Genomic DNA, 46,634 nt, shown 5'->3' with positions numbered 1-46,634 from the left:
TGCCCTGTTCCCTGATCAGCGAATCCAGGGACTCAACCCACTCGGCGGTCTCTTCCGGATCACGATCAGGCAGCTGGTTAGTCAACCCGCTGAGGATATGGGAGGTATCTTCTCCTGCAGCCACGTCCAACCTCTCTTTGCGCGCATTCATCGGCGCCCCCAGGCCGGGCAGGGTGTGTCCGGCGTGAATGCGACGTGTGCGACGTATCGGTTACAACAGCCCGGTCATGTGCGCCGGGCAGGGTCCTATCACGCCTATGTCTGCATAGAGTTCCAGGGCGGTCGCCCCGCAGGCATAGTTGTCACCGATCACTCTAGCTGTGACTCCAGCGCGATGCGTAGCCGCGCCTTCGGCGCCGCTGTTGTATTTCGCCGTCATACTGGTTGTGTGACGAAAAGCCGCTGCGATGCGGGTTGGCGGTGCCGGATGTGACGCAGAATATGGCGGATCGCGGTGCGGGCAGCTTGAAGCGCAGGCACAAAGGGTGTTGGCTTGGAGTAATGGAAATCACTATGCGCACTGCATGTATTAGGCATTGGAGGAACACGTGAGCGAGGCCGACGCCGCCACTTCGGTAAATGTGGCGGAAAAATTGGGTTTCAAAAACGGGGATCTGATTCAGGAGTTCGGTTACGACGACGATGTCGATTTCGACTTACGTGACGATATTGAGGACCTGACCGGGTCCGAACTCCTGGACGAGGACGACCACGACGTCGTTGACGCTGTCATCTTCTGGTGGCGCGACGGCGACGGTGACCTGGTCGACACCCTCATGGATTCCCTGACCACCCTGAGCGAGACCGGTGTTGTCTGGGTCCTGACTCCCAAGTCCGGGCGGAAGGGCTACGTCTCTCCCGCCGAAATCCAGGAAGCGGCACCCACGGCCGGGCTTCACCTGACCACCTCCGCCGGCGTTTCCAAGGACTGGAGCGCAACCCGGCTGGTCAGTAAGAAGAATAAGTGACGTCCGGACTCGCCGCTGGCGGCTTGACCCTGCAGGGGAGCGTGGACCTGCCCGTCCCCGCCGTCGGCGAGTCCGCACCGGACTTTGAGCTGGCCAATCAGTATGGTGAGCCCGTTCGGCTGTCATCCTTCCGCGGCCAGAACGTTGTCCTGGTCTTCTATCCGTTCGCTTTTTCCGGCATTTGTACGGGCGAGCTGTGCGAGATCCGCGACAACCTCGGGGACTTCGAGGATGCCAATGCCACTGTCCTGGCCGTCTCCGTGGACAGCAAATTCAGCCTGCGGGCCTATGCGGAGCAGGAAGGTTACACCTTCGACCTGCTCGCGGACTTCTGGCCCCACGGCTCTGTAGCCAGCGAGTATGGCGTCTTTGACGCCGGGAGCGGCATGGCGCGGCGCGGAACTTTCATCATCGACGCCTCGGGCGTTATCCGTTATGTGGTGGTAAACCCCCGCGGCCAGGCCCGCGACCTGTCCGCGTACCGTGAAGCCTTGGCGGGCCTGGGCCGGGTCTGACAACAGATGGAGCCGCGCAGGCACGGAGTAGGGCTGACGGGGTTTGCAAGCCTGCCCGTTGCCGGCCCTGCCGCCCTGTCAGCCGCTGATCTCGAAGTCCTCGACCGGATCCGTAACCTTCTCGCCGGCAAGCGCATCGCGCTGTTGACCGGTGCCGGGCTGAGCACTGATTCGGGGATTCCCGACTACCGGGGTCCTGATTCGGCGCCGCGGTCACCCATGACGTACCAGGAGTTCATTGGGGACCCTGCCAACCGCCAACGGTACTGGGCCCGGAACCACATCGGCTGGTCGCATCTCCGGCGTGCCGATCCCAATGCGGGGCACCGTGCGGCGGCAGAACTGGAGCGCCGCGGCCTGCTCAACGGCCTCATTACCCAGAACGTGGACCGCCTGCACGAACTAGCCGGCAGCGTCAACGTCGTTGACCTTCACGGCCGCTTCGACCAGGTTGTCTGTCTGGAGTGCCGCCGCACGTATTCGCGGCAACTGCTCGCAGGAATGTTGGAGGAGCTCAACCCTGGCTTCCTGGAACACGCCAGCGCGTCCGGTCTGGTGGAGATGGCCCCGGACGCTGACTCGACCGTTGAGGACCAGACCCTGATTGTCAGCTTTGTCGTGGCAGTCTGCCCGGCGTGCGGAGGCACGCTCAAGCCTGACTTCGTCTATTTCGGCGAAAACGTTCCGAAGGACCGGGTGGCGCGGTCCTACGCGATGGTGGACGACTCCGACGCACTACTGGTTGCGGGATCCTCACTCACGGTGATGAGCGGGTTGAGGTTCGTCCGGCACGCCGCCAACGAGGGAAAACCGGTTGTCATCATCAACAGGGGAGCCACCCGCGGGGACGACCGCGCCACCATCAAGCTCCATGCCGGCGTCAGTGAATCGCTGGAGTGGCTGGCCAAGGAACTGCCGCCGTTGTGAACGGCCGGTGCGGAGCCGTTTTTGCCGGCGATTCGCTTTTGACCAGCACCCTCAGGTAGAGTCTATGTTCGTTGGTTGACGCGCAGTGACGCGGAAATCAGCACTATGGGTCTTTAGCTCAGCTGGTAGAGCGCCACGTTTACACCGTGGATGTCATCGGTTCGATCCCGGTAGGACCCACCAGGCAAAACCCCGCCGTTCCTGTCCACACGGCAGGAACGGCGGGGTTTTTTGGTGTCTGCTTTATTGTCAGTGCCCGGCCGTACGGTGCAGGCATGGAACATGTGGTGCTGAAGACATCAGCAAGTGGAGCGCCCACAACGGTGGTCACCAGCGGAAGACAGTGGGCCGTCAGCGCCGAACCCGTCAGGTGGTTTGAACGCGTCAGCTGGTGGGAAGCCCAGCGGCGCATGCCCCGGGGATTGAGCCGCGTGGACGTAGAGGTCCTGCAGGTCCAGGTAAGGCTGGGAAGCAATCCCAAGTCGGCATTGACCACCATGACACTGGTGCGGGACGGGCTCGGCGGCAGCTGGAGGCTCAGGGAGTCCGTGGCGGACGCGGCCTGACTGAAACCACCCGGGCATTGGAAAACCCTCCACCGCGACTATTGGGGGATGCCGCGGTGGAGGGTCTGAGATGAATATACCGTGAACTCCCGGAAACAAAAAATGTCACGCGACCAATGCGCCATGTTTTTCGCCGACGTGTCATAAAGGCCAACCCGCCGCGCCTTCCAGCCATTATGATGGGTTGTGTTCAGTGGAATGAACACTGTGACTCATCACCGCACTGGCGCGCCGATTGAAGGAGAATCATGGCCGATTCCCGTACCCCCCGATCCTCCGACGGCCTGGGAAGCGCGTCGCCCGCACCGGCGGTCACCCGCGCCGCCGCAGTCCTGGAAGCGCTGGCCGCCTCAGCCACCGGCCGGCTGACGCTCAGCGACCTGTCCCGTGAACTCGGTATTCCCAAATCCTCCACGTCCAACCTGATGCTGGCCCTCGAGGAAGCGCGGCTGATCAACCGCCAGGGCGCCGACTTCACCCTGGGGCGCAAACTGGTCGAGCTCGGTGCTGCGTACTTGAGTCGGCTCGACGAAGTGCAGGAGTTTTACCGCTTCTGTGAACAGGCGCCCACCCTTTCCGGTGAGACGGTCCGTATCGCCATGCTGGACGGCACCAACGTCATATACCTGGCCCGCTATGAGGGCCATCCGGCGGTCCGGCTGACCTCCAACATCGGCGACAAGATGCCCGTTTCACTCTGCGCCGTCGGAAAGGTGCTGATTGCCCGGCTCCACGATCATGACATAGACGCCATGTTCCCTGATGACCTCGAGCTTCCGGTGATGACACCGAAGTCGCTGCGCACGGGAGCGGAGCTCAAGGCCCAGCTCGAGACGATCCGCCAACAGGGCCATGCCTTCGAGGACGAGGAATCCACCACAGGTGTGGTCTGCCTGGCTGTCTCCGTGCCGACCCGGGGTGCACACGGCCCGAGCCTTGGCCTGTCCGTAACCGCCCTCAAGGCGACATATTCGGCGGAGCAGGGCTCCCAGATGGTCAAGGAACTCAAGGAACTGGCCCGGTCCCTGGGCAACCCCATGGGCTGACCCGCACACTCGTCCGGGAACCGCTGCGCTGCAAAACGAAGAAACTTCCGCCGACCACTTGCTCACTGTTCAACTTGCTGTACTCTGTTCAATATAGTGATCTGCACAACACGTGCCGTCGCTAACCCACCAGGCCAACGGGGGTCTGGAGTGTTTTTGAGGGAGTTCCAGTGACAACTCGTACTAAATCACCGCAGGCTGACGTGGACGGCGCCGTCGTCGATCCCGAGCAGCTGCGCCGGGCAACGCTTGCCAGCTCAGTGGGCTCCGCCCTGGAGTACTACGACTTTTACATCTACGGCCTGGCCTCGGCCCTGATCTTTGGGCCACTCTTCTTCTCTCCGCTGGGCGAGAGCGGGGCGGTCATCGCCTCGTTCGCCACCTACGGTGTGGGCTTCGCTGCCCGGCCGTTCGGCGGAGTTGTTTTCGGTTACATCGGCGACCGTTTCGGCCGCAAGATGGTCCTGATCCTCACCATCGGGCTGATGGGCATGGCCAGCTTCGCCATCGGCCTGCTGCCCACCTTTGAACAGGCCGGGATGGTGGGAGCGGTGCTTCTGGTGGCCCTCCGCATCCTGCAGGGCCTGGGCGCCGGAGCCGAGCAGGCCGGCGCCACAACGCTGATCTCCGAAGTGGCCCCGCGCCGCCGTCGTGGTTTCTTCGCCTCCCTGCCGTTCGTTGGCATCCAGCTCGGGACGCTCCTCGGTGCCGGTACCTTCGCTCTGATGGCCCTGGCTGACAAGGAGGTCCTGCAGGGCTGGCTGTGGCGCGTGCCCTTCCTGGCCAGCGTCATTCTGATTGTCATCGCCGTGTTCATCCGGCTGCGCCTGAAGGAGACCCCGGTTTTCCAGGAACTCGAAAAGCATAAGGCCGTGGTCAAGAACCCGGTAGGCCAGATCTGGAAGCACTCAAAAAAGAACGTCCTCATCGGGATCGGCCTGCGAATGGGCGAGAACGGAAACTCCTCCATCTACTCCGCACTCCTGGTGTCGTTTATCAGCCTGCCCGCCGGCGTCTTTGCCGGCGACAAGTTCATCGGCCCGACAGGCCTCCTCATTGCCGCCGGATTCGCCGCGGTCATGGTGGTCACCTTCGGTGCCCTCTCCGACCGGTTCGGCCGCGTGCCCGTCTACCGCTACGGAGCCCTCTTCCAGGCCATCATCGCCCTGCCGGCCTTCTACCTGGTCACCCTGGGCAACGTCACGCTGGTCTGGGCGGTCATGGTGGTGGGCATCGCCCTGGGCGTCCAGTCCATGCTCGGCCCCCAGTGCGCACTGCTGCCGGAGCTCTTCGGTTCCCAGCACCGCTTCACCGGCGTGGCCCTGAGCCGCGAACTCTCCGCGGTCCTCGCCGGCGGCTTCGCTCCCATGATCGGCGTGGCACTCCTGGCTGCCACCGGCCACTCCTGGCTGGTCCCTGCGATCTACTCGCTGGTCCTGGCGCTGATCTCCTTCGGGACAACGTTCTTCACCCCGGAGACCAACGGCCGCGACCTGGTCCTCGTGGAGGACGCCAGCTAGCCATCCCGCAGTTACACAGGAAGGTGGCCTCCCCGGCAGCGGGGAGGGCACCTTCCGGCGTTAACAGCGCGAACGAACGCTTGGGGCCCAAGGCCATCCGCTTGAGTTCCCTTAAGCGGCACCCGCCGGCAGTACCGCCAGACGCTGCCGAACACGAAAGAGCCCCTGCCGGGGACTCCTGTTTCAGGAGTCCCCGGCAGGGGCTCTGCCGTGCGAAGCGGGCGGATCAGTAGAAGTGGACAGTGTCCACGAGGTGCGGCAGTTCGCCGCCGTCGAGGAACGTACGCAGGTTGCTGCTGAAGCGCTCCGCGATCAGGCGGTTCTCCGCGGCGCTCAAGGCGGACGTATGCGGCGAAACCATGACTTTGGGGTGGTTCCAGAGCGGGCTGTCCACGGGGAGCGGTTCGACGGCGAAGACGTCCAGGCAGGCGTAGGACACCTGGCCGTTCTCCAGTGCCTCCAGCAGGGCATCCTCGTCCACCACGGTGCCGCGGCCGACGTTAACGAAAACCGTTCCGGGCTTCATGGCGGAAAAGACATCCCGGTTGAAGAGGCGTTCCGTGAACGGCGTGCCCGGCAGGGTGTTCACGACGGCGTCGGCGGAGGCCAGCAGCCCGGCCAGCCCGTCGTTGTCGGAGACCTGCTCGATTCCTTCGATCGGCTCGACGGTGCGCTTGGTGCCGCTGACCTTCATGCCCAGGGCCCGGGCGATCCTTGCCGTTTCCAGGCCGATTTCTCCCAGTCCGGTGACCACGAGGGTGGATCCGCTCACCAGCCGGGTGGGGGTGCGCAGTTCCGGCCATACCTTGGCGGCCTGGTCCTGTGCGAGTTCGGCGCTGCGCTTGAAGCCGTTGAGGATTCCGAGGGCAGCGAACTCTGCCAGGGGCAGGGCGTGGACACCGGCGGAGGTGGTGACTTTGAACTTCTGCAGGGTTTCCTGGTCCAGCCCCGATGCTTTTACCGCGCCGCCTGCGCCGGCTGCCATGCAGTGCACCCACTGGAGGTGCGGGTTCTCGCGCGCAATCCGGGCCAGGCCGGCGGCGTTTTCGTTGGGCATGCCATACAGGACCTGGGCCCGGTTGAGCATGGACCAGTAACGCTCTTCCTGATCGGGCGTACGGCGGAAGTCTGGGTCGCCCGAATGGTCCGCCGGGAAACGTTCCGGGGGCAGCAGGTCGGGTTCGTAGAGGACAGTAACGGAAGGATCTACGGCGCGGATGCGGTCAACGAGCTCAGCTTCGAGCGGGACGGCGATGGCGACGGTGGTTTCAGACGTCATAGTGTTCATCATACTGAATGGAGGCTAGGATATTGAACAGATTTCTCTTCATTAACCACGATGATGTGAGGCGGAGCCATATACATGGACAACAAAACTGCAGGCTTTGTAGGCCTGGGGCACATGGGCAGGCCAATGGCTGCCAATCTCCTTCGCAGCGGCTGGGACGTTACGCTGTGGAACCGGTCGGACGGTGCCCTTGATGACCTCGAGAACCTCGGTGGCCGGCGGACTCCGGACGTCGCCGGCATGCGCGATCTGCCGGTCATTGTCTTTATGCTGCCGGACCTGCCGTTCATCGAGGAGGCGGCCGCCGGACTCCTGGAGAGCTGGCGCGCCGCACCACCCCGGTCCGGCACCGCCGTCGTGGTCATGAGCAGTGTTTCGCCCTCGGGCGTGCAGGATTTCGGCCGTGAGGTGCAGCGGGCCAGCCATGGCAACGCTGCGGTGGTGGATGCTCCGGTAAGCGGCGGAACGGCCGGAGCCGTGGACGGGACGCTCGCGATCATGGCCGGCGGCGCCGCCAAGGATTTCTGGACGTTGGAACCGCTGTTCGGCGCGATGGGAACCACCGTGCGCCACATGGGCCCGTTGGGAGCCGGATCCCTTGCCAAGGCCTGCAACCAGCTCATCGTGGGAACCACGACGGCGGCACTCGCCGAGGCCGCGGAACTCGCCGAACGCTCGGGCATGGATCCTGCGGCCCTGTTCGAGGTCCTGGCCGGCGGCCTGGCGGGCAGCCGCGTCCTGGAGGTGGTGGGGCCCCGGCTGGTCAGCAAGGACTACAGGCCCACCGGCCCGGCCAAGTTCATGCATAAGGACCTTTCCTTTGTCCTTGACTCGGCCCGCGCGGCGGGCGCGGCTGTGCCCATGGCGGTCGCCGGCGTCGAACTTTACGCCGAACTCAAGCGCCAGGGCCTCGGCGACCAGGACCTGGCAGTGGTCCGGCAGGCAATTTCACAACTCAGCGATGCCCACGCGGGCCACGCTACGGAAGGAACGGATTCAGCATGAGCTCGCTTTTTGATTTGACGGGGCGGGTTGCCCTGGTGACCGGTTCGAGCCGGGGGATTGGTAACGCTTTGGCGCGGGCGTTGGCCGATGCCGGGGCGACGGTGGTGTTGAACGGTATTAATGCCGGGCGACTCAAGGACGCGGCGGCGGCGATGGCGGCGGAGTACGCGCCGGGCCGGGTGCACAGCATCGCCTTTGATGTCACCTCCGATGCTGAGGCGGCGCGGGGTGTTGGGTGGGTGGAGGAGCATGTGGGGCCGTTGGAGATCCTGGTGAACAATGCCGGGATCCAGTACCGGGTGCCGATGCTTGACCTGGACGTGAAGGATTGGGAGCGGGTGATTTCCACGGACCTGACCAGCGCGTTCCTGGTGGGCCGGGAGGCTGCCCGGCACATGATCCCCCGGGGCAGGGGGAAGATCATCAACATCTGCTCGGTCCAGACCGATCTGGCCCGTCCGACGATCGCGCCTTATATTGCGGCGAAGGGCGGGCTGCGGAACCTGACCCGTGCCATGACCGCCGAGTGGGCGGCCTCCGGGTTGCAGATCAACGGGATCGCGCCGGGCTACATCCACACCGAGATGACCCAAAACCTGGTGGACGATGAACAGTTCAATGCGTGGATCCTGGGGCGGACGCCGGCGCACCGGTGGGGTACGGTGCAGGACCTCGCCGGGCCCGCGGTGTGGCTGGCCTCCAGCGGGTCGGATTTTGTGAACGGGCAGACGATCTTTATCGACGGCGGAATGACGGTGGTGGTCTGATGCCCGCGAACACAACACTCCCGGTGTCGGGTTTGGCGGTGGTGGCGCACGCGAAGGGGGACCTGCGCATCGATGAGGTGCCGCTCGCGGCGCCTGCTCCGGACCAGGCCGTTGTCGAGGTCCGGTATGGCGGGATCTGTGGTTCGGACCTGCATTACTGGCTGCATGGGGCGGCGGGGGAGTCGATCCTGAAGGCGCCGCTGGTGCTGGGGCATGAGATTTCCGGTGTTGTGGTCCGCGCCGCGGCGGACGGGACCGGCCCGGCCGCGGGAACCCCGGTCGCGGTGCACCCGGCGACCCCCGGCCCCGGTGCCGGGGACATCCGCTATCCGGCGGACCGGCCCAACCTTTCACCTGGCTGCACGTACCTGGGCAGTGCGGCCCGGTTCCCGCACACGGACGGGGCGTTCAGCCGGTACGTGAACCTGCCGGCACGGATGCTTCGGGCACTCCCGGCGGCCCTGGACCTGCGGACCGCGGCTTTGATCGAACCCGCGTCCGTGGCCTGGCATGCCGTGGCACGGGCGGGGGATGTGGCCGGGAAGACCGCGCTGGTGATCGGGTCCGGACCCATCGGCGCGCTGGCCGTCGCGGTGTTGAAGCGGGCCGGCGCGGCCCGGATCACCGCCGTCGACATGCATCCCAAACCGCTGGAGATCGCACAGGCCGTCGGAGCGGACGAGGTCCTGATGGCCACTGATGTGGAGGCGATCGCGGCCGTGCAGGCCGACGTCGTGATTGAATCCTCCGGCAGCCACCACGGCCTGGCCTCGGCCATCCAGGGCGCCGCCCGCGGCGGCACCGTGGTGATGGTGGGCCTCCTGCCGTCCGGACCACAGCCGGTCCTGATCTCCCTGGCCATCACCCGGGAACTGGACCTCAAGGGCTCGTTCCGCTTCAATGACGAGATCGACGACGTCATCGCCGCCCTCGCCGACGGCACCCTGCACATCGACCCCGTCATCACCCACGACTACCCGGTGGAAGACGCCCTCGAAGCCTTCGGCGTTGCCCGCAACTCCGCCGAGTCCGGCAAAGTACTCCTCAACTTCACCCCGCCAAGCTGAGACCCGGCGCCCGCGTCCATCGGCGCGAACGTACACATGAGACCCCACAGCCTCCTTGCACGCGCGAACTGGCAGCTAACACCCTCAAAACCGGGGTTTGAGCGCATTATCTGCCAGCTCGCGCGTGGTTTGAGGGCGTGAAGTGTCGTTCGCGCTCAGTCCCGGCGGACGGGGATAAAAACCCGCGGCTGGTCCGTCCAGGTGCCGGACATCCGCGACATGGTGCGGCGCATGATCCGGTCCGAGGCCGCCCGGGCCGCAGGGGCATCCCCGGCAGCTACGGCTTCGGCCAGGTCCACGTGCCACTGCAGCGCACCCTCATGCGGGTGGTCCGGCATCAGGCCGTGCACTGTCCGGCCGGTGAGTGTCTCAGCCACCTGCCCCATCAGGTTCGCGAACATTTCGTTGCCGGACCCGGAGAGCAGCACTGAGTGGAACGCAATATCCAGCTCCAGGAACCGCGGCACGTCGCCCGAGTGGCCGGCGTCGCGCAGGTCATGGGCGATGTCCACCAGTTCGCGGCGCAGGCGCGCCGGCGCGTTGAGGGCAGCCAGCTCGGCAGCCGCCGGTTCGACGGCGGACCGCAGCTCGGCGAGGGAGCGCAGCTGGGCGCCCCTGCCGTCGCCGGAGAGCCGCCAGCGGATCACCTGCGCGTCGAAGGGATTCCAGCGGCTGGAGGGCAGGACCTTGATTCCCACCCGTTTGGTGGTCTCGACCAGGCCAAGGGATTGCAGCACCCGGACGGCTTCGCGGATGACTGAGCGTGAGACCTTCAGTTCGTCCTCCAGCTGCTCCGCCAGCATGATGTGGCCGGTGGGAAGCTCGCCGGCGACGATCCGGGTGCCCAGGTTCTCGATGGCACGGTGGTGCAGGCTGGTTGACATATGGACAAGCTTAATAGGGTTCCTGCCCGCAGAATTGCCAGGCAGGGCCGCCGGGGAGATGCCGTCCTAGACTGGCTGTGACGGCCGGCGTTCCACAAAGTGGGCGTTACTTTCCCGAAACCGTTTGAATATATATGCTTTATTCGGATCCCTTGGTTCGCAACTGCACGCTCCGCGATCAAAGCGGGGCCACCTGCACATCCATTGCACAGAAATGAATTGGAGTTTTTGATGTCAGCACACATCGGTGTCACCGGCCTTGCGGTGATGGGAGCCAACCTGGCGCGTAACCTGGCCCGGAACGGCTTCACCGTTGCCCTGCACAACAGGTCGGTAGAAAAGACTGACGCACTGCTGGAAAAGCACGGCACGGACGGCGACTTCGTCCGCACCGAAACCCTGCAGGAACTGGTGGACTCGCTGGAGAAGCCGCGCCGCGTCCTCATCATGGTCAAGGCCGGCAAGCCGGTCGACTCGGTCATCGAACAGCTTGAACCGCTGCTCGAAGCCGGAGACATCATCATCGACGCCGGCAACTCGCACTACGAGGACACCCGCCGCCGCGAAGCCGCACTTGCCAAGAAGGACCTGCACTTTGTGGGCGTTGGCGTTTCCGGTGGCGAAGAAGGCGCACTGAACGGCCCCTCCATCATGCCCGGCGGCTCCAAGGAGTCCTACGACGCGCTTGGCCCGCTGCTGGAAAAGATCGCCGCCAAGGTGGACGGCGAGCCCTGCTGCGCCTGGATCGGCACCGACGGCGCCGGCCACTTCGTCAAGATGGTCCACAACGGCATCGAATACGCCGACATGCAGGTCATCGGCGAAGCATTCGACCTCCTTCGTTCGGGTGCAGGCATCGAGCCCGCCGAACAGGCCAAGATCTTCACCGAATGGAACAAGGGCGACCTGTCCTCGTTCCTGATCGAAATCTCCGCCGAGGTCCTGGCCCACGTGGACGCCAAGACCGGCAAGCCGTTCGTGGACGTTGTGGTTGACGCCGCAGGCCAGAAGGGTACCGGACGCTGGACGGTCATCTCCGCCCTTGAACTCGGTTCCCCGGTCTCCGGCATCGCCGAGTCCGTGTTCGCCCGTGGGCTTTCTTCCCAGACCGAGCAGCGCAAGCTCGGCCAGGAGCTGCTGGCCGGCGGGGAAGCTGCCGTGGAAATCCCCGAGACTTTCGTCGAGGACGTCCGCCAGGCCCTGTACGCCTCCAAACTGGTTTCCTACGCCCAGGGCCTGGACATGCTGACGTCCTCCGCCAAGGAATACGGCTGGGACCTCAAGCTGGACGAAATTGCCTCCCTGTGGCGTGCAGGCTGCATCATCCGTGCTGAGCTGCTCAAGGACATCACCAAGGCCTACGCCTCCGAGGAAAAGCCCGCCAACCTGCTGTTCGCGCCCGCCTTCACCAAGGCGATCGCGGAGGCTCTTCCGGCCTGGCGCCGCGTAGTCGCCACCGCCGTCCAGCTGGGCATCCCCGTGCCGGTCTTCTCGTCCTCGCTCGCGTACTACGACGGCCTGCGCCGCAAGCGCGTCGCCGCCGCCCTGATCCAGGGCCAGCGCGACCTCTTCGGAGCCCACACGTACGGCCGTGTTGACGCCGAGGGCACGTTCCACACCCTGTGGGGCGAAGACAAGTCCGAAATCGAAGCTGTAGACACGCACTAGTTTTCGGCTAACGCCGCAGCACATTGCTGCGGCACCTGCGGCCGGCAGTTCCCCGATACTCTGGGAGCTGCCGGCCGTTGCTGTTCCGCGGCAACTGCGGTATCCGTCCAGCGAGGGAGTCCAGCATGGCCCAGCCAGTAGCGTTTGTCACCGGAGCGTCCACCGGGATCGGCTTCGAAGCCGCCAGGAAACTCAGCAGTAACGGTTTCACGGTCTACGCCGGGGCGCGCCGCGTGGACCGGATGGAACCGCTCAAGGCCCTCGGAGTCCATGTCCTGTCGCTGGACGTGACAGACGATGAATCGATGCGCGCCGCCGTCGTCCGCGTTGTGGAGGAACGCGGGCGGATAGACGTCCTGGTCAACAATGCCGGGTACGGCTCATTCGGCGCGCTGGAGGAAGTGGACCTGGCCGAAGGGCGGCGCCAGTTCGACGTCAATGTGTTCGGGCTGGCGAGGATGACCCAACTGGTTTTGCCCGCCATGCGGAAAGCCGGCCGGGGACGGATCATCAACATCTCGTCCATCGGCGGAAAATTCTATGAACCGCTCGGCGCCTGGTACCACTCCACGAAGTTCGCCGTGGAGGGCATGAGCGACGCCTTGCGGCTCGAACTGAAGCCGCACGGCATCAGCGTGTCCATCATTGAACCGGCCAGCACCGTTTCAGAATGGGGAGGGATCGCGGCCCAGGGGCTGCTGGCAACCAGCGGAACAGGGCCCTACGCATCGCAGGCCCGGGAGATGGCCGGCGCGCTGGACTCCACCAACCGGCCCGAAACGTCCACGCTGCCCGAAGTCATCGCAGAAGCCGTGCTGCATGCGGCCAGCGCCGCACGGCCCCGGACCCGCTACCCCGTGGGGCGCGGTGCCCGGGCCATCCTGACGCTGAGGCGGCTCCTGCCGGACCGGCTTTTCGACCCAGTGGTCATGCTTGTGCTCAAGCGGGTTGCGGCCCGGTAAGCGTCAGATGAGGTATTCGATGTCGTACTCAGCCGGATCCACCGCAGGTGTGGTCTCACGCTGGGCGTCCCGGTGGCGCCACTTGGCCGGCACGCCGGTAACGATCGATTCGGGCGGCGCGTCCCTCACCACAACGGCGTTGGCGCCGACGGCGCTGTCCCTGCCGATGGTGATGGGTCCCAGGATCTTGGCACCGGCGCCGATGGTCACCCTGTCCTCGATGGTGGGGTGGCGCTTGACCTTGGCCAGCGAGCGGCCGCCCAGCGTCACACCGTGGTAGATCATGACGTCCTCGCCGATTTCGGCGGTCTCGCCGATGACCACGCCCATGCCGTGGTCTATAAAGAAGCGCCGTCCGATCGTGGCGCCGGGGTGGATCTCGATCCCGGTCAGGAAGCGGCCCAGCTGGGAAACGAGCCGTGCAGGGAAGCGCAGGGCGGGGTTCTGCCACAGGCGGTGAGTCAGCCGGTGGATCCAGATGGCATGCAGCCCTGAATAGGCGAAAAAGTTCTCAAAAGAACCTCGAGCCGCCGGGTCGTGGGACCGGGCGGCGTCGAGGTCTTCCTTCAGTCTTGCGAAAAAGCCCACAAAGTTCTTTCTACAGGAAACGGGGCGACAACGGGCTGATCAGCCGCGAATGTCGTCATAGAGCACGGTGGAGATGTAACGCTCGCCGAAGTCGCAGACAACGGCGACGATCAGCTTGCCGGCGTTCTCGGGGCGCTTGGCCAGTTCCAGGGCGCCCCAGACGATCGCGCCGGAGGAAATGCCGCCGAGGATGCCTTCCTTGACGCCCAGTTCACGGGCAACGCGCACGGAGTCCTCAAGGGTGGCGTCGAGGACCTCGTCGTAGACGTTGGTGTCCAGGATTTCCGGGACAAAGTTGGCACCGATGCCCTGGATCTTGTGCGGGCCGGGGGCGCCGCCGTTCAGGATGGCGGAGTCCTTCGGTTCGATGGCGACGATCTGGACCTCGGGCTTGCGCTCCTTCAGGACCTGGCCGACGCCGGTGATGGTGCCGCCGGTGCCGATGCCGGCGACGAAGATGTCCACCTTGCCGTCGGTGTCGGTCCAGATCTCTTCAGCGGTGGTGGTGCGGTGGATCTCGGGGTTGGCCTCGTTGGCGAACTGCTGGGCCCAGATGGAGTTCTCCGTGTTGGCCACGATTTCCTGGGCCTTCTCCACGGCGCCGCGCATGCCCTCGGAACCCGGGGTCAGCACAATCTCGGCGCCGAACGCGCGCAGCATGACACGGCGTTCTGTGGACATGGTTTCGGGCATGGTCAGGATGACTTTGTAGCCGCGGGCGGCGCCAACCATGGCCAGGGCGATGCCGGTGTTACCGGACGTGCCTTCAACGATGGTCCCGCCGGGCTTGAGGGCGCCGGACTTCTCGGCGGCGTCCACGATGGCAACACCGATGCGGTCCTTGACACTGTTGGCCGGGTTATAGAACTCAAGCTTGACGGCCACAGTGGCACCCAGGCCTTCGCTCAGCCGGTTCAGGCGGACCAGCGGAGTGCCGCCGACCAGCTGCGTTACGTCGTCATAGATCCGTGCCATGTGGATATGCCTATCTCTCAAGAGTGAATACTGAGGTCAGCCTAACGATGGCGGCGCAACCGTTGCTAAGCATTAAGCCATGCAGAGTAATATTTCCTGGCCTTGGCCAGTTTGGGGTTGATGATCACCTGGCAGTAGCCCTGTTCCGGGTGCTTGGCGTAGTAGTCCTGGTGGAAGTCCTCCGCCACGTGGAACCGGGGGAGGCGGCTGACCTCGGTGACGATCGGGTGCGACCACAGCGCCTGGTTCCGTTCGATCGCCTCCTCGAACAGGATCTTCTCCTCCGTGGTCTCGTAGAACATCGACGAGCGGTACTGCGTGCCGACGTCGTATCCCTGGCGGTTGAGCGTGGTGGGGTCGTGCAGCACAAAGAACATGTCCAGGATGACCTCGGCAGGGATCACGGCCTCGTCAAAGGTCACCGCCACCACCTCGGCATGCCCGGTGGTCCCGTTGCAGACCGAGTAGTAGTCGGGATACGGATCGTGGCCGCCGGTGTAGCCGGAAATCACCGAACTGACGCCCTTGGTTTTTTGATAGACAGCGTCGAGGCACCAGAAGCAGCCCCCGCCAAGAACAAAAGTTTTCATGACCTCTTCAATGGTTGAGCGCCCCGGATGATTCCCTGACCACCCTACGAGACTGTGGCACATGCGGGCCAGGGCCACTGATGGGGTAAAACTGAGACTATGGAACCTGTAGACACCGGCGTTACAGATGCCGAACCGCACGACGACGGCACCCCCCGGGAGGATGCCCCCGTCGCGGATGAGGCGGCCCCGCCCACGCTGGGGCAGGTGCTGCTGGCGGTGGAGGAACTGTGGCCCGAATCGCTGGCCGAGAGCTGGGACGAAGTGGGCCTGGTGGCCGGACGGCCCACGGCCCCCGTCACGCGGGTGATGTTCGCCGTCGATCCCACCCTGGAAGTCATCGAGGAAGCCGTGGAGTGGGGCGCCGAACTGCTCATCACCCACCACCCGTTGCTCCTGCGGGGCGTCACGTCGGTTGCGGCGACAACCGCAAAAGGCAAGGCAATCCACCGGCTGATCGAGTCGGGAACCGCCCTGCTGACCGTTCATACCAATGGTGATTCCGCTGTCGGCGGTGTCTCTGATGTCCTGGCCGACGCACTGGGACTGGAGGGCGTGGCACCCCTGACCCTCGCCAGCAACGGCCTGCCGGAGGAGGGTATCGGCCGTGTGGGAGACCTGGCGGATGTGATGAGCCTCGGCGACTTCGCTGCCCGCGTTTTCGGCATCCTGCCGTCCGTGGCCGGGGGAGTGCGCGTGTCAGGGGACAAGGACGGGCTGGTGCGGAGGATCGCGGTCTGCGGCGGCGCCGGTGATTCGCTGTTCAACGAGGTCCGCGCGAGCAATGCGGACGTTTTTGTGACCGCTGACCTCCGGCACCATCCTGCGTCCGAGGCCCGGGAAGCGGCGGTCAACGGCAGGCCCTACCTTATTGACGTCTCCCACTTCGCAAGCGAATGGCTCTGGCTGCCGGCGGCGGCGTCCGCGCTGGGCAACGTGCTCACCGACCAGGGTCACGACGTGGAGATCCAGGTGAGCTCCACCAACAGCGATCCGTGGGACTTCATACTCACTCCGGGCTAGAGTCTATAGAGCGCCGGTACGGTGCCCGGCTCCGGCCGGTGGGATCAAGCGGAGGTAATAGTGGCTAAGGCAGCACCGGCGGAACAGTTGAAGTTGCTCGAACTGCAGGGGCTCGACGCCAAGCTGAAGTCGCTCACCAACCGGCGCCGTACTCTGGACACAGATCCGCGGATCACCGACCTCCAGTCGGCACTTTCGGTCGCCAACGGTGAACTTGGCGCCGCCAAGGTGGCCGTCCACGACGCCGAGACCGAGCTGAAAAGGGCAGAGGCCGACGTCGAACAGGTCGCCTCCCGGATCGAGCGCGACGAAGCCCGGCTGAACAGCGGAACAGGGCTGTCCAAGGACCTCGTGGCCCTGCAGAAGGACATCGCGTCGCTGAACAGGCGCCGGTCGGACCTTGAAGACGTGGAGCTGGAAGTGATGGAGCGGCTGGACTCGCTCCGCGCCAGGCAGGCGGCCCAGCAGCTGATCGTGGACAGCATCCAGGGCTCATTCGGCGGAATCCGAGCCGAGCTCGACGAAGCCCTGGCCGAGGTGGACGCCGAAGCGACGGTGGTCCGCGGCAAACGCACTGACTTCGCTGCCACGCTCGACGCGGGGATGCTGGCGATCTACGAAAAAACGCTGGCCAAGCGCGGAGTGGGCGCCGCACGGCTGTTCCACGGGACGTCCGAGGCCTCCGGAATGAAGCTCAGCCCGGGCGACCTGGCGGAGATCAAGGCAGCAGCCGAGGACGACATCGTCTTCTGCCCGGATTCGGGCGCCATCCTGGTCCGCTCCGCCGAGTGGAACACGGCCGCCCCGGCCAGTTAGTTGGGCAGGATGATGTTCAGCGCGTGCGGCTTCCGCGCTGAACCGTCCACCAGTTCCGCGTCCCACTTTTCGCGGGCCGCCTTCAGCAGCTGCGACGGCGTCTGCGGGGCGTTGCCGCGGCGGACCAGCAGGTGCCTCGCCAGCTCGCCGCGTGTGTGCTTCGCGAAGTGGCTCACCACCTTGCGCACCCCGTTCACCTCCGTGAAGACGTTGACGGCCACCGTCTGCGCCGGCGGCGGAGCCCACGCCGCGGAGTAGGTGCTGGAGCGGCAGTCCACCAGCAGGTGCGCGGCGGACGCCTCGGCGAGGGCTTCGGAGAGTTGCGGTTTCCAGAACGAGGCGAGGCGGCCGACGTCGGGCAGTGCCGTTCCCATCGACAGCCGGTAGGCGGGCACGCGGTCGGCGAAGCGGATGGCGCCCCACAGCGCGGACACCACCAGCACCGATTCATCGGCCTTCCGTCGCTGCGCCGGCGTCAGCGTTTTGTAGCCGAGGGCGTCGTACAAAACGCCGGAATAGATCTGGTGCGCAGGAGCCGCCGGTTCCGCGTGCAGCCGGGTGTTGCGTTCGACGTCGTCCTTCAGCGATGCCCCGACGCCCAGCAGTGCGAGGGCATCCTCGTGGGCGCTCACCGTTCCCAGCGCCTCAAGGACCTTGGCACGGTACGTGTTCAGTGCCGGGAAGCTCAGGGAAGGCCAGTCGACGGCGGATCCACGGACTGCAGGGGTCTTGCCTTCGGAGGGGGGAAGCAGAATCAGCACCGTACGATCCTACCGGCGACTTCCGGCCCCGTTCCGACGGTAGAATGGACGCCGGATGGGTTGACCAGGCGGCCGCGCGTCACGCAAGTGGCTCGAGGAACGTCCGGGCTCCGCAGGGCAGGGTGGTGGGTAACGCCCACTCGGGGTAACCCGCAGGCCAGTGCCACAGAGAACAGACCGCCTGCGTCTTCCGGCAACGGAAGGCAGCAGGTAAGGGTGAAACGGTGGTGTAAGAGACCACCAGCTTCCCGGGTGACCGGGAAGGCTAGGTAAACCCCACCCGGAGCAAGGCCAGACAGGACACGTTTGAGGGCTGCCCGCCCGAGTGTCCGGGTAGGCCGCTGGAGGGCGTCGGCAACGGCGTCCGTAGATGGATGGCCGCTACTCCCGCGCTGGTAACGGCACGGGAGCACAGAACCCGGCGTATCGGTCAACCCATCCAACCAACCCCCCAGCCGGGCAGCCGGGCGCCGCATGTGAGTGACTTCACGCCCGCGGGGGCCGTTCAGGGCCCCCCTCCAGCCTAGAATGGAGAGCGAACGTAGAAGTTCTGCCGCCGGGTCTGCGTTCGCAGCCGGTGGCTTTTCTTTGCGCTTCTCCAAGGTGTCCGGGGTGGACCGAATCCCCGCCGACGCTCGCGCCCCGGAACACCTCCGGCGGCCGCCCTCCGCGTACGAGGACGTATGTGGTTGACCCAAGGAAGGTAGTTCTGTGAGCCAGACGTCAGATTCTTGTCTTGATACGTGGATGGGCCGGGAGGCACTCGCCGAGGCCATGATTCCGGTGATCGGCCGGCTGTACCGCGAAAACAATGTGGTGACCAGCATTCACGGCCGCAGCCTGATCAACAAGTCCACCATGAACATCCTGAAGGCGCACCGGTTCGCCCGCCGCATGAGCAAGGATGAGCTGCTCCTGGAGGAGACAGCCCCGCTGCTGAACACGCTCGCCGGCCTGGAACTGGGCGCGGCAGCGATCGACATCGCCCGCCTCAACCAGAAGTTCAAGGCTGAGGGCGATGGCGCCACCCTGGAAGAGTTCCTCCGCGCCGAACTGGCCGAGGTAGTGGGCAAGCGCGGCGCAGACAACCGCACCAGCACCGATGTTGTGCTGTACGGCTTCGGCCGGATCGGCCGTCTCCTGGCCCGCCTCCTCATCGAAAAGGCAGGCGGCGGCCACGGCCTGCGCCTGCGCGCCATCGTTGTGCGCCGCGGCTCGGACAAGGACCTCTCCAAGCGCGCCAGCCTGCTGCGCCGCGACTCGGTCCACGGGTCCTTCGAAGGCACCATCCGCGTGGATGAGGAGGCCAACACCATCACCGCCAACGGCGTCCAGGTCCAGGTCATCTACTCGGACAACCCGGCCACCATCGACTACACCGCCTACGGCATCCACAATGCGCTTGTGGTGGACAACACCGGCCGCTGGCGCGACGCCGAAGGCCTGTCCCAGCACCTGCAGAGCAAGGGCGTTGCCCGCGTGCTGCTGACCGCTCCGGGCAAGGGCGCGCTGAAGAACATCGTGCACGGCATCAACCACGGCAGCATCGAGGACACCGACCAGATCGTGTCCGCAGCGTCCTGCACCACGAACGCGATCACCCCGGTCCTGAAGGCCATCAACGACAAGTTCGGCGTGATCCACGGCCACGTTGAAACCGTCCACTCCTTCACCAACGACCAGAACCTGATCGACAACTTCCACAAGGGCGACCGCCGCGGCCGCTCCGCCGCGCTGAACATGGTCATCACCGAAACCGGAGCGGCCACTGCTGTGGCGAAGGCGCTGCCCGAACTTCAGGGCAAGCTTTCCGGCAGCTCCATCCGCGTCCCCACGCCGGACGTCTCGCTGGCCATCCTGAACCTCAGCCTGGAAAACGGCACCACCAAGGATGAGGTGAACGATTACCTGCGCCAGATGTCCCTGCATTCGGACCTCCGCAAGCAGATTGACTACATCGACTCGCCCGAGGTTGTTTCCACGGACTTCGTCGGATCACGCCGTGCCGGCATTGTTGACGGCCTGGCCACCATCTCCAACGACAAAAACGTCATCCTCTACGTCTGGTACGACAACGAATTCGGCTACAGCTGCCAGGTGGTCCGGGTCATGGAAGAGATGGCAGGGGTCAACCCGCCGTCGTTCCCGGCGAAGGAGCCCGCGGCAGCTCTCGCAGCCATCGCCGTCTGATTCCAGCTGAGGTTCCCTGCAGTTTCCCGGCTGGTTCTCTGGAATCAGCCGGGAAACGGGACCACACTGGTGGCATGGACAACGAAACTCTCCACGACACCACCCTGGAACACGCCCTTGATGTGGCAAAGGCGAACCATAAGGAGGCAGTCCGGCTCCTCGAGGATGCCCGGGCCGCCCATCAGGCGGGGGACATCCGCGAGGACCGCGTGCGCCAGCTCGAAGGGCTTCTTCAGGTTGCCGCGGAAGACCTCCGGAGAGTGACCCGGGAGCAATAGCGGCCATTCCCGGCCGGCCACCTTTCCCCAACACTGTGGATATCGACCACGGTGCCAGTGGGGTGGCCTAGGCTCTTCTGGTGCAGTACGTATCCGGAAGGGCGGGACGCCCGTGACCGTCAGCTGGTCTGCCTATCGAAGGGCGCGCCGGCGCTCCAGGCAGGCATGGGCCCTGGTGGTCCTGCTGGCCTGCGCCGCAGTGGCCTTGGTGGCCTGGTTCTTCACGGCCGGCCAGTTCGCCGTGGCGGAACCGGCCATGGCCGGACCCACCGCGGCTCCCGTTTTCGACGCCGCCTTTATGAAACCCGTCGTCCCGGTACACGCCGTGCCGCAGGGGAGTGCCCGCGAAGCACTCGAAGGGCTGCCGGTCAAAGGACGTGCGCCGAACGACAACTATGAGCGCGAAGCCTTCGGCCAGGCCTGGCTGGACGTCGACCGGAACGGCTGTGACACCCGCAATGACATCCTTCGCCGCGACCTGACCGGCGTGATATTCACCGAAGGCTCAAAATGCCGGATCGCCGCCGGGACCTTCGATGAGCCTTACACCGGACAAGTGGTGGATTTCCGCCGGGGCCAGGAAAGCAGCAAGGCAGTCCAGATCGACCATGTGGTGGCTTTGGGTGACGCCTGGCAGAAGGGTGCGCAGCAACTGACTCCGCAGCAGCGCCAAAGCCTGGCCAATGATCCCGTGAACCTTATCGCCGCCGACGGTCCCGCCAACCAGCAAAAAAGCGCCGGCGACGCCGCTACCTGGCTGCCGAAAAACAAGGCTTTCCGCTGCCACTACGTTGCCCGGCAGATCTCGGTGAAGGCAGCCTACGGGCTCTGGGTGACGCAGCCGGAGAAGGATGCCATGAAGCGGGTCCTGGACACCTGCCCGGACCAGTCCACGGTGACTGCGGGCTGAGGTCCGCTGCTGGGCTAGTGGCCGAAGGGATCCGGATCGACGCCGGGCATCCAGGTCAGGCCCGGAACGCCCCAGCCGCTCTTCTTGGCCTGCTTCATCGCCTTGCGGGCATAACGGTCCATGAGCCGGTTGACGTAGAGCTTTCCGTCGAGGTGGTCGTATTCGTGCTGGATCACCCGTGCGAACCATCCCGTGGCCTCAAATTCGACCGGCTGCCCATGGCCGTCGAAGCCCTGGACCCGGGCCCATTCGGCGCGCTTCAGCGGGTACTGGCCGCCGGGGAAAGAGAGGCAGCCCTCCTCTTCCTCATCAGGATCAGGAAGGGCGCCGGAAATCTTGGACAATGTCAGGACGGGGTTGACCAGGACGCCCGCGGGGGCAGCGCCGTCATCGTTGGCGAACTTGTAGACAAAGATCCGCTTGCCCACGCCGACCTGCGGCGCCGCGAGTCCCACGCCGTTGGCGGCGTCGTTGGTTTCGAACATGTCGGCAATCAGGGTCCGGAGTTCGTCGTCGAACACGTCCACTTCGGAGGCCCGGCGGTGCAGGACCGGTTCCCCCCAGATGGTGATTGGCATAACTGTCATCTTCGGCATCCCTTCGGCGTGCGGCCCGGTCTCGGTTACCGGGCGTGGGACAAAAACAAAGGAGGCCGCACCGGATATCCGGTGCGGCCTTCTTTTTGGATGGGGTTTTCGTACCATCCTGTGAGGGTGAGCTACGGGGGTTGAACCCGCGACCTCCTGGACCACAACCAGGCGCTCTGCCAACTGAGCTAAGCCCACCATGTGCCTTGCTTGTTTACCGGCTGACCGGCTCCCTTGAAAGGCAACTCAAATAGCTTACCTGCTGTTCGGGGGTGCTTTTGCCACTTTTCCGGTTTTTGGCGAAAATTCCCTCAAACGTGGCGCAGATTACTTCCCGGGGACCGTTGCGTCGGCCTCCGAAGCGGCGGTGCCGGCGGCAATGCGCTTGGAGATGCCCTGAGCCGTTGCGCTGTCCGGCCCCGGCGCAGGAACGAACACCGCTTCGCGGTAGTAGCGGAGTTCGTCGATGGAGTCCTTGATGTCTCCGAGGGCGCGGTGGCCGCCTTTTTTGGCGGGGGACTGGAAATAGGCCCGGGCGAACCACCGGCGTGACAGTTCCTTGATGGTGCTCACATCGATCACGCGGTAATGCAGGTGTTCCACGACTGCCGGCATGTCCCGGGACAGGAAGACCCGGTCCGTGCCCACGGAGTTGCCGCCCAGCGGCGCCTTGCGGGGGTCCGGCACCCACTTTTCGATGTATTCCATGACGGCCGCCTCGGCCTCCTCCATGGTCTTGCCGTGCGGCAGTTCCTTCAGGAGCCCCGAGCGCGTGTGCATGTCGCGGACGAAGTCATTCATCTGCGCCAGTGCGGCGTCGTCCGGCTTGATCACCACGTCCACGCCATCGCCCAGGATGTTCAGTTCCGAATCCGTCACCAGGGCCGCCACCTCGATCAGGGCGTCGTTCTTGATGTCCAGGCCGGTCATTTCGCAGTCGATCCAGACGATGCGTTCATTAGATATAGGCACTTGACAAGCCTACCGTTTAGCTCCGTCCGGGCCGTCCGATGCTAGGATTTCGGAAACGCGGCGGTGAGTTTTCCGTCGTTGTACATGCCCCGTCCGGCCCGGTGAGGCCCGTCGGGTGGAAGCGCGCAATGCAAGAGATTGGACAATCCTGAGATGACGGCGCCTGTGCCTGCAGCGGGGGAGAAGGCCGCCACGATCCCTGTGCGGCCGGAGGCTGAGGTCGACAACGCACTGTCTCCTTTGATCGCCGGTTTCGTCGGTTCGGTCTTTATGATGATCGGCTCCCTGGGAGTGGGCTGGCTTGCTCCCGTCTCGGAACTGCGGCGGATGCCGCTCTTCATCTGGATGCGGACCGAGGCCATCGGGGTAGCGCTGTCCATCATCCTCCTGGCTGTCGGCGGCATGCTGCTGGTCCGGGCCTGGCTGCGGCTGGGTCAGCGCGTCCGGGTCTGGGGCCTTCAGGCGCGCAAGGCCACACTGCAGGCGGTGGTGGTGTGGGGCCTGCCCATGATGTTCACCGTGCCGCTGTTCAGCCGCGACGTGTATGCCTACATCGGCCAGGGCAGGCTGATGGTGGAAGGCTTCAATCCTTACGAAAACGGCATCTCGGCGCTGTCCAACTACTTCCAGCTCGGTGCCGACAAGATGTGGACCGAGGCCCCGGTCCCGTACGGCCAGCTGTTCCTCTGGATTGAGCAGTTTGTGGTCTGGTCCACCAACGTGCACCCCGAGGCCAGCGTGATGCTCTTCCGGCTGGCCGCACTCGTGGGCATCGTGCTGTGCATCATCTACGTCCCCAAGCTGGCGGAGCTCCACGGCGTGAACCCGCACCGGGCCCTCTGGCTCACTGCTGCCAATCCGCTGTTCCTCACCAACTTCATTGCCAGCGTGCACAACGACGCCCTGATGATCGGCCTGGCCCTGGCTGGCCTGTATTACTGCGCCACACGCCGGGTGGTGCTCGGCATCGTCCTGGTCACGCTCTCCATCTCGGTCAAGCCGATCACCATCGTCTTCCTGCCCTTCATCGGCCTGCTCTGGGCCGGGAAGGGCGCCAGCTGGCCACGGAAATTCCTGTACTGGGGACTCACCGCCGGCCTGAGCTTCGGACTCCTCTTTGCCATGAGCCGCGTCAACGGCTTCGGCTTCGGCTGGATCAATGGCCTGTCGGCCCCCGGCAGCATCTGGATCTGGTACGCACCGATCGGCCTGATGGGCCTCGTGGTGGCCTCCATCGCCAATGCGTTCAACCTCGACGGCTGGGGGCTCGCCAAATGGGTGTACGACGCCGGGAAGCTGCTTGCCGTGGGCATTGTCGCCTGGCAGATCTTCAAGGGAGACCACGACCGCCTCATGCGGCGCCTGACACTGGCGTTTGCTGCCATCGTCCTGCTGGCCCCCATGATCCAGTCCTGGTACGTGGTGTGGCTCATCCCGCTGTTCGCAGTCACCGGTATCCGTGATGACTGGCAGGTCAAAGCCCTCTACTTCATTGTTTCCTTCTTTATGGTCTACGCCATTTCGGACCAGCTGGAGGTCTTCCCCTACCTGCAGACCGAAGACCTGGGCCTGGCGCTTGCGCTGGCACGGAACGGTGCGGCCATCATCGCGCTGCTGTTCGCCCTGTACCTGATCTTCCTGGACCCGCGCACCAAACAGCTTTTCAGCAAGCCGGACCAGCCGGTCACCTCACGCCCCGTCATCTGACGGCAGATCCGCCTCGTCATCTGACGGCAGATTCCGCACGGCTTCGCGGCGGGAGAGCGGGCTGAGCCGTTCGCCGTACTCTGCGGCGAAGGTCCGAACCCATTCGGGGTCGGTTTTGCCAAACTCGCGCAATGCCCAGCCAATGGCCTTCCGGATGAAGAATTCAGGATCCGACAGGTTGGCTTCGATGACTTCCCGGAGCAGCCTGCGGTCGGTGTGGGCTTTGGCCTTGAGCTGGGCGGTGATCGAGGCCCTCCTGATCCAGAAGTCCGGGTCCGTGCTCCACCTTCCAAGGACCTCTGTCATGGCCGGCCGGTGCGCCAGAAGGAGGCCGCAGATCCGGTGTGCCACGCCGTCGACGAAGTCCCACCAGGCGCCGGTGCGGATGATTTCCTCGTACACCGGAAGCATCGCCAGGTCCTTGGCCGCCATTTTCAGGCCGGTGAGGTCTATCGCCGCGTAGCGTTCCTCCCGTACCGTGGCGTCACGCCAGAGCTCGAGCACCGTTGCCCGCAACTGTTCCGGGGAATCGAAGGGGTGGGCGGCGGCCGCAGCCATGGTCAGGCGCCGGACCTCGGGCACCCGGACGCCCAGCGACGGGACAGTCGATTTCATATAGGCCTGCGCGCCCGCGCCGCGTTCGGCGTCGGCCTGTTCTTCCAGCGCCGCACGGATCGCGGCCAGCAGCTCCCGGTTCACCATGCTGCAACTGTAGCCAGCCAACCATCCGGCCGCTTGCCGTGCAGCACCGCCGCGTCCGACCTAAAGTAGGAACACAGGGCAGGGATGGAGCAGGCCCCGCACCACGAACGCCGCCGCGAGCTACTGGAGGAATTTTCGGATGTCCATGATCAAGAGCCCGGAACAGATCGCCCTGATGCGTGAGGCAGGGCGCGTGGTGGCCAACACGCTGGCCGTTGTGCGTGAGGCGGCCGGCGTCGGCGTTTCCCTTCGCGAGCTGGACGCGCTCGCGGCCGAACACATTGCCAAGGCCGGAGCCACGCCTGCTTTCCTGGACTACCGCCCGCGGTGGGCCGCCGTCCCCTTTCCAGGCGTCATCTGCGCCAGCGTGAACGATGCCGTGGTGCACGGGATCCCGGACGGCTACCGGCTTCAGGACGGCGACCTCCTAAGCGTGGACTGCGGCGCATTCCTGCAGGGCTGGTGCGGAGACGCCGCCGTCAGCTTTGTTGTTGGGACGGCCGACCCGGTGGACCAGGCCCTCATCGACGCCACTGACGCCGCATTGGCCCGGGGCATCGATGCGGCCAGGATCGGCAATAAAATGGGCGATCTCGCGTACGCCATCGGCGGCGCAGCCCGCAGGGCGGGCTACGGGCTGCTCGCCGACCACGGAGGCCACGGCATCGGCCGCACCATGCACGCCGAGCCGCCCGTGCCCAACGACGGCCGGCCGGGACGGGGCATCAAACTGACGGAGGGGCTGGTCATCGCGATTGAACCCATGCTCATTCTGGGCGGCAAGGACGACTACTACCACGACGACGACGAATGGACCCTGCGGTCGGCCAATGGCCGCCGGGCTGCACACAGCGAGCACACGGTGGCCATCACGGCCGACGGCCCCGTGATCCTCACGCTCCCGTAACAAGTACCCCTGACGATCGGATGCGGTACGCTAGTTAGCGCTAACAACCAGCTGGAACGCAGAGGATCCACCATGTCGGGCACGGAACACAGCATCGCATTCGGGCCGTACTCGGCCATCATCACGGCGCGTGGAGGAGCTCTCCGCGAACTGCAATTCCAAGGTCGCCACCTGGTGGTCACCTTTGGGCCGGACGGCGAAATCCCCGACTACCGCGGGGTCATCTGCGCCCCGTGGCCCAACCGCCTGGCGGACGGCACCTACAGTTACGCCGGCCGGTCCTTCGGGGCGGCCCTGAACGAGCCCGAGCGCGGCACGGCCCTCCACGGCCTGCTGACCGGTGTCGAGTGGGAACTGCGCGGACACACTGCCGACTCCGTCACCCTCGCCGGAACCGTCGAAGCCGGCCAGGCCTATCCGGCCGGCCTTGACGTCGCCGTCACCTACAGCCTGTCTGCGGACGGGCTCAGTGCCACCGTGCTGACACGGAACACCGGCACCGAAACCGCACCCTACGGCGTCTGCCCCCACCCCTATCTTGTGGCCGGCTCCTCGCCGCTGGACGAGTGGACCCTGGAGCTTCCCGCCCGGGAGTTCCTGGCGGTGTCCGCCGAGCGGCTGCTGCCCGAAGGCATCCAGCCGGTGGATGGCCACGAGTTCGATTTCCGGACGCCCCGCCGTCTGGGCGCGGTCAAAATCGACCACGCCTTCACCGGCATCGTCCGCGGAGAAGGCGGCCTCGCGGCCGTCCGTGTCCTTGATCCAGCGGGAACCGGCGTTGAACTGGAATGGGACGCGAACTGGCCCTGGGTGCAGGTCCATACTGCTGACAAGCCAGCCGGCAAGGACCGGCTGGGACTGGCTGTGGAACCGATGACCTGCCCGCCGGACGCGTTCAACTCGGGAACGGACCTGGCGCACCTGGCGCCCGGGGAGTCGCACGAGGCCGGCTGGACCATCAGGGCACTCAGCTAACAGCGGCTCCGCGAAGGTCCAGGCGCACCACGGCCCGCCCGGGGACGGCGGAGCTGACCGCGTGGAATCCTGCGCGCAGGAACAGGTTCAGTGTGCCGTGGTACAGGTCGGCCGCTCCGGCCCGGGGCCTCAGGCCGCGGTCAACCGGGTAGCCTTCCGCAATGTCCGCGCCATGGAGCCTGGCATGGTCGACGGCGGCGCGCAGCAGGGCATCTGCCACGCCGCTGCGGCGGTGGCCGGGTGCAACCACAAAGCAGGTCACGGACCACACCTCGGCGGGTCGCCCGGATGCTGCGGCCCCGGCGCCGGTTGGAGCGGAGGGTTCCGCGAGCCGCAGGACCCGCGAACGGAGCACCCGCGGATAGCACGCCCGCGGTTCCACCGCGCACCAGCCCACCGGCTCACCGTCCAGGAAGGCGAGGACACCCGGGGAGGGGGAACCGCCGTCGAACTTTTCCTTCAGCTGTGCCTTGCGCGCGGACGGTTCCAGTGCGGAGTATTCAGGGCCGGTGAGGGCGAAGTACCGGCACCAGCAGCGCGACGGTTCCCCGGGCAGCCCAAACAGGCCCTCGACGTCGGGCCATTCCGCAGGTGCCGTCGTCAGGCCAGGGACAGGCTGGTGCTTCATGCGTACAGGTTAGTCCGCCTGGATGGACCCGCCGCGAAATGATTTACGGGGCAAGCGCATTCCCGCTACGCTGGACTGCGATCCCTCCCGGCCCGCAGGCTTTTGGGCCCCAGCAACGGAAAGAATGTCAATGACCTTTGGACAGCAGACGGAACTGGCGGACTGGAACCGGTCAGCGCTCACCCCCGGCCTATGCTCCGTGACGCTGCGGCACAGCAGTATTACGGACGTTGCCGCGATTGCTGCGGAGGCCGGCCTGGCCGGAATCGAGTGGGGGACAGATGTCCACATCCGTGACTCCGGCTCGGCGGACGAGGCGCGGGAGGCCACCCTGGATGCGGGAATGGCGGTCCTGTCCCTGGGCTCCTACTACCGGGCCGGAACCTTCGCCGATTTCGACGCCGTGGTGCAGCTGGCCGTCCGCCTGGAGGCGCCCCGGATCCGGGTCTGGGCAGGCGAACAAGGCTCGGCAGACACTGACCGCGACGGGCGCTTGGCCGTTGTCCAGGACGCACTGAGGATCGCGGAAATTGCCGGCGGACACGGAGTGGACCTTGCGTTCGAGTACCACGGCGGCACCCTCACGGATACGCCGGATTCCACGCTCGGGTTACTTCAGGAAGTCGGCCGGGACAACGTGGGGACGTACTGGCAGCCCGCCGTCGGCCTCACCGACCAGGCCGCCCTGGCGAGCCTGCGCCAGGTGCTTGACCATGTGACCGGCGTGCATTGCTTTTCCTGGTGGCCAGAGCACGAGCGGCTGGCACTCAGCGGCCGCAAGCAGCTCTGGCAGTCAGCGGCCGACATCCTGCGTGAGGCCGGCCGGCCCTTCGACATGATGCTTGAGTTCGTCGCAGACGACCTTCCGGAGAACGTCAGCCACGATGCCGACTTCCTCCATCACATAACGCTGGGCGAGGACTGAGTCCAGCCCCGCCGCGTCAGCCATGCCGCGCACAGTGATGTCCACTGATCCGGCCCCGGATCCCCCGTAGCCAGTCCCAGGCCGTGGCGGCCATGCGGGAAAACATGAAGTTCGGCCGGCACCCCGGCGCGGATGAGCGAGCCGGTGTAGGCAAGGCTGTGATGGACCGGCACGGCCGCATCATCAGCGGTGTGCCATACAAAGGCCGGGGGAGTGGCGGCGGTGACGTGGAGGTCTGCGGACACCTCACGCAGCAGGTCGTCCGACGGCGACGCGCCCAGCAGGTTGTCAACGCTCCCCTGGTGGACGTCCTCGGTGCAGGACACCACGGGATAGCAAAGCACCGTGAGGTCCGGGACGGCGGCCTGGACATCAAGCGCTGCATTTCCGGTTGCCACTGCCGTTGAGAGCGTGGCGGCGAGGTGGCCGCCGGCGGAAAATCCGAGGACTCCCACGCGGGTGGGGTCCACCGCCGGCCCGCTGCTTTCGCTGCGGATCTGCAGCATCGCCATTTTGGCGTCCTCAAGCGGTGCCGGATGGCGGTGCGGCGCAACCCGGTACCGGAGCACATAGGCGTGGATCCCCAGGGAGGCGAGCCATTCGGCAACCGGCTCAGCCTCGTGGTCAGCCTGGTGGCCGTAGCCTCCGCCCGGAAGCACCAGCACGGCAGGCCGTGGCCCGTCGGCGCGGGCGGGGACAGCTGTGAGGGAGACCGCCGCCACCGTCAGGAGGCCGTCTCGGTGCTGCGCCGCAGCGTCACCTGTCCGGTCACTGGAGGCGGTGTCCCGGCACCGTCTGCGGCGGCGGTGCCCGCGGCGCTGCGCGTGGCGATCCTGCCGATTTCCTCGAGGGGAAGGTGCACGGTGGAAAGTGCCGGGCGGAAATCCCGCAGCGTCTCGATGTCGTCGAAGCCGGCGATGGTGGCGTCGCGGGGTATGCGCAGCCCTTCGCTCCGGAGGGCCGCGGCAGCGCCGATGGCCATAACGTCGTTGACCGCGAAAATGCACAGTCCCTTGGAGCCGCCCCCGTTTCCGGTGGCCCCGACGCCGCCTGCTTCCGGGCGGGAGGCCTTGATGCGTGCGGCAAGGGTGAGTCCGGCCCCGAACCCGCCGGCGCGGTTGAAGGAACTGCGCAGGATTTCCGCCGGGGGGCGTCCCGCTTCGGCGAGACCCTGCTGGAATCCGCGGATCCGGTCATCGGAGGTGAAGAGTCCTTCCGGTCCGCCAATGATCACGAAATCGTCGTCCGCCCGGGAGGCGGAAAGTTCCGAGGCGAGGCTGGCGGCAAGTTCCTCATTGGGTACTTCCACCACGTGGTACCCGTCGGACACGGCGGCCCCCACCACAGGGTGGCCCACTACAGCCACCTGGCCGCCGTTGCGGCAATACCTGTCGAGTTCAGCGGCGAGGTCGGCGTTGCCGTCGGTGTCCTCGGTGCGGGACGAGCGGGAACCGGCGATCACGATCGAATCGGCCCGGCGGGCAGCGAAGGCGGCAACGGCTTCCTTTTCATCCCCGGGAGCGCCGGCCGTGGTGGCCAGCAGGACCATCCTGCCCTGTTCCCGGGCTGCTTCCTGGACGCCGCGGGCGATGGCGGCGAAGTAGGGGTCGGCGATGTCGTGGACGATCAGTCCGATCAGGCCGGAACTCGATTTGGCCAGCCCCTGGGCCTGGGCGTTGGGGATGTAACCCAGGGAGTCAGCAGCCTGCCGCACACGGTCCGCAATGTCCGGCCCGGGTTTCCGGGCGGAACCGTTCAGCACGCGCGAAGCCGTGGCGGGCGACACGCCGGCCAGCCGGGCCACCTCGGTGAGGGTACTTGCAGCCACGGGATCTCCTTTTTCAGCGGAACTTAGCGGAACTCAGTCGCCAACGGCGTTGACCACATTATGGCAGTTTTAGGGACTTGCCGGAAAGCGCTTGCCAATTTCCGCCCGATGGGTGCAGAATGGATGCAGTGGGAATGCGCTTTCCCAGACCAGCTTGAGTAACACTGCTCACTCACCGTGGAGGACACATGGGCTTCGAAACAAAGACGATCCGCATCGCCATGAACGGCATCACCGGCCGGATGGGTTACCGCCAGCACCTGCTGCGTTCCATCCTCCCCATCCGTGATGCCGGAGGCTTCACGCTGGAGGACGGCACCAAGGTCCAGATCGAACCGATCCTGGTGGGCCGCAACGAGGCCAAGATCCGCGAACTGGCGGAACTGCACAAGGTGGCGGAGTGGACCACCGACCTCGATTCGGTGATCAACGACCCCTCCGTGGACATCATCTTCGATGCCTCCATGACCAGCCTCCGTGCCGCCACCCTGAAGAAGGCCATGCTGGCCGGCAAGCACATCTTCACCGAAAAGCCCACGGCTGAAACGCTCGAAGAGGCCATCGAACTGGCCCGCATCGGCAAGGAAGCCGGCGTCACGGCCGGCGTTGTGCACGACAAGCTGTACCTGCCAGGCCTGGTCAAGTTGCGCCGCCTGGTTGACGAAGGCTTCTTCGGCCGCATCCTGTCCATCCGCGGCGAATTTGGCTACTGGGTCTTCGAAGGCGACGTCCAGGCCGCGCAGCGCCCGTCCTGGAACTACCGCAAGGAAGACGGCGGCGGAATGACCACGGACATGTTCTGCCACTGGAACTACGTCCTCGAAGGCATCATTGGCAAGGTCAAGAGCGTCAACGCCAAGACCGCCACCCATATCCCGGCACGCTGGGACGAGGCAGGCAAGGAGTACAAGGCCACCGCCGACGACGCCTCCTACGGCATCTTCGAGCTCGAAACCCCGGCCGGCGAGCCGGTCATCGGCCAAATCAACTCCTCCTGGGCAGTCCGCGTCTACCGCGACGAACTGGTCGAATTCCAGATCGACGGCACGCACGGCTCCGCCGTCGCTGGCCTGAACAAGTGCGTCGCCCAGCAGCGCGCCCACACCCCCAAGCCCGTCTGGAACCCCGACCTGCCCGTCACGGAATCCTTCCGCGACCAGTGGCAGGAAGTCCCCGCCAACGCCGAGCTGGATAACGGCTTCAAGCTGCAGTGGGAAGAATTCCTCCGCGACGTCGTCGCCGGCCGCGAACACCGCTTCGGCCTGCTCTCCGCCGCCCGCGGTGTCCAGCTCGCCGAACTTGGTCTGCAGTCCAACGACGAACGCCGCACCATCGACATCCCGGAGATCACGCTCTGATGACTTCCCTGATCCTTCCCTCCAACGACGGCGGCACCCGGGAGTACCGCCTCCAGGGCGGTGCGTCCTGGGCCCGCCCCACGGCACCGCTCACAGCCCGCCGTGCCTACGCTGCAGCGCACGTGATTCCCGAGGTCCTCGCGGACAACACGCCGGGCGCCCCGGCGCGCCTCGACTGGGACGCCACCATGGCCTACCGGCACGAACTCTGGTCCTACGGCCTGGGCGTGGCCGATGCCATGGACACCGCCCAGCGCGGCATGGGCCTTGACTGGGCCGCAACCCAGCAGCTCATCAAGCGCACCGGTGTGGAGGCCGCCTCGGTGGTCTCCTCCGGCAACGCCGCAACCGCCGGTAAAACCGTGCGGGACCTGGTCTCCTGCGGCGCCGGCACCGACCAGCTCGACATCGCCACCCTGCCCACGGGCGAGGCCGGACTCAACGCCGTCCTCGAGGCCTACCGCGAGCAGATCGCCGTTGTGTCCGAAGCCGGGCCCAAGGTCATCCTGATGGCCTCCCGGGCACTGGCCCGCGTGGCCACCGGTCCGGAAGACTACCTGAAGGTGTACTCCACCCTGCTCCAGGAAGTGGACCAGCCCGTGATCCTGCACTGGCTCGGGACCATGTTCGATCCCGCCCTGGCCGGCTACTGGGGTTCGGATGACGTCGCGGCGGCCACCGAGACGTTCCTCTCCCTCATCCGCGATAACGCGGACAAGGTGGACGGCGTTAAGGTCTCGTTGCTGGACGCAAGCCACGAAGTGGCCCTTCGTGCCGTCCTGCCCGAAGGCGTCCGCCTCTACACCGGCGACGACTTCAACTACCCGGAACTGATCGACGGCGACGGCAGCCACCACTCGGACGCCCTGCTGGGCATCTTCGCGGCCATCTACCCCGCGGCCTCCGTTGCCCTGCAGCACTACGACGCCGGCAACGCGGCGGAAGCGCGGGCCATCCTCGACTCCACCCGCGAACTGGGCAAGCACATCTTCAGTGCCCCCACGTTCTACTACAAGACCGGGATCGCCTTTATGTCCTGGCTCAACGGCAAGCAGCCCGGTTTCCAGATGGTCGGCGGACTGCACTCCGGCCGCTCCGTGGTGCACCTGGCCAAAACCTTCGAACTCGCCGACCAGGCCGGACTGCTGAAGGACCCGGCCCTGGCCGCGTTCCGGATGTCCGACTACCTGCGCATCAACGGAGTGGGAGTATGAGCGACTTCTCCCGCCTGGCGATCAACAGCGCCACCACCAAGAAGTGGACCCTCGCCCAGGTCGTCGAAGGCTGCGTCAACGCCGGCATCCCGTCGATCGGCCCCTGGCGGGACCGCGTTGAGGAAGCAGGACTGGAAAAGGCAGCCAAGCTGATCAAGGACGCCGGCCTCCGGGTTTCCTCGCTCTGCCGTGGCGGATTCCTGACAGCGGCTGACGCCGAAGGCCAGGCCGCCGCACTCGCGGACAACCGCGCGGCGATCCTCGAAGCCGCGACGCTGGACACCCGGGAACTCTTCCTGGTGGTCGGCGGCCTGGCTCCGGGGGAGAAGGACGTGGTGGCTGCCCGCAAGCGCGTCGCCGACCGCCTCGCCGACCTCGTTCCGTTCGCCTCCGAGAACGGGATCCGGCTCGTGCTCGAACCCCTGCACCCCATGTACGCCGCTGACCGTGCCCTGATCTCCACCCTGGGACAGGCCCTGGACCTCGCTGCCCCGTTCGACACGAAGGATGTTGGCGTCGCCGTCGACACCTTCCACGTCTGGTGGGATCCGGAGCTGAAGGCGCAGATCGAACGCGCGGGCCGGGAAGACCGGATCGCCTCCTACCAGGTGTGCGACTTCAACATGCCCATCGCCGCGGATCCGCTCCTGTCGCGCGGATACATGGGCGACGGCGTCATTGACTTCGCCACCATCGGCACCTGGGTCAGGGACGCCGGGTACACCGGCGACATCGAAGTCGAAATCTTCAATCAGGAGATCTGGGACACGGACGGCAACACCGTCCTTTCCACGGTCAAGGAGCGCTACGCGGAGCTGGTACTCCCGTACGCCTGACCTGATGCAGACCGCGGGCTCCTGCTAACGTCACGGCAGGAGCCTGCGCCCCACCAGTAAAAGGACCTGCACCGCCTTGGCGGTGCAGGTCCTTTTGCGTTGCTGTCCGGACTCAGGCGAGGTACGCGGCGGCGTGCCGGCGGTACCTGGCCAGGACGCCGCCGTCGGACGGTTCAGCCGGAAGATCCACACCGCTGAGGGCCCACTCCGGGAAGGACCCAGCCAGCACAGCGGCGGCCTGGCGGGCGGCGCCGTCGGCCACGTACTCGCCGGGCGTCGGCACAAAGGCGGGAAGGCCAAGGAGCTGGCTGGCTGCCAGCTGCACGGCCGGCGACTGTGCCCCGCCACCCACCAGGATGACGCGCCGGGCCTCCACGCCCTGAGCCTGAAGGGCTGCCAGGCCGTCGGCGAGGGAACAGACCACGCCTTCGACGGCGGCGCGCGCCAGGTTTTCGGGTGTGTAATTCGCCCGGGTGATGCCGTGCAGCGATCCGGCCGCGTCCGGAAGGTTGGGTGTCCGTTCCCCGTCGAAGTACGGAACGAGCGTCAAGCCGCCGGCTCCTGCCGGGGCCGCCAGCGCAAGCTCGTTGAATTCTTCCAGGCTGACATCCAGCAGCGCCGCCGTCGCATCGAACACCCGCGTCGCGTTGAGCGTGCAGGCAAGCGGCAGGTAATTGCCCGTGGCGTCTGCGAATCCCGCGACAAGACCTGACTCATCGGCCGCAGGGTTTGATGACACCGCAAACACGGTTCCGGAGGTGCCCAGCGAGAGGACCACATCGCCCACACCGGCGCCCACGCCCAGGGCGGCGGCGGCGTTGTCCCCGGCGCCAGGTCCGATGAGCAACCCTTCCGGGGTTTTCCCGGCGATGTCCAGCGGGCCGACGACGGCGGGAAGCCGGGGGACGTGGCCAAGGGACTTTTCGAGGGCGTCAGGAAGGTATTCGCCCGCGGCCGCGGAATAGTAGCCGGTACCGGAGGCGTCGGACCGGTCGGTCCGGAGTGCCGCCAGGCCTGCCTCGCCGCTGCCGGGGCCGAAGCCCGCCAGCCGCCACGAGAGCCAGTCGTGGGGGAGGCAGACGGCTGCGACGCGGGCTGCGTTGGCGGGTTCGTTTCCGGCGAGCCAGCGCAGCTTGGTGATGGTCAGCGAGGCAACAGGGACTGTTCCCGTGGCGCGGGACCAGTAGCGGGCACCCTCGGCGGAGTCGCCGTCGCCGGCCTCCCGGATCAGGTCCAGGGCGGCGGGAGCACTCCTGGTGTCGTTCCACAGCAGTGCCGGCCGGATGACGTCTCCGGTCCCGTCGAGGCAGACCATTCCGTGCTGCTGGCCGCCCACGGACACGGCGCTGACATCAGCGAGTCCGCCTGCCTGCGTGATGGCGGCCTTGAGGGCGTTCCACCAGTGCTCGGGGTGGACTTCGGTTCCGTCGGGGTGGCTGGCGCGTCCCTGGCGCACCAGCGCGCCGGTGTCCGCGTCGCGGATCACCACCTTGCAGGACTGGGTGGAGCTGTCGATTCCGGCAACGAGGGCCATATGGTTCCTTTGATGCGCCGGCGCCGCCGGATCGTGGATCCGGCGGCGCCGTGGTGCTGGTGGTTGGTTGCCTGCGGCCTAGCGTGCGTTGAGCAGGTGCTCGATGGCCAGCTGGTTGAGCCGCACGAAGGCGAAGGACCGCTCTGCGGCGGCATCGGCGTCGAACGTTTCGAAAGCCGATGCGTCAGCCAGCAGATCCGCGGTGGTCTCACCGGCGGCGAGCGTAGGTTCGCCGAGTTCGAACACGCCGGAGGTCTTCAGTGCTTCCTGGACCTCAGGGTCAGCGCGGAAGGCGAGCGCGCGTTCCTTGAGCAGGAGGTACATGGACATGTTGGACTTCGCGGATTCCCAGACGCCGTCGTAGCCGTCGGTGCGGGAGGGTTTGTAGTCGAAGTGGCGCGGGCCGTCGTATTTGGGGCCGCCGTTGGGGAAGCCGTTCTCGAGGAGGTCCACGGTGAAGAAGGCGCTGGTGAGGTCGCCGTGGCCGAAGACGAGGTCCTGGTCGTACTTGATGCCGCGCTGGCCGTTGAGGTCGATGTGGAAGAGCTTGCCTGCCCAGAGGGCCTGGGCGATGCCGTGGGTGAAGTTCAGGCCTGCCATCTGCTCGTGGCCGGTTTCGGGGTTGAGGCCCACGATGTCGCCGTGTTCGAGCTGGGCGATGAAAGCCAGCCCGTGACCGACAGTGGGCAGGAAGATGTCGCCGCGGGGCTCGTTGGGCTTGGGCTCGAGGGCGATCCGCAGGCCGTAGCCCTTGTCCTTGATGTAGGCGGCGGCGGTGTCGACGCCCTCCTTCATGCGGTCCAGCGCGGCGGACAGGTCCTTGGAACCGTCGTATTCGCTGCCTTCGCGGCCGCCCCACATCACGAACGTTTCAGCGCCGAGCTCCGCGGCGAGGTCGATGTTCTGCAGGACCTTGCTGAGGGCGAAACGGCGGACGGAGCGGTCGTTGGAGGTGAAGCCGCCGTCCTTGAAGACCGGGTGGCTGAACAGGTTGGTGGTGACCATGGGGGTTTTGAGGCCGGTCTCGGCCAGGGCTGCCTTGAAGTTCTTGAGGATCAACTCGCGTTCGGAGGCCGTGGCGTCGAACGGGACCAGGTCGTTGTCGTGGAAGGTGATGCCGTACGCGCCCAGTTCGCTGAGCTTGTGGACGGCTTCGACGGGGTCCAGCGGCTTCCTGGTGGCCACGCCGAAGGGGTCCGCTCCGGTCCAGCCGACGGTCCAGAGGCCGAAGGTGAACTTGTCGCCGGGTGTGGGCGTAAGAGTCATGATGCGTCCTTGCATTTCGGGGGAACCGTGGAACCCCTGGAGTTAGTTTATCGCTTGAACTATATAAGGGGGGATGAGCTATGGTCAATAGCACGAGCCTTCCCACGAGGCACGAACTTCGAAATGGAGGGCCGCATGGCCAGTTCAGCGCCTGCCGCCGGCGCCGCCGACGCCGGGACGCCGGGGAGCATGGGTGACGTCCGCCGCGGCAACCTGGCCCTGGTGCTCGGGCGCATTGCCCAGTCCGGGGCAGGGACGCACCTGACCCGGGCCCAGGTTGCTGCCGCCTCGGGGCTCACCAAGGCCTCTGTCTCGAGCCTGGTGCTGGATCTCCTCGATGCCGGCATCGTCAGGGAAATCGGGCTGAATCCGCAGGGGGAGCGCGGACGGCCGGGTGTGGGGCTTGAGCTCAATCCGGCCAGGGGCGTGATGGGCATGGAAATCAATGTCGACTACATCTCCGCGGGGGTAACGGACCTGGCCGGCAACCTGTTGCTCCACCAAACGCGGGAGCAGGACAACCGCATCGCCTCACCGGGCTCCGTGGCGGCGGCGCTGGCCGGCCTCGCAGCTGACCTCAGGGGCAACGCGGAGGCCCAGGGGGTCCGCATCCTCGGCGGCGGCCTGGCTGTTCCGGGACTCGTTGATGTCAAGACCGGCACGGTCATTACCGCTCCCAACCTCGGCTGGAGCGCCGAAGCTCTGGACCTGGATGCCTTGCTCCCCGGCGTGCCACTGGGCACTATACTCTTCAACGAAGCCAACGCGGCGGCCCTGGCGGAACTGCGGTACCGCCCGGACGGCGGTGCGGACTTCCTCTTTGTCTCCGGTGAGGTGGGCGTGGGCGGCGGGCTGGTGATCGGCTCCGAACTGTTCACCGGCCCCCACGGGCATGCCGGTGAACTGGGGCATGTTGTCGTCCTGCCTGACGGAGCGGCCTGTTCCTGCGGCGGCACGGGCTGCCTGGAAACGGTGGCAGGCCAGGACGCGATCTTCGCGGCCGCAGGAATTGCCACGCAGGCGGCACCCGCCGGGCCGGCAGATTCGGCGTCCCGTTCGGGCCCGGCGGCATCCGGTCCGTCCAGATCCGAGTGCCTGGCACAGTTGCTGTCAGCGCTCGCGGCCGGGGATGCCGATGCGCTCGCCGCCGTCACGCGGGCCGGCCGCTTCCTCGGGGTGGCCGTTGCCTCCACTGTCCGGTTGCTGAATATCTCCTCCGTGGTGCTGGGCGGACACTTTGCCATCCTGGGGGAGTGGATCATGCCCGCTCTTTCCGGGAGCCTGGAACGGTACGCCCCCGGGAAAGTCCTGCCCGGCAACATCAGCCTGTCCGGCGTGGGCCAGGCCGGAGCGCTGCTGGGCGCCGCCGGCAGCGTGGGCCGTTCGCTTGTGGAAGCCCCTCACCGCCTCCAGGTCCAGGCTCCGTAGGCGGGCCATCCGGGCTGCGGCAAATCTTGATCCAACACCCCGTCTTGTCCTTCGCGAACACTGAGCTTCGGTGGGTAGTTTCAGTGCATCAGCGAGAGCAAAGGGGTCCACACATGAGCATCACCGAATACTTCTCAGGCCTGGCCGTCATCCTGGGGTCGCTCGCGGCCGTCCTGGGCCTCTGCGCAGGCATCCTCCGGCGCGGGGCACGGCACTAAGCCTGCTGCCTCGGGGCCACTCCCAATGTCCAGGTCACAAAAGCAGTGAGGCTCCGGCCTGCGTCATCCGCAGGCCGGAGCCTCACTGCTTACTGGTGCCCCAGGAGGGAATCGAACCCCCGACCGGCGGATTAGAAGGCCGCTGCTCTATCCCCTGAGCTACTGGGGCACGTGGTGTCCGGAGCATATATTCCGGCGCATCAAAAAGTTTACATCCCCCGGGTGCCGTTGCCGTCACGGCGGCACCTGTCCTCCACAGTGCCGCCCCGGGCGGCGTTATGCACATACGGAAACAGACACCTCGCCGGAGCACGGTGTCCGCGCGAAGCTGGTTTTGCCCGGTAGGGCACCACCTTCGAGACAGGACATGATCATGACCGACATCATTACCATCCGGGGCTTTGTGGCGACGGACGTCACCACGTCCACCACCACCACCGGCATTGGGACGGCCTCGTTCCGGCTGGGGTCCCCCTCCCGTCATTTCGACAAAGCCTCGGGGGAGTGGGTCGAGGACTACATGAACTGGTTCACGGTCCAGGGGTACCGCCAACTGGCCGGGAACATGGCCTGCAGCATCAAGAAAGGCCAGCACGTGATCGTCGTCGGCCGGCTGAAGCTGGCACGCTGGGAACGGGACGGACGCATTTACCACAAGGCCGAGGTCAACGCCGACTCAGTGGGCCACGACCTGAGGTGGGGCTCCGCCAATTACATCCGGACGGCGAAGAACGAACTGCCGGACTCTGAAACGGCCACCCAGCGCGGCGACGGCTACGACGCGGCAGCCGGGGAGTCGGGGCCGGACGACTACCCGGAAGAAGACGGCGCTGCCGAGGACATCGTCTTCGAGGATGCCAGCGGCGACTACGTCTCCGTGGACACGGAAACCGGAGAGCTCGCCGGAGCGGCGACCTGAAGCCTGCGCTCGCTGGCGCGCGGTGCCGCGCTGGGGACTGCCACGCCGCAACAACCCCGCCGTTGCGGCGTGGCAGAATGGGCGGCATGACCAGCACCACGAATCACCGGCCGAAACATCCAAAAGCTCCCCGGCCGGGATCCCCGTCATCGGTGCGCATGCCATCGGCTGGTGCTCCCTCTCGTCTGGTTCTTCTCGCGGTGGCCGGCTGCCTCGCCGGTGCCGCAGCACTGTCCGCCTGCACCGGGTCCCAGCCAGGTCCTGCAGCATCCACAGCAGTTTCAAGCTCCACACCGCCGGCCAGCGCCGCCGCGCCGTCAACCGCGCCGTCAACCGCGCCGACGCAGGGTGCTGCTGCCCAGGCATCCGGATCCGCCGAGGGCAACCCGGCAACAGCCACGCTGAAGCAGACCCTTGCCGACGCACTGAACCGCCTGGCCGCCGGAACGCCGAAACCCGCAACGGCCCAGGTGGCGGACGCACTGACCGGTGCCGGCATCCCGGGCACAGCACTCGAAGTCTCGGAAAGCCGCACCCCCACCGGGCTGGAAGCGGACGCCATCGAAGCCGCCGTCCTGGCGGGCGGGGACTGCGTCATAGGACAGATCCGGGACGGCAGCGTCACGGTCAGCGTCCTGCCGGTTCTTGCGAGCGGCAAGTGCTTTGTCGGGGTTCCCGCCTGACGGACGAATGTGAGTTATCCCCGCCAACCCACTAGATTTGGAACCATGGCGGAATTTATCTACACAATGACCAAGGCCCGTAAGGCCGTTGGCGAAAAACTTATTCTCGACGACGTAAGCATGTCCTTCTTCCCGGGTGCCAAGATTGGTGTTGTTGGCCCGAACGGTGCCGGTAAGTCCACCATTCTTAAGATCATGGCCGGACTGGACACGCCCTCGAACGGTGAAGCGCGGCTCAGCCCCGGTTACACGGTGGGCATCCTGCTCCAGGAACCGCCGCTGAACGAGGAAAAAACCGTCCTGGGCAACGTCCAGGAAGGCGTAGGCGAGATCTACGGCAAGATCCAGCGCTTCAACGAGATCTCCGAGGAAATGGCCAGCCCCGACGCTGACTACGACACCCTCCTCGAAGAGATGGGCCACCTGCAGGAAGCCATTGACAATGCCGACGCCTGGGACCTGGACTCCCAGCTGGAGCAGGCCATGGACGCCCTCCGCTGCCCGCCCTCCGATGCGGACGTCACGCTCCTCTCCGGTGGTGAGCGCCGCCGGGTGGCCCTCTGCAAGCTGCTCCTGCAGAAGCCTGACCTGCTGCTGCTCGACGAGCCCACCAACCACCTCGACGCCGAGAGCGTGCTGTGGCTTGAACAGCACCTCTCAAATTACGCAGGCGCTGTCCTGGCCGTCACCCACGACCGGTACTTCCTTGACCACGTCGCGGAATGGATCGCCGAGGTTGACCGCGGCCACCTCTACCCGTACGAGGGCAACTACTCCACGTACCTGGAAAAGAAGCGTGCGCGCCTTGAAGTCCAGGGCAAGAAGGACGCCAAGCAGGCCAAGCGCCTCACCGAGGAACTGGAATGGGTCCGTTCCAACGCCAAGGGCCGCCAGACCAAGTCCAAGGCCCGTCTGGCACGCTACGAGGAGATGGCTGCCGAGGCAGACCGCACCCGCAAGCTTGACTTCGAAGAGATCCAGATCCCGCCGGGACCCCGCCTGGGCGGACTGGTCCTGGAGGCGAAAAACCTGCAGAAGGGTTTCGACGACCGCACGCTGATCGACGGACTGTCGTTCACCCTTCCCCGCAACGGGATCGTCGGCGTCATCGGCCCCAACGGCGTGGGCAAGTCCACGCTGTTCAAGACCATCGTGGGCCTGGAGCCGCTCGACGGCGGCGAACTGAAGATCGGTGACTCCGTCAAGATTTCCTACGCGGACCAGAGCCGCGGCGGCATCGACCCCAACAAGACGCTGTGGGAAGTTGTCTCCGACGGCCTGGACTACATCCAGGTGGGCCACGTGGAAATGCCGTCCCGCGCCTATGTTGCCGCGTTCGGCTTCAAGGGCCCGGACCAGCAGAAGAAGGCCGGTGTACTTTCCGGCGGTGAGCGCAACCGGCTGAACCTGGCCCTGACGCTCAAGCAGGGCGGAAACCTGCTGCTCCTTGACGAACCCACCAACGACCTCGACGTCGAAACCCTCAGCAGCCTCGAGAACGCGCTGCTTGAATTCCCCGGCTGCGCCGTGGTGGTCTCCCACGACCGCTGGTTCCTGGACCGGGTGGCCACCCACATCCTCGCTTACGAAGGTGACGAGGAGAACCCCTCCAAGTGGTACTGGTTCGAGGGCAACTTCGAATCCTACGAGGAGAACAAGGTCTCACGCCTGGGCCCCGACGCAGCCAAGCCGCACCGGGTCACCCACCGCCGCCTGACGCGCGACTGATCAGCGCAGGCTAACGCTGCATTAAAGGAAAGGCCGGCACCCCGCGGGGTGCCGGCCTTTCGCTTGTCAGAACCGGGCGAACGGGGCCACTAGTCCCGTCCCGCCTTGCGGATCTGGTGCTCCAGGACTTTGGACTGGAAGGCCCCCACCACCTTGTTCTTCAGGTCGGTGGGAACGCGGACCATACCCTCCTGGGCCACCGATGCAACATGCTGTCCGGTCCGGTTGAAGATCTTTCCCGTTGCCAGCCCGCGCGCGCCTTGGGCGCTGGGGGATTCCTGGACGTAGAGCAGCCACTCGTCCACGCGGGCAGGGCGGTGCCACCACATCGCGTGGTCGAGGCTGGCCACGTTCATGCCCGGGGTGATCCAGCTCAGCCCGTGCCGGCGGAGGATGGACTCCAGCAGGGTGTAATCACTGGCGTAGGCAAGCGCAGCCCGATGCAGGTTGGCGTTGTCCGGCATGGGTCCGAACGTCTTCATCCACACGGCGTTCCGGGCTTCCCGCTTGCCCTTCGCCGAGACATACAGGGGCGGATCCACGTGCCGGATGTCGAAGGGCCGCTCGTACGACCAGTGCCGGGCCACCGGGTGGTCGAACTTGCCCAGGAGGTCCGCCGTGCTCGGCAGCGACTCAGGATCCGGGATTCCCTTGGGCATCGCTGACTCGTGCTCGATGCCTTGGTCCTCACCCTGGAAGGACGCAATCATGGACAGGATGGGCACACCCTCCTGGTAGGCGTGCACCCGGCGTGCGGAGAACGAGCGGCCATCGCGCAGGCGCTGGACTCCGAAGGTGATGGGCTTGTTGGCATCGCCTGGCCGCAGGAAGTATCCGTGCATCGAGTGGACGTGCCGTTCGGCGTCCACCGTCCGGTTGGCGGCGATGAGCGACTGGGCCAGGACCTGGCCGCCGAAAACCCGCTGGTGCGGCTGCTGCTGCGACGGCCCCAGGAAGATGTCCTCGTCTGTCCGGGCCCCCTCCAGCTCGCCAAGGTCCAGCAGGTGGATGAGTGATGTGGTGGGGTCACCGCTGGGCGGGGCCAGCAATCCGGCGTCGGCTTCAGTCATGGTTCGACTCTAGACGCCACCCCGGCACCGCTCAACCAAGGTGCAGCCGGTAGTGTTCATGGTGTGACAGATCTACTCACCCAGTCCTTCCGCTTCGCGGATCCGCGCGATCTCGCCGATCTGCGCACCTTCGCCACGCGGGCCAAAACCATCGACGACGGCGCCATCCGGCTTCAGGCCGCGGGCTCAGTCCTGGCCGCGTACGTGTGCGTACTCAGGCCCCGGCTGCTCGGCGAAGCAACCCCCACCATCCTGGGGCTGCGCACCATGGGACTCGCGGAACGGTCCGGCACCGACGTCACCGTCCCGCTGTCAGCGGTCCTGGACCGGCTCGCCCGGGCAGGGGAGGACGACGTCGAGCTGCCTGTTCCGCCGTCCACCGTCACCGAATCGTGGACCGGGGTCGGTGCCCCCAGGGCAGGCTGGGAGCTCGTCCGGTCCGTTCCGGATGCCGAACTGCGCCGGGCCGCCGAGGCCGGCATCGCCGAAGTGGCCGGCATTGTGCCGGACAAGCCCGGCGCACTGATCGTCAACAATGCCCGGGCCGCTGTCTGGGGCCGTCCGCTGGACGATTCGGGGCTGCCGGCCGGAGCCGCGTTCGCCGCGCTGACACTGGGTTTCCTTGCCGACGGCGACCAGAAGCTCTACCGCACCGGCCGGTGGTTCCGCCTCACCGGCGCACGCGGACATGTCCTTGCCCGGACCGGCACCGGCCTGGGCTAAGCCCCCAACCCGGCCAGCCCGCCAGCAGGCGGGACCTCAGGCCCCTGACGGGCTGTTCACCATGGACAGGGCCGCGCGTTCCATGTAGTCCCACAGCGTGCCTTCGTAGAGCGGGGGCAGCTCCAGTGAATCGACGGCCGCGCGCATGTGGAACAGCCAGCGGTCCTTTGCCTCCGGCGTCACGCGGAACGGCATGTGCCGCATCCGCAGCCGGGGGTGGCCGCGTTCCTCGCCGTAGGTGGTGGGACCGCCCCAGTACTGCTCCAGGAACATCAGGAACCGGCGTTTGGCAGGCGCCAGGTCTTCTTCGGGGTACATCGGCCGCAGCAGCGGATCGGTGGCCACGCCGTCGTAGAAGACATCGATGAGGCGGACGAACGTGTCATGGCCGCCCACGGCATCGTAGAAATTGTCCGTGTAGCCCGGCTGGCTGAACGGATCGTTCTGCATCAGCTGGCGCGGCGGCTGCGGTTCGGCGGGTGTGGTCATGTCCCTATTCTCCGGCTTTCTGGTCAGTCTTCTTAGTCTCGGTGTTGCTGGCCGGCTCGTGCAGTGCAGCTTCGGGGCCCGCGGCGGGTGCGTCAGGCACCGGCACGTAAGTGCCCTGCGAGCGGTTTCCTACGCGCAGGATCTCGCCGTTGCGCAGGTACCAGATGGCGCCGTCCTCGGAGCGGACCCGGGTGATGCGCAGGCCCATGGATTCCACCACTCCCACGACTTCGCTGGTTTCGATGACGTCGCCGATCCCGTACTGGTCCTCAATGGTGATGAAGATGCCGGCCAGGAAATCCCGGATCAGCTGCTGCGCGCCGAAGCCGATGGCTACACCCAGGATGCCCACGCTGGTGAGCAGCGGGGCGATGTTGATGTCCAGGTTCTGCAGCACGTACATGATGGTGATCACGGCCACCAGGACGCCGACGATGCTGTTCAGCAGTGAACCGATGGTCTCCGCGCGCTGCACCCGGCGTTCATGGTCCAGTGCCCGGATCGCCGGTGCGACCCACTTGAAATGGGCCTTCTTGAAGAAGTTGCTTCCAGCTGCCACGCGCCTGCTGATACGGGAGATGACGAAGGTTGCCACCAGCCAGACGGCAACGCCAACGCCGATGCTGATCACGATGCCCGTGACGCTGACTCCATCTGGCTCGGAGGCGAGGGAAGGGGTGATCGACAACGTGCTGAACATAGGCGGGTTTGCTCCTTGGGGTTCTCCGGCTGCGGCCGGAATCATGGGGCCCCTGCGCGGGTTTCGCCCGGCGCATAAGGCTCTGTTCTGTTTCAACCCTAGCGCCGTAGCGTGGACACATGCGCATCCTGATCCTTGGCGGAACCGCCTTTCTCTCCTCAGAAATTGCCCGGCAGGCAGTGGCAGCCGGGCACCAGGTCACGTGCCTGGCCCGCGGTTCCGCCGCCGAACCGCCCGACGGCGCCACGTGGGTTAAGGCGGACCGTTCACTGGGCGCGAACAGCTATGCGCCCGTGGCCGGGACCTGGGATGCGGTCATCGAGGTGGCCCGTGACGCCGTCCAGGCCTCGGAGGCGCTGGCCGCCCTGGCCGGCCAGGCGGACCACTGGACATTTGTCTCCAGCTGTTCGGTCTACGCCGACCATTCAACGCCGGGAGCGGGGGAGGACGCTGCGCTCCTGCCGCCCCTGCCTGCCGGGACGGAATCAGCCCCCGAAAACTACGGCGAATCGAAATCTGCCATAGAGCAGGCAACCCTGGCCGCCGCGGGGGACAAGGCGCACCTTTGCCGGGCCGGCCTCATCGGCGGTCCCGGCGACGCAACGGACCGCTACGGCTACTGGCCCGCGAGGTTTGCCCGGGACAACGGACCTGCCATCATCCCGGACATTCCCCGCCACGCCACCCAGGTCATCGATGTCCGCGACCTGGCCGGGTGGATCCTTGCCGCGGCGTCACAGGGCGTCACGGGGGCACTGAATGCGGTGGGGGACCAGGTGCCCTTCGGTGACTACCTTGAGGCGTCGAAAACCGCCGCCGCCTTTGAAGGCGAACTAGTGTCGGTTTCGGAGGACTGGCTCGTAGACCACGGCATCGATTACTGGGCCGGGCCTGATTCACTCCCGCTGTGGCTGCCGCCGGGCCATGACGGCTTTTGCACACGAAGCAACGAGGCCGCCCGCGCCGCCGGGCTGACGCTGCGGCCCTGGCAGGAGACCGTGGCCGACACCCTCGCGGACGAGCGCAGCCGCGGCCTGACCCGCCGCCGCAAGGCCGGGCTGGCGCCCGCGACGGAAGCCCGGCTCGTCACGGAGCTGCGGAACCTTTGAAGCCCGCCCCCCCAACTGGGTAGCAGTAAGTGTCGTTTTCACGGCTCAAAACGACACCTACTGCTACCCAGTTGGGCCAGGAGTCAGGAAGCAGGGTCAGGCGGTCAGGGTCACCGGGTCGTGATGCACCGGAAAATTGACGCTGCGGGCGATAAAGCAGACCTGGTTGGCTTCGTGGTGCATCTGCCCGGCGAGCTCTCTGTGCGCAGGATCCGCCAGCGTCACCTGCGGGTGCAGTGTCACGGATTCAAACTGCCCGCTGCCGTCCCGGTTCAGCCGCAGCATGCCCGTGGCCTCGTCCCGGTAGTCGGTGACCACCACTCCGTGCCGCACTGCCACGTGCAGGAAGGACAGCATGTGGCACTGCGCCAGGGCGGCCAGGAGCAGCTGCTCGGGGTTGTAGCGCGACCTGTCGCCGTGGAACGTCGGGTCGGCGGAGCCCGGGAGCACCGGCAGCCCCGGGATCAGGACATCGTGGTCCCGCGAATATCCGCGGTATGACGATGTTCCCGCTCCCAGGTTGCCGGTCCACTGCACCGTCAGCGAATAGTGGTGCTCACCCAGGCTCATGCTGCCGGCCTAGGCATCGCCGGGAAGGACGTCAGCGGCGCGGGCGCGCAGGGCCCGGGCAACGCCGTCGCGGTTTTCCAGCATCATGCGGCGCAGTGCGGCGCTTTCCGCCGGTAGCGCGGCCAGGAAGCTGTCGGTCCGATCAACGGTGGCCTGCGTGGTCAGCAGCGCCGGGTACAGCCCGACGACGACCTGCTGGGCCAGTGCGTGCGTGCGGGTGGCAACGATCCCGGGAACGGCCGCA

Annotated in this window: 48 protein-coding genes, 3 tRNA genes and 1 other RNA gene (1 of these 52 only partly in view); 31 read left to right on the top strand and 21 right to left on the bottom strand. The window is 66.1% G+C overall.

Annotated elements, in window-relative coordinates; genetic code table 11:
• Positions 1-548 precede the first annotated feature (548 nt).
• From EYS21_RS11170 to EYS21_RS11140, 7 genes are all read left to right on the top strand, one after another.
• The gene (locus tag EYS21_RS11170; RefSeq protein WP_131133250.1) at positions 549-968 is read left to right on the top strand and encodes a DUF3052 domain-containing protein; all 420 of its coding nucleotides are present in this window, start codon (positions 549-551) and stop codon (positions 966-968) included.
• Between the two features lie 23 nt (positions 969-991).
• Positions 992-1,483 carry a peroxiredoxin gene (locus tag EYS21_RS11165; RefSeq protein WP_131133290.1) on the top strand — a complete coding sequence of 164 codons (492 nt, stop codon included), beginning with the start codon at positions 992-994 and terminating at the stop codon, positions 1,481-1,483.
• 6 nt (positions 1,484-1,489) lie between these two features.
• The gene (locus EYS21_RS11160; RefSeq protein WP_131133249.1) at positions 1,490-2,410 is read left to right on the top strand and encodes an NAD-dependent protein deacetylase; all 921 of its coding nucleotides are present in this window, start codon (positions 1,490-1,492) and stop codon (positions 2,408-2,410) included.
• Positions 2,411-2,517: 107 nt separating this feature from the next.
• Positions 2,518-2,593, top strand: a tRNA-Val gene (locus tag EYS21_RS11155).
• A complete protein-coding gene (locus EYS21_RS11150; RefSeq protein ID WP_131133248.1) occupies positions 2,557-2,976 on the top strand; it encodes a hypothetical protein in 420 nt (139 codons plus the stop codon). The genes EYS21_RS11155 and EYS21_RS11150 overlap by 37 nt, the downstream gene beginning before the upstream one ends.
• Positions 2,977-3,224: 248 nt before the next feature.
• A complete protein-coding gene (locus tag EYS21_RS11145) occupies positions 3,225-4,022 on the top strand; it encodes an IclR family transcriptional regulator (protein ID WP_131133247.1) in 798 nt (265 codons plus the stop codon).
• Between the two features lie 170 nt (positions 4,023-4,192).
• Positions 4,193-5,542, top strand: a complete 1,350-nt coding sequence (locus tag EYS21_RS11140) for an MFS transporter (RefSeq protein WP_131133246.1) — start codon at positions 4,193-4,195, stop codon at positions 5,540-5,542.
• Between the two features lie 226 nt (positions 5,543-5,768).
• On the opposite strand, the gene EYS21_RS11135 is transcribed toward EYS21_RS11140, so the two are convergent.
• On the bottom strand, positions 5,769-6,833 hold the full coding sequence (locus EYS21_RS11135) for a D-2-hydroxyacid dehydrogenase (RefSeq protein WP_131133245.1): 1,065 nt from the start codon (positions 6,831-6,833) through the stop codon (positions 5,769-5,771).
• 72 nt (positions 6,834-6,905) lie between these two features.
• On the opposite strand from EYS21_RS11135, the gene EYS21_RS11130 reads away from it, so the two are divergent.
• Genes EYS21_RS11130 through EYS21_RS11120 form a run of 3 tightly spaced genes read left to right on the top strand, consistent with a single transcriptional unit; the run spans position 6,906 to position 9,669 of the window.
• Entirely contained in the window at positions 6,906-7,835 is a 930-nt protein-coding gene (locus EYS21_RS11130) for an NAD(P)-dependent oxidoreductase (protein ID WP_131133244.1), read from the top strand.
• On the top strand, positions 7,832-8,602 hold the full coding sequence (locus tag EYS21_RS11125; RefSeq protein ID WP_131133243.1) for an SDR family oxidoreductase: 771 nt from the start codon (positions 7,832-7,834) through the stop codon (positions 8,600-8,602). The genes EYS21_RS11130 and EYS21_RS11125 overlap by 4 nt, the downstream gene beginning before the upstream one ends.
• Positions 8,602-9,669 (top strand): L-idonate 5-dehydrogenase, encoded by a 1,068-nt coding sequence (locus EYS21_RS11120; protein WP_131133242.1) that lies wholly within the window; start codon positions 8,602-8,604, stop codon positions 9,667-9,669. Before EYS21_RS11125 ends, EYS21_RS11120 begins: the two co-directional genes overlap by 1 nt.
• Before the next feature lie 155 nt (positions 9,670-9,824).
• Here the strand turns inward: EYS21_RS11120 and EYS21_RS11115 are convergent, their stop codons facing one another.
• Positions 9,825-10,553, bottom strand: a complete 729-nt coding sequence (locus EYS21_RS11115) for an FCD domain-containing protein (protein WP_131133241.1) — start codon at positions 10,551-10,553, stop codon at positions 9,825-9,827.
• A 231-nt stretch (positions 10,554-10,784) separates the two neighbouring features.
• On the opposite strand from EYS21_RS11115, the gene gndA reads away from it, so the two are divergent.
• Positions 10,785-12,221 carry an NADP-dependent phosphogluconate dehydrogenase gene (gndA, locus tag EYS21_RS11110; protein ID WP_131133240.1) on the top strand — a complete coding sequence of 479 codons (1,437 nt, stop codon included), beginning with the start codon at positions 10,785-10,787 and terminating at the stop codon, positions 12,219-12,221.
• 125 nt (positions 12,222-12,346) lie between these two features.
• Positions 12,347-13,183, top strand: coding sequence for an oxidoreductase (locus EYS21_RS11105; RefSeq protein WP_131133239.1), 837 nt, complete (start codon positions 12,347-12,349; stop codon positions 13,181-13,183).
• Between the two features lie 3 nt (positions 13,184-13,186).
• On the opposite strand, the gene epsC is transcribed toward EYS21_RS11105, so the two are convergent.
• From epsC to msrA, 3 genes are all read right to left on the bottom strand, one after another.
• The gene (gene epsC, locus EYS21_RS11100) at positions 13,187-13,771 is read right to left on the bottom strand and encodes a serine O-acetyltransferase EpsC (RefSeq protein WP_131133238.1); all 585 of its coding nucleotides are present in this window, start codon (positions 13,769-13,771) and stop codon (positions 13,187-13,189) included.
• 39 nt (positions 13,772-13,810) lie between these two features.
• A complete protein-coding gene (gene cysK / locus EYS21_RS11095; RefSeq protein WP_131133237.1) occupies positions 13,811-14,746 on the bottom strand; it encodes a cysteine synthase A in 936 nt (311 codons plus the stop codon).
• Positions 14,747-14,811: 65 nt separating this feature from the next.
• The gene (gene msrA / locus EYS21_RS11090) at positions 14,812-15,336 is read right to left on the bottom strand and encodes a peptide-methionine (S)-S-oxide reductase MsrA (RefSeq protein ID WP_131133236.1); all 525 of its coding nucleotides are present in this window, start codon (positions 15,334-15,336) and stop codon (positions 14,812-14,814) included.
• A gap of 99 nt (positions 15,337-15,435) precedes the next feature.
• Between msrA and EYS21_RS11085 the strand changes: the two genes are divergently transcribed.
• Complete coding sequence (locus EYS21_RS11085; protein ID WP_131133235.1) at positions 15,436-16,359, top strand: Nif3-like dinuclear metal center hexameric protein; 924 nt, start codon at positions 15,436-15,438, stop codon at positions 16,357-16,359.
• Positions 16,360-16,419: 60 nt separating this feature from the next.
• A complete protein-coding gene (locus EYS21_RS11080; protein WP_131133234.1) occupies positions 16,420-17,175 on the top strand; it encodes a C4-type zinc ribbon domain-containing protein in 756 nt (251 codons plus the stop codon).
• Here EYS21_RS11080 and EYS21_RS11075 read toward each other — a convergent pair.
• A complete protein-coding gene (locus EYS21_RS11075) occupies positions 17,172-17,936 on the bottom strand; it encodes a peroxide stress protein YaaA (RefSeq protein ID WP_131133233.1) in 765 nt (254 codons plus the stop codon). The genes EYS21_RS11080 and EYS21_RS11075 overlap by 4 nt on opposite strands.
• A gap of 56 nt (positions 17,937-17,992) precedes the next feature.
• Here EYS21_RS11075 and rnpB point away from each other — a divergent pair.
• The 4 genes from rnpB (at position 17,993) to EYS21_RS11055 (ending at position 21,314) form a co-directional block, all read left to right on the top strand.
• Positions 17,993-18,378, top strand: an RNA gene (rnpB, locus tag EYS21_RS11070) — RNase P RNA component class A.
• Between the two features lie 269 nt (positions 18,379-18,647).
• Positions 18,648-20,126: a glyceraldehyde-3-phosphate dehydrogenase gene (locus EYS21_RS11065; RefSeq protein WP_131133232.1), complete on the top strand. Its 1,479-nt coding sequence runs from the start codon at positions 18,648-18,650 to the stop codon at positions 20,124-20,126.
• Between the two features lie 74 nt (positions 20,127-20,200).
• Positions 20,201-20,404, top strand: coding sequence for a hypothetical protein (locus EYS21_RS11060; RefSeq protein ID WP_131133231.1), 204 nt, complete (start codon positions 20,201-20,203; stop codon positions 20,402-20,404).
• Positions 20,405-20,516: 112 nt separating this feature from the next.
• Complete coding sequence (locus EYS21_RS11055) at positions 20,517-21,314, top strand: HNH endonuclease family protein (protein WP_131133230.1); 798 nt, start codon at positions 20,517-20,519, stop codon at positions 21,312-21,314.
• Positions 21,315-21,328: 14 nt separating this feature from the next.
• Here the strand turns inward: EYS21_RS11055 and def are convergent, their stop codons facing one another.
• The 3 genes from def to orn form a co-directional block, all read right to left on the bottom strand.
• The gene (gene def / locus EYS21_RS11050; RefSeq protein ID WP_131133229.1) at positions 21,329-21,901 is read right to left on the bottom strand and encodes a peptide deformylase; all 573 of its coding nucleotides are present in this window, start codon (positions 21,899-21,901) and stop codon (positions 21,329-21,331) included.
• A gap of 125 nt (positions 21,902-22,026) precedes the next feature.
• Positions 22,027-22,099, bottom strand: a tRNA-His gene (locus tag EYS21_RS11045).
• Positions 22,100-22,228: 129 nt separating this feature from the next.
• The gene (gene orn / locus EYS21_RS11040; protein ID WP_242633387.1) at positions 22,229-22,831 is read right to left on the bottom strand and encodes an oligoribonuclease; all 603 of its coding nucleotides are present in this window, start codon (positions 22,829-22,831) and stop codon (positions 22,229-22,231) included.
• 195 nt (positions 22,832-23,026) lie between these two features.
• Between orn and mptB the strand changes: the two genes are divergently transcribed.
• Positions 23,027-24,580, top strand: a complete 1,554-nt coding sequence (mptB, locus tag EYS21_RS11035) for a polyprenol phosphomannose-dependent alpha 1,6 mannosyltransferase MptB (protein ID WP_131133227.1) — start codon at positions 23,027-23,029, stop codon at positions 24,578-24,580.
• Here the strand turns inward: mptB and EYS21_RS11030 are convergent.
• Complete coding sequence (locus tag EYS21_RS11030) at positions 24,563-25,282, bottom strand: DNA alkylation repair protein (protein WP_131133226.1); 720 nt, start codon at positions 25,280-25,282, stop codon at positions 24,563-24,565. The two genes, mptB and EYS21_RS11030, sit on opposite strands and share 18 nt — an antisense overlap.
• A gap of 139 nt (positions 25,283-25,421) precedes the next feature.
• Here EYS21_RS11030 and map point away from each other — a divergent pair, with 139 nt between their 5' ends.
• Both map and EYS21_RS11020 read left to right on the top strand, forming a co-directional pair.
• Positions 25,422-26,189: a type I methionyl aminopeptidase gene (gene map, locus EYS21_RS11025; RefSeq protein WP_131133225.1), complete on the top strand. Its 768-nt coding sequence runs from the start codon at positions 25,422-25,424 to the stop codon at positions 26,187-26,189.
• A 72-nt stretch (positions 26,190-26,261) separates the two neighbouring features.
• Positions 26,262-27,164, top strand: coding sequence for an aldose 1-epimerase family protein (locus EYS21_RS11020; RefSeq protein ID WP_131133224.1), 903 nt, complete (start codon positions 26,262-26,264; stop codon positions 27,162-27,164).
• Here the strand turns inward: EYS21_RS11020 and EYS21_RS11015 are convergent.
• On the bottom strand, positions 27,157-27,792 hold the full coding sequence (locus tag EYS21_RS11015) for a GNAT family N-acetyltransferase (protein ID WP_131133223.1): 636 nt from the start codon (positions 27,790-27,792) through the stop codon (positions 27,157-27,159). The genes EYS21_RS11020 and EYS21_RS11015 overlap by 8 nt on opposite strands.
• Positions 27,793-27,922: 130 nt before the next feature.
• On the opposite strand from EYS21_RS11015, the gene EYS21_RS11010 reads away from it, so the two are divergent.
• Positions 27,923-28,717: a TIM barrel protein gene (locus EYS21_RS11010; RefSeq protein ID WP_131133222.1), complete on the top strand. Its 795-nt coding sequence runs from the start codon at positions 27,923-27,925 to the stop codon at positions 28,715-28,717.
• Here EYS21_RS11010 and EYS21_RS11005 read toward each other — a convergent pair.
• Complete coding sequence (locus tag EYS21_RS11005) at positions 28,693-29,439, bottom strand: alpha/beta hydrolase (protein WP_131133221.1); 747 nt, start codon at positions 29,437-29,439, stop codon at positions 28,693-28,695. The two genes, EYS21_RS11010 and EYS21_RS11005, sit on opposite strands and share 25 nt — an antisense overlap.
• A gap of 2 nt (positions 29,440-29,441) precedes the next feature.
• A complete protein-coding gene (locus EYS21_RS11000; protein WP_131133220.1) occupies positions 29,442-30,545 on the bottom strand; it encodes a LacI family DNA-binding transcriptional regulator in 1,104 nt (367 codons plus the stop codon).
• Between the two features lie 188 nt (positions 30,546-30,733).
• On the opposite strand from EYS21_RS11000, the gene EYS21_RS10995 reads away from it, so the two are divergent.
• The 3 genes from EYS21_RS10995 to EYS21_RS10985 are packed head-to-tail and all read left to right on the top strand — an operon-like array spanning position 30,734 to position 33,953.
• Positions 30,734-31,903 carry a Gfo/Idh/MocA family oxidoreductase gene (locus EYS21_RS10995; protein WP_131133219.1) on the top strand — a complete coding sequence of 390 codons (1,170 nt, stop codon included), beginning with the start codon at positions 30,734-30,736 and terminating at the stop codon, positions 31,901-31,903.
• Entirely contained in the window at positions 31,903-33,117 is a 1,215-nt protein-coding gene (locus EYS21_RS10990) for a dihydrodipicolinate synthase family protein (protein ID WP_131133218.1), read from the top strand. The genes EYS21_RS10995 and EYS21_RS10990 overlap by 1 nt, the downstream gene beginning before the upstream one ends.
• Positions 33,114-33,953: a sugar phosphate isomerase/epimerase family protein gene (locus EYS21_RS10985; RefSeq protein WP_131133217.1), complete on the top strand. Its 840-nt coding sequence runs from the start codon at positions 33,114-33,116 to the stop codon at positions 33,951-33,953. The genes EYS21_RS10990 and EYS21_RS10985 overlap by 4 nt, the downstream gene beginning before the upstream one ends.
• A 112-nt stretch (positions 33,954-34,065) precedes the next feature.
• Here the strand turns inward: EYS21_RS10985 and EYS21_RS10980 are convergent, their stop codons facing one another.
• Positions 34,066-35,487 carry an FGGY family carbohydrate kinase gene (locus tag EYS21_RS10980; RefSeq protein ID WP_131133216.1) on the bottom strand — a complete coding sequence of 474 codons (1,422 nt, stop codon included), beginning with the start codon at positions 35,485-35,487 and terminating at the stop codon, positions 34,066-34,068.
• A 78-nt stretch (positions 35,488-35,565) separates the two neighbouring features.
• Positions 35,566-36,753, bottom strand: a complete 1,188-nt coding sequence (gene xylA / locus EYS21_RS10975) for a xylose isomerase (RefSeq protein ID WP_131133215.1) — start codon at positions 36,751-36,753, stop codon at positions 35,566-35,568.
• Positions 36,754-36,888: 135 nt separating this feature from the next.
• Between xylA and EYS21_RS10970 the strand changes: the two genes are divergently transcribed.
• Positions 36,889-38,181, top strand: coding sequence for an ROK family protein (locus EYS21_RS10970; protein WP_242633373.1), 1,293 nt, complete (start codon positions 36,889-36,891; stop codon positions 38,179-38,181).
• Between the two features lie 311 nt (positions 38,182-38,492).
• Here the strand turns inward: EYS21_RS10970 and EYS21_RS10965 are convergent.
• Positions 38,493-38,568: transfer RNA gene (locus EYS21_RS10965), tRNA-Arg, on the bottom strand.
• Between the two features lie 204 nt (positions 38,569-38,772).
• On the opposite strand from EYS21_RS10965, the gene EYS21_RS10960 reads away from it, so the two are divergent.
• The 3 genes from EYS21_RS10960 (at position 38,773) to ettA (ending at position 41,729) form a co-directional block, all read left to right on the top strand.
• Complete coding sequence (locus tag EYS21_RS10960) at positions 38,773-39,318, top strand: single-stranded DNA-binding protein (protein WP_165478294.1); 546 nt, start codon at positions 38,773-38,775, stop codon at positions 39,316-39,318.
• Positions 39,319-39,404: 86 nt separating this feature from the next.
• Positions 39,405-40,001, top strand: a complete 597-nt coding sequence (locus EYS21_RS23735) for a hypothetical protein (protein ID WP_242633372.1) — start codon at positions 39,405-39,407, stop codon at positions 39,999-40,001.
• A gap of 45 nt (positions 40,002-40,046) precedes the next feature.
• On the top strand, positions 40,047-41,729 hold the full coding sequence (gene ettA / locus EYS21_RS10950) for an energy-dependent translational throttle protein EttA (protein WP_131133213.1): 1,683 nt from the start codon (positions 40,047-40,049) through the stop codon (positions 41,727-41,729).
• Positions 41,730-41,818: 89 nt separating this feature from the next.
• On the opposite strand, the gene EYS21_RS10945 is transcribed toward ettA, so the two are convergent.
• Positions 41,819-42,799 (bottom strand): acyl-CoA thioesterase II, encoded by a 981-nt coding sequence (locus EYS21_RS10945; RefSeq protein WP_131133212.1) that lies wholly within the window; start codon positions 42,797-42,799, stop codon positions 41,819-41,821.
• Positions 42,800-42,862: 63 nt separating this feature from the next.
• Between EYS21_RS10945 and EYS21_RS10940 the strand changes: the two genes are divergently transcribed.
• Entirely contained in the window at positions 42,863-43,522 is a 660-nt protein-coding gene (locus tag EYS21_RS10940; protein ID WP_131133211.1) for a hypothetical protein, read from the top strand.
• Positions 43,523-43,558: 36 nt separating this feature from the next.
• Here the strand turns inward: EYS21_RS10940 and EYS21_RS10935 are convergent, their stop codons facing one another.
• Together EYS21_RS10935 and EYS21_RS10930 are read right to left on the bottom strand one after the other, a co-directional pair.
• Positions 43,559-44,011 carry a globin gene (locus EYS21_RS10935; protein WP_131133210.1) on the bottom strand — a complete coding sequence of 151 codons (453 nt, stop codon included), beginning with the start codon at positions 44,009-44,011 and terminating at the stop codon, positions 43,559-43,561.
• A gap of 4 nt (positions 44,012-44,015) precedes the next feature.
• Positions 44,016-44,711, bottom strand: a complete 696-nt coding sequence (locus tag EYS21_RS10930; RefSeq protein WP_131133209.1) for a mechanosensitive ion channel domain-containing protein — start codon at positions 44,709-44,711, stop codon at positions 44,016-44,018.
• Positions 44,712-44,830: 119 nt separating this feature from the next.
• On the opposite strand from EYS21_RS10930, the gene EYS21_RS10925 reads away from it, so the two are divergent.
• Entirely contained in the window at positions 44,831-45,820 is a 990-nt protein-coding gene (locus EYS21_RS10925) for an epimerase (RefSeq protein ID WP_131133208.1), read from the top strand.
• A gap of 96 nt (positions 45,821-45,916) precedes the next feature.
• On the opposite strand, the gene EYS21_RS10920 is transcribed toward EYS21_RS10925, so the two are convergent.
• Both EYS21_RS10920 and pepN read right to left on the bottom strand, forming a co-directional pair.
• Positions 45,917-46,390, bottom strand: a complete 474-nt coding sequence (locus EYS21_RS10920) for an OsmC family protein (protein WP_131133207.1) — start codon at positions 46,388-46,390, stop codon at positions 45,917-45,919.
• 9 nt (positions 46,391-46,399) lie between these two features.
• Positions 46,400-46,634, bottom strand: partial view of an aminopeptidase N gene (pepN, locus tag EYS21_RS10915; RefSeq protein WP_131133206.1) — the 3' end only. The gene runs 2,333 nt beyond the window's last position; 235 of the gene's 2,568 nt are visible here — the last part of the coding sequence; its start codon lies off the right edge, out of view; its stop codon occupies positions 46,400-46,402.

The organism is Arthrobacter sp. S39, assembly GCF_004320525.1.
Classification (GTDB): domain Bacteria; phylum Actinomycetota; class Actinomycetes; order Actinomycetales; family Micrococcaceae; genus Arthrobacter.
This window is presented reverse-complemented; position numbering and strand designations above follow the sequence as displayed.

What these genes read in the sequence shown, in the direction of transcription:
- EYS21_RS11085 (WP_131133235.1), top strand. Translation starts at nt 15,436, where the DNA reads ATGGAACCTGTAGACACCGGCGTTACAGATGCCGAACCGCACGACGAC.
- EYS21_RS10920 (WP_131133207.1), bottom strand. Translation starts at nt 46,390, where the DNA reads ATGAGCCTGGGTGAGCACCACTATTCGCTGACGGTGCAGTGGACCGGC.
- EYS21_RS10945 (WP_131133212.1), bottom strand. Translation starts at nt 42,799, where the DNA reads ATGACTGAAGCCGACGCCGGATTGCTGGCCCCGCCCAGCGGTGACCCC.
- EYS21_RS10990 (WP_131133218.1), top strand. Translation starts at nt 31,903, where the DNA reads ATGACTTCCCTGATCCTTCCCTCCAACGACGGCGGCACCCGGGAGTAC.
- EYS21_RS11015 (WP_131133223.1), bottom strand. Translation starts at nt 27,792, where the DNA reads ATGAAGCACCAGCCTGTCCCTGGCCTGACGACGGCACCTGCGGAATGG.
- gndA (WP_131133240.1), top strand. Translation starts at nt 10,785, where the DNA reads ATGTCAGCACACATCGGTGTCACCGGCCTTGCGGTGATGGGAGCCAAC.
- orn (WP_242633387.1), bottom strand. Translation starts at nt 22,831, where the DNA reads ATGACCGGCCTGGACATCAAGAACGACGCCCTGATCGAGGTGGCGGCC.
- EYS21_RS23735 (WP_242633372.1), top strand. Translation starts at nt 39,405, where the DNA reads ATGACCAGCACCACGAATCACCGGCCGAAACATCCAAAAGCTCCCCGG.
- EYS21_RS10985 (WP_131133217.1), top strand. Translation starts at nt 33,114, where the DNA reads ATGAGCGACTTCTCCCGCCTGGCGATCAACAGCGCCACCACCAAGAAG.
- EYS21_RS11030 (WP_131133226.1), bottom strand. Translation starts at nt 25,282, where the DNA reads ATGGTGAACCGGGAGCTGCTGGCCGCGATCCGTGCGGCGCTGGAAGAA.
- EYS21_RS11010 (WP_131133222.1), top strand. Translation starts at nt 27,923, where the DNA reads ATGACCTTTGGACAGCAGACGGAACTGGCGGACTGGAACCGGTCAGCG.
- cysK (WP_131133237.1), bottom strand. Translation starts at nt 14,746, where the DNA reads ATGGCACGGATCTATGACGACGTAACGCAGCTGGTCGGCGGCACTCCG.
- EYS21_RS10935 (WP_131133210.1), bottom strand. Translation starts at nt 44,011, where the DNA reads ATGACCACACCCGCCGAACCGCAGCCGCCGCGCCAGCTGATGCAGAAC.
- EYS21_RS10930 (WP_131133209.1), bottom strand. Translation starts at nt 44,711, where the DNA reads ATGTTCAGCACGTTGTCGATCACCCCTTCCCTCGCCTCCGAGCCAGAT.
- EYS21_RS11120 (WP_131133242.1), top strand. Translation starts at nt 8,602, where the DNA reads ATGCCCGCGAACACAACACTCCCGGTGTCGGGTTTGGCGGTGGTGGCG.
- msrA (WP_131133236.1), bottom strand. Translation starts at nt 15,336, where the DNA reads ATGAAAACTTTTGTTCTTGGCGGGGGCTGCTTCTGGTGCCTCGACGCT.
- def (WP_131133229.1), bottom strand. Translation starts at nt 21,901, where the DNA reads ATGACAGTTATGCCAATCACCATCTGGGGGGAACCGGTCCTGCACCGC.
- EYS21_RS11105 (WP_131133239.1), top strand. Translation starts at nt 12,347, where the DNA reads ATGGCCCAGCCAGTAGCGTTTGTCACCGGAGCGTCCACCGGGATCGGC.
- EYS21_RS11020 (WP_131133224.1), top strand. Translation starts at nt 26,262, where the DNA reads ATGTCGGGCACGGAACACAGCATCGCATTCGGGCCGTACTCGGCCATC.
- EYS21_RS11060 (WP_131133231.1), top strand. Translation starts at nt 20,201, where the DNA reads ATGGACAACGAAACTCTCCACGACACCACCCTGGAACACGCCCTTGAT.
- EYS21_RS10970 (WP_242633373.1), top strand. Translation starts at nt 36,889, where the DNA reads ATGGCCAGTTCAGCGCCTGCCGCCGGCGCCGCCGACGCCGGGACGCCG.
- EYS21_RS11125 (WP_131133243.1), top strand. Translation starts at nt 7,832, where the DNA reads ATGAGCTCGCTTTTTGATTTGACGGGGCGGGTTGCCCTGGTGACCGGT.
- EYS21_RS10925 (WP_131133208.1), top strand. Translation starts at nt 44,831, where the DNA reads ATGCGCATCCTGATCCTTGGCGGAACCGCCTTTCTCTCCTCAGAAATT.
- mptB (WP_131133227.1), top strand. Translation starts at nt 23,027, where the DNA reads ATGACGGCGCCTGTGCCTGCAGCGGGGGAGAAGGCCGCCACGATCCCT.
- EYS21_RS11115 (WP_131133241.1), bottom strand. Translation starts at nt 10,553, where the DNA reads ATGTCAACCAGCCTGCACCACCGTGCCATCGAGAACCTGGGCACCCGG.
- xylA (WP_131133215.1), bottom strand. Translation starts at nt 36,753, where the DNA reads ATGACTCTTACGCCCACACCCGGCGACAAGTTCACCTTCGGCCTCTGG.
- EYS21_RS11145 (WP_131133247.1), top strand. Translation starts at nt 3,225, where the DNA reads ATGGCCGATTCCCGTACCCCCCGATCCTCCGACGGCCTGGGAAGCGCG.
- EYS21_RS10980 (WP_131133216.1), bottom strand. Translation starts at nt 35,487, where the DNA reads ATGGCCCTCGTTGCCGGAATCGACAGCTCCACCCAGTCCTGCAAGGTG.
- EYS21_RS10960 (WP_165478294.1), top strand. Translation starts at nt 38,773, where the DNA reads ATGACCGACATCATTACCATCCGGGGCTTTGTGGCGACGGACGTCACC.
- EYS21_RS10995 (WP_131133219.1), top strand. Translation starts at nt 30,734, where the DNA reads ATGGGCTTCGAAACAAAGACGATCCGCATCGCCATGAACGGCATCACC.
- EYS21_RS11160 (WP_131133249.1), top strand. Translation starts at nt 1,490, where the DNA reads ATGGAGCCGCGCAGGCACGGAGTAGGGCTGACGGGGTTTGCAAGCCTG.
- EYS21_RS11130 (WP_131133244.1), top strand. Translation starts at nt 6,906, where the DNA reads ATGGACAACAAAACTGCAGGCTTTGTAGGCCTGGGGCACATGGGCAGG.
- ettA (WP_131133213.1), top strand. Translation starts at nt 40,047, where the DNA reads ATGGCGGAATTTATCTACACAATGACCAAGGCCCGTAAGGCCGTTGGC.
- map (WP_131133225.1), top strand. Translation starts at nt 25,422, where the DNA reads ATGTCCATGATCAAGAGCCCGGAACAGATCGCCCTGATGCGTGAGGCA.
- EYS21_RS11135 (WP_131133245.1), bottom strand. Translation starts at nt 6,833, where the DNA reads ATGATGAACACTATGACGTCTGAAACCACCGTCGCCATCGCCGTCCCG.